The organism is Curtobacterium sp. MCPF17_003 (assembly GCF_003224385.1).
GTDB lineage: Bacteria > Actinomycetota > Actinomycetes > Actinomycetales > Microbacteriaceae > Curtobacterium > Curtobacterium flaccumfaciens.
The window spans coordinates 1-57,671 of record NZ_QKLC01000005.1 but is presented as its reverse complement, the minus strand read 5'-3'; the positions used below and the strand labels follow the sequence as shown (position 1 = coordinate 57,671).

The window sequence follows — 57,671 nt, the reverse complement described above, 5'->3', positions numbered from 1 at the left end:
GATGCATCCCGGTGAGCAGCACCACGTGCTCGTCCGTGCCTCGGCGCACCGACTCCGAGCGACCGATGTCGTCTCACACCAGTCTGCGTGCGCGGTCCTCGGACTCCCGTTGATCGGGGCGGCACCGCCCAAGGTGCACGTCACCGATCCGACCACGACACACACCCGTGTCACGGCGTGGTTCGTCCGGCACGGTGCACAGGGGCGGCCGCCCGCGGTCCTCGTCGATCAGCAGGCGACACCCACGACGACGGCCGCGAGGACCGCCATCGACGTCGCTGCGACACGCTCCTTGCTCGAAGCACTCCCCGTCGTCGATGCCGTGCTCTCCCGTCGGCTCGCCGACCGTGCGGCGTTGGACGCGGAACACGCATCGCTGGCCTTCGCCCGGACCAAGGCGGGGATCGCCGTGGGGATGGGGTCGGCGCTGTCGGGGTCGCCGGCGGAGTCGGTGTGCCGCGTGCGCTTCCGCGAACTCGGTGTGCCGGAGCCGATGCAGCAGCACGTGTTCGCCCGGGCCGGATCAGCCACGGCGGTCGTGGACTTCTGGTTCCCCGACCAGGGCGTCGTGGTCGAGGTCGACGGCCGTGCGAAGTACGAGGACCCGGTGTTGCTCGACGGGCGATCGACGGCGGACGCGCACTGGCGCGAGAAGCGGCGTGAGGACTTCATCCGGTCGTTCCCCGAGGTCCGAGCGGTCGTGCGGCTCTCCTGGGCCGACCTGATGCAGCCCGACCGGGTGCGGGCTGCCCTCCGGCGCGCTGGTGTCCGGTGCTGAGGGTGCCTGTTCGACGATCAGCGCGGACGACGCGGCGCATCCGGGTGGTACGTGCGCTGCCGCTCGATCCTCGGCCGACCGGACGGCCCACCGGCGTGCACCACCCCACCGACCACGACCTCGCCGAGTCCCACGCGCACGCGCCGGACCTGCCCGGTGCCCTTGACCACGCCGCCGCGGTGGTCCGGGTCGGGTTCGCGGTGGTCGCCGCCGGCCTCGAGCTCGACGTCGCGCACGGACACCGGCCCGAGCACCTGCGCGCCCGCGCCGATCCGCGCCGGCCCCTCGACGAGACACCCGGCCATCAGGCGAGCCCGACCACCGATCACGACGTCGGACCCGTCGGCCACGATGGTCACCGGGCCCGGGCCGAGTTCGGCACCCTCGCCGATGTGCACGGTCGCCGCCGACGCGACGACGGTCACGGGTCCGGGGCCCAGGCGGGCACCGGCGGCCAGCGTGATCACCCCACCGTGACGGGTCTCGAGCGTCGTCGACGGGTACAGCTCCACCCCGGGCAGGACCGACACGCCCACCCCGATCAGGACGGACGCGGGATCGAGCACCCGGACCTCGGGCGCGAGGGCGGCCACCTGCCGGACGGTCAGGAACCCGGCCGCACGACGGGCGTCGTCGAGTGCTCGCTGCGCGGGGTCGGTGTCCACCCAGCGAGCCTCTCACGTGCCCGGCGTACGGTGAACGCATGGCCCGTGCCCCGAAGGACCAGTCGATCGTGCCCCTGCCGACCGCACCGGTCTCCCCCACCTCTTCCGACCCCCGAACGCAGCAGGTCCAGCCCACGGGCTGGGCCAAGTGGCTCGATCGGGTCATCAGTGTGCAGCGCCCCGTCGTGGTCGCGCACGTCAACGCGATCCGTCGCCGCAAGCCGGACGCGACCCCCGCCGAGGTGATCCAGATCCTCGAGCGGCAGTACCTGGCCGCCGTCACGACCGGCGGCGCCGCGGTCGGTGCGAGTGCGGTGATCCCCGGAGTCGGGATGGCCGCTGCACTCGGACTGAGCGGCGCCGAGACGGTCGGGTTCCTCGAGACCACCGCGCTGTTCGCACAGTCGGTGACCGAGGTGCACGGCATCGCACTGGACGACCCGGAGCGCGCCCGCACGCTGGTGATGGCGATGATCCTCGGCGCGCCGGGCACGCAGCTCATCAAGCAGCTCGCCGGACAGGCCGCCGGCGGTCAGGCCCGGACGGCGTTCTGGGGCGAGATGGTGACATCCTCGCTGCCGAAGCAGGTCGTCAACGGCATCGGCGGACAGGTGCGTGACCAGTTCATCAAGCGCTTCGCCATCCGGCAGGGTGGTTCGGTCCTCGGCCGCGCGCTCCCGTTCGGCATCGGAGCGGCCGTCGGCGGTCTGGGGAACCACGCCCTGGGGCGCAAGGTGATCCAGGCGTCGCGGACGGGGTTCGGCATGCCGCCGGCGGAGTTCCCGATCGTGTTGACGGTCACGCCGCCTGCCGAGAAGACCCGGCGCGCCCTGCCGTGGAAGCGCGGCGCGGGCAAGGACCAGGACCTCTGGACCGAGCCGGGACAGGACGACCCCCGCTCGAAGCGCTGACCGCGACGACCGAGAAGGTCCCGGCACGACGACGAAGAGGGGCCCGGGCACGGAGACTGAGCAGCCGGGCCCGGGCCGTTCGTGCAATTGCCCTAGAAGGACCGCACCGGCGTCGTCACGACCTGCCCGGCGTGGGCGAACCCACCACCGAAGCCGAACAGCAGCGCCGGCACCCCCTCCGGCAGGTCGCCACGCTCCCACGCCTTCGACAGCCCGAGCGGCACACTCGCGGCCGAGGTGTTCCCGGACTCCACGACGTCGCGGATGACGAACTTCGACTCCCCGCCGAGCGCGGTCACGAGCGGCTCGATGATCCGCAGGTTCGCCTGGTGGAACGCGAACACCTCGATGTCGTCCATCGAGAGCCCGGCGGCCTCGACGACCTTGCGGGCGTGCCCCTCGGCCTCGGTGATGGCCCACCGGTAGATCGAGCGACCCTCCTGGTTGAAGCGCCCCGGCGACCCCTCGACACGGACGGCGTCGAGCAGGTGCGGCACGCTCCCCCAAGACACCGGGCCGATCTCGGGCGTCTCGGCTACCCCGAGCACTGCGGCACCGGCCCCGTCGCCCACGAGCACGCACGTCGACCGGTCGGTCCAGTCGGCGATGCCGGACAGCACCTCGGACCCGATGACGAGCGCGACGTCGGCCGAACCGGTGCGGATGGACTGGTCGGCGAGCCCGAGCGCGTACTCGAACCCGCTGCACGCGGTGTTGATGTCGATCGGTGCCGGGCCGTTCGTCATGCCGAGTGCGGCGGCGACCCGCCCTGCCGTGTACGGCGCGCGGTCCTGGTGGGTGGTGGAGGCGACGATGACGAGTCCGACGGCCGAGGGTGACACCCCGGCGTCGGCGAGGGCACGACGTCCGGCCTCGATCGCCATCGACGTCACGGTGTCGTCGGGCCCGGCGATCCGACGCGTCTGGATCCCGGTGCGGGTGCGGATCCACTCGTCGTTCGTGTCGACCATCGTCGAGAGCTCATCGTTGGTCAGGACGCGTTCGGGCTGGTGGTGTCCGAATCCGAGGATCCGGCTGCCGCGGAGTGCTGGGATGTTCATCGTCGGCACGTTACCCCCTCACTCCACCGCCGCATGCCGACCGGGGAATGGGGAGCACCGCACCCACGGTCACTTCCGCGCCACTGCAGTAGCGCGGTCGTTCGCCTTGCCGATCGCCTCGACCAGCTCGTCCTTGGTCATCTTCGAGCGGCCGCTGACGTCGAGCCGCTTCGCGACGTCCATCAGATGCGCCTTCGAGGCGTTCGCGTCGACACCGCCCTCGGTCTTCCCGGAACCGCGGGAGCCGGCGGCACCGGTGTCGGACGGCCCGGAGGACTCCTTCTCCTCCCAGTGGTCGCCGACCTTCTCGTACTCGTGCTTCACGGCGGCGAAGGCCGTGCGGTGCGCCCGCTCGCCCGGGCCGTACGTCTCGTTCGCCGAGTCCAGTGTCTTCTCGAAGATCTCCTGCGCGTGCTCCGGAGACCGCTGCAGGGTGCTCGGGACCTCGTCCTTGGCTGGCATGGCTGCTCCTCTCGAGTGGTCCCCCCTGACTACTCCGACCAGCACAACGAGCGCCAAGCACCAACCAGCTCCGAGCCCCGACCGGTACTCACAGGGCCTGGCGCCGACAGCGCGTCACGAGTAGACCCGTCTCATGGACTACACACACCTCGGTCGCACCGGTCTGTCCGTCTCCCGCGCCGTGCTCGGCACGATGAACTTCGGCCCGGAGACCAGCGAAGACGACTCGCACGCGATCATGGACCGGGCCCACGAGCTCGGCGTCAACTTCTTCGACACCGCCAACGGCTACGGCGGCTCGGTGGGCAAGGGTGCCACCGAGGAGATCATCGGCCGCTGGTTCGCCAAGGGTGGCGGTCGCCGCGAGAAGACGGTCCTCGCCACGAAGGTCTACGGCGAGATGACCGACTGGCCGAACGGCGGCAGGCTCTCGGCGTACAACATCCGGCAGTCGCTCGACGCGAGCCTGCAGCGACTGCAGACCGACCACATCGACCTGTACCAGTTCCACCACGTCGACCGCGCGACGCCGTGGGACGAGATCTGGCAGGCGATCGACGTCGCCGTGCAGCAGGGCAAGGTCCTGTACGTCGGCTCGTCGAACTTCGCCGGGTGGCACATCGCCCAGGCGCAGGAGGCCGCGAAGCGCCGGAACACCTTCGGCCTGGTGAGCGAGCAGTCGATCTACAACCTCGTGGTCCGCGACGTCGAGCGCGAGGTCCTGCCGGCCGCCCGCGCGTACGGGCTCGGCGTGATCCCGTGGTCGCCGCTGCAGGGCGGCCTGCTCGGCGGCGTCATCGAGAAGACCGAGAACGGCTCCCGTCGGCTGTCCGGCCGCAGCGCCGAGTACGTCGAAGCGCACCGCGACCAGCTGCAGTCGTACGAGTCGTTCGCGAAGGAGCTCGGCCACACGCCGGGCGAGCTGGCCCTCGCCTGGCTGCTGCACCAGCCCGGCGTCACCGCGCCGATCACCGGCCCGCGCACGATGGAGCAGTGGGAGTCCGCGGTCCGCGCCGTCGACATCCGCCTCGACCAGCGTGCGCTGGACCGGCTCGACGAGATCTTCCCGGGGCACGAGACCTCGCCGGAGGACTACGCCTGGTGACGTCCCCGACGGAACCAGCGGGTCGCTGACGCGACCATCTGCCTGGAGGCGCGGTGCGGGTCGGACCCGCACCGCGCCTCCAGTGCGTGGTCACGTCCAGAATCCGACCAGCGTCGCCATCAGAGGCGCGCGATCTCGTCGTCCTGCAGGCCGAAGGCGCGCAGGTACGCGTCGACCGAGCCCCAGCGACGCTCGACGTGGTCGCTGACCGAGGTCATGATCAGATCATCGACTGCGCATCGAGGAGTTCTTGACTGGCAAGAGCTGTGGCGTGGTCAGACTGCAGTTCGACGTGTCCGATCACCGGCTGGTCCCCGGGAGTGAACGCAAGCAGTTGTTGTCACCGCGGCTGAAGCGGATGTCGCTAGGCCGACGGCCGGAACACGTGAGTTACGACTGCGTTCGCGAATTCCTCGAGGAACGCCCGCCCACCCAATCCGGTGTGGGTCATCGGGTCGACGCTGGCGTTCAGCTTGAGGATGAGAGCCGACACAGCCGCATCGTCCATGTCGGTACTGAGTACTGAGTCGATCTCTGCTCGTACATCAGTTGCGGACTGCACAGAAAATCCTTCAAGAGCATCATCGAATGCTTCATAAGCATCACGATAGTCCATCTCCCAGGTGGGGTAGAAAATCGCAGGGAGAAGAGACGAAAGTGCAGGAAAGGTTCGACGAAGTTCTACTGCACCCAGATCTTCGATGTCAGGCATGCATCACACCTCCGGAGGCGTTGGGAATGCGGTCTTGATGAAGAAGCCCTGCGGTGCAGAGGTGTCGCGTCTGAGGATCACTGTGACCGTGTGGCTATCGACGACTACATGAAGGTAGTACCCGCCAATCGGATCCCGGAACGTCGCAGGTTGAACTGTTCCGCGCTGAACCCGTCGACGTGGTCGGCTGCGGACGAGCAGTCGTCCCAGCACCGTCTACTTCAGTCGAACTCGACGCGGAGATCCGAGGCATCCCAGATGTCTTTGATCCTCAAGCCAAGGTCTCGGAACCGTTCGTCCGCGGGGATCGGCAGATCGATTTCTGCCGCCTCACCGGAGCGGCGAGCACGAAAGTCTACGGCGAACTCGTTCGGTTTGTTGATGATGGCCTGGAACGCCGCACCAGCCGTTACCGATGCATGCAGCATTGACCCACCCGGAATCGCTGAAGCCAATGAAAGCGTGAATCCCCGCGCCGGTTCCGCAACGCCGTCGACTTTGTACGGCGACGAAGCGACGAGTCCCGACCATGACCTCTCATCTGCACTATCGACGTTCCGTTCGTGGAACGTCCATATTCCATCGAACACACGCAGCGCAACTTTGATCGCGGCGGAAGTCTCAACCAGACGCGGAGCGATCACGTCCGCAGACTCGGGCCTTGCATCCCAGTCTGCCACGAGGTACCAGTCGGTGACATTGGTCTGCACGCTCACCATCCCTTGAAATCGCGAGGCATCTCGATGTATTCTACCGATACATTCCTCAGTCGTCGAATCGCGTGGGCGAATGCTGCTGCGATATCCGGATCCCGAGTGAATACCCATCCCAACTGCACGTTTGGGTCCTCAAGCGCGGTGAGTTTGGCCATGGCCGACTTGGCCCATCCCTCGATCATCTCTGCCTTCCGGGCCGGCGACAGGCTTTGCAACCACCCGTAGTTGCCCTTCACCTCGGTGCAGTCGGGCACCCATCGACATTGCTGAAGTCATCGAGCTTCAGCGGGTGAGTCGGATGTGCTTGATTCGGCACCTCGTACTCGCGGGTCCGCCCGTCGGGCAGCGATTTGATCTCCTACATCCGGGTCGGGGTTCGCATGATCGACGGCATCGTCGAGAAGTGCGGCAAAGCGCTCGTCCGTCACAATGCAGTCAGGCTCACCGCCTCCGAGTTGATCGATGGCCTCGATTTGCCGACGTCTTTGCTTGACAGTGCTCAGGATCTCGCCGCGGTCCTTGACAGCAGGTTTCTCAAGCGACCAATTCCTGAAGTCGTACCAGGAGGAGTGGTCCCGGAGCGCTTCTCAAGACTTCACGACGTTCGCGATCTCCTGGTCCGCGAGCTGGTCGATGAGCGACAGCAGCACGACGACGTTGCGATGGAACGCTTGGTCGTTGCTGATCGCGTCTCGCGACGGGCCACCCTCGTCCGAATTCAGCTGCGCCGGCTCGTCGACCACACCAGCTGCCGCCGCATCTCGGAGTAAGCGCATCATCTGACTCACCCGTGTCGATGCCAGCAATTCACTGTAAACCGCTTCGGTGATCACATCACGTTCCAGTACGGCATCTCGATCATCGCCGAGCAGCTGGATCGTGTCACGGACCATTTCCCGGACAATCGACCAGTTCGGGCTGCTTCCGAGCGGCTCGAGTCGCGCGTCCCACCTGTCAGAGAAGTGCAGCGGAGATGCGCCGAGACGCTCGATGAGCCATGGTGGTGTCGTAGCCGCAGGCCGCGGATGCATCACCATGTCTTCTCGCAATTCCGAATTCTCCACCGGCAATGAGTCCACGAGCTGTCCATCGATGTCGATCAGCAGTGGCCATCGGGGCTCGTCGTCCCAGGAGAACTCGAACTGGTAAGCACCACTTGAATCGAGGCGCAGCCGCCCTGTGAACCAGGCACCCTGTTCTGGTTCGGCCATGACTTCGCGCAGACGACTCCACGCCTCGAATTCCGCGAGGTCAGCGGGAGGGGTGTGAATGACTGCAACGCCAGTGTCGACGGCCCGCTCGATCCGCGCGGTCACGCCGAGACTGACGAAGACACTCGTCGAACGTTGCCACCCTGATCCCAGCCGGTCGAACGTGAGGATCGCGAGCGCATTCTGTTGGTCGATGACGTCAGATACAGAACTCAATCGGCGAGGCCTCCGGCCCTTGTTGCCGCCTCATGCGAGACGTGGTTCGTGACGCGGACTTGATGCAGGTGCTCGACACCGTCCCGTCCCCAGTGGATCAAGAATATCGACCCACGATCAGCGCGACCAACATGCTGTATCTCCAGGCTCAGGTACACCGAGGTGTTCGGATCTTCCCGCCGATGATCATGCGCTGCTACCGGAATCGAGGATATTCCGGATTTCGGATCGGATTGTGATCGCGGAAGCCTCCGAGAAGACTTCGAGTGCGTCCCGCAGAGGGGCAGGCGCATCGTCGTAGTTCATCCCCACGACGGGTAGAACGCTGCTGTGAGCAGACCGCCCAGCGACGAGGATGTGCGACGGAGAGTCGCCGCATTCCAGGCACGTGGGTCCGGGGTGATCATCGCCCGCGGCTCGCCGGCCGTTGTCCCTCGAAACACGATCTGCCGAATGGTCTGGCCACCGCTACGCGCCGTCATGCGAGTCCACGACTGCGATCAAGAAGAGATGATGAGGCCGCCGGCATCCTCGATGACATCGGCGGTCGCCACGATGCTCGCCACTGTTGTCACCAAGTCGTCGGAGTCGTCATCGATCATGAGCCACGTGCCCCCGTCCGCGACCGTCGTCTTGGCTGCCGTCGGCAGGTCGATCGCGGACAAAACGGGACTGTGGTCTCCGCGGAAGAAGTTGGTCAGACCGATGAGGGTTGCAAATCGTTTCTGACTCCGGTTGGCGTCGCGCACGGAGACCTGCGCGAGATCGGCGTGCCAGAGTTCGACGAGTCTCCGGACGACTTCGGCCTGATGCTTTCCGAAGGAGTCCCGGAGGTCTACTGACGCTCCTGGTTCGAGCGCCCGAAGTGACACTGCAACTTCGTTCACGATGTGCCGAGTCACCGACGCGCCGACATGCAGTCGCAAGGAGGCCCCGACACCCTCGCTCGGCATGCTCACCAACGTCACACCGTAACCGTCTTGAGGAAATGGCTGACCATCATGGTTACGCGCAACTCCTCGTTCGATGAGGAGCTCGACATCGGAGTCGGCGAGCTCGTCGACACGCGAGCCGTCCGCGTCTTGGGAGGAGGGGTCGAGGAGGGTCCAAGGGCCAGCGAATGGCGGTCCGCAGAGCGCCAACACCTTCAATGACTCTCGCAACGCCGCAATCACCCCAGTTGCGTCGAACGACCGGGTTCCCCACTGGACCCGGATCGAAGGCTGCTGCGTGGTCCAGATCGAGGTCAATTCTTTCCGTCCGTCGTCATGGCATCGACCGAATGATCACATCGACGTCGAGCCGTTGGTCGACGAGCGTGTCATCGAGGAGTTCGCCGAAGCGTCTGTCCGTCACGATGTATTCTAGTCGGCCGCCACCGACGTCCTCGATCGCTTGAAGCTGCCGGCGGATGTTCGACACCACCTTGTCGATCTCAGCGCCGTCCTTCGCGAACAACTGCTCGGGCGTCCACTTCTTGAACGTGTACCAGAACGAGTGATCGCCCTTCGTGTCCATGAAGACGCGTTCACCGGCCTCCACTCGGAAGCCGTCCAGGGCTACCTTTCTCCCGTCATCGGTCCGGATCACGAGTTCCGGCACAGTTCCGTCACCTGGTTGGTGAATCCCGGTGAAGTACTGCTGCTCGGCCATTCCGGGCTTGTTGCGCTTCAGCAGCTCCCACGTCGCAGTCGCGTGATCAGACTGGAGTTCCACGCGTCCGATGACCGGCTGGTCCCCCGGAGCGATCGCCGTGTGGGGGTCACGAGCAGGCGGCGCGGCTGGTTCGACCACCTGATCACCGTGTCCACCCCTGTGTGTCCCCGACGGCTCAACGTGATCCGCCACCGAGTGCAACCAGTGCCCACCCGAACCCGGGTTTCCCACCTCGATGTGCGGCCGTCCGAGCCCCACCCCGAACCCGTCCGGCGTCGCCATGGCGTGCTCGACGCTGACCTTCACGGTCGGGATCTTGTCCCCGAGCCCCCGGAGCGCATCCGCGAACCCGCCACGCCCGCGCGCCAGCAGGTCCGAGACCCCCGACAACGCCTTGCCCGGCAGGCTCGACAGCGCATCCCCGACCCGCACGATCGTGGTGCCGGCGGCAGCGACCTTGGACCCGATGAGCGCGAGCTTGCTGCCGTCGGCCCCGAGCACCGCGAGCCGCGACCCGAGCGCCGCGATCTTCGCGCCCGCGCCGATCTCGCCCGCGCCGGGGATGAACAGCGTGCCGATGTTGAACGCGGCACCACCGGCGGCGTGTGCGGGGTCGTCCCGCCAGTCCTCTGGCGACCCGACGAAGCCCTCGACGAGGGTCTTCTGCTGGTCCATGATGTTCCGCGCGGTGTCGCCGACGACATCCGGCAGGACGCCCTTGGGGAGCGCCGCGGCGATCAGCAGCGGCGGGCTGCCCAACAGGACGATCAGTCCGAGGGACTCCGCGAAGCCCTTCCAGGACTGCGCCGCCCAGTCGCCGTCGCCCCACTCGCCGGTCTGCGAGTTGTACCCGATCAGTCCGCCGAGTCCCTCGACCGTGCCCTTCGCGGCGTCGTACACGCCGGAGTCGAACGATTCCTGGCACGACTGGTCACCGCGCCCGGTGCTCCCCCACGGCATCGGTTCGTTCGCCCTGACGGCCGCCGTGTAGTCGACGGCCTGCACCGGGGCCAGGCACATGTCGGTGCGCAGCCCGTTGATCGCGTTGACACACTCGGCGGAAGCCGCGGAGAGCTTGGTCTCCTGCTCGGCGACCTTGGTGAGCAGCTCGTTGTTCTCGTCGACGTACGGCGTGTACTGGTCCCACGGCAGGTGCACGTCGTCGAGCACCTCGCCGAAGTTCTGGACGAGCCCGACGATGCCCTGGTTGGCGGGGTGCTCCGGGTCCCACGGGCCGACGGTCTTGCCCTTCAGCGCCTTCTCGACGAACTTCTCGGCCTCGGCCTTCAGCTCGACGAGCCGCTTCGCGATGGGCGCGACCGCCGTCGCGTAGTCGCCGATGAACGTCGACGCCTTCTGCAGGGTCGCGGCGAGTGCGGCGGTGTCGGTCTCGACGCCGTCCATGACCGCGAGCAGTTCGGTGGAGTCCGGCGTGGTGTAGCTGCTGCCGAGCTTCGCCCAGGCGGTCTTCACCTCGCCGCCGCGCGTCTCGACGTCGGTGGCCGACGTCGAGAACGCCGTGCCGGCGGTCTCGACCTTCGCCGCGTCGATGTTCGCGCCGGGGATCGCGTCCGGGTCGATCAGGCCGTCGGCGCGGCACTGGCCGCTCACTGGTCACCACCCAGGTCGAAGGCCGACAAATCACCGGTACTGGAGGCCCGGATCGCGTTTGTCTGCGCCGTCGCGGCCATCTCCTCGTCACCGTGGTAGTAGGCGAGGGTCGCGGTGGCAGCGCCGGCCAGACCGGCGGTTATGTGGTTGCCCACGCGGGTCAGGAGGGCCGAGTGGCTCTCGATGAGTGCCGCGACGGCGCCGGCAACCGCCTGGTCGTCGCCGACGGCGGTCGTGAGCGCCGCGTGCGCGTCGGCGAGACCGTCGAACGCGGTCGAGAGGTTCGTCGCCGCGGTCTCGGTGTCGGTGAGCGTCGTCTGCACGCCCGCGGGCTCGATCTGCCAGCCGTTCCCCATGGCTCCCCCTGGTCGTCGTCCCGCTCGGTCAGAGCGATCGCGTGGTCAGTGCACGGCTCGGGACGCAGCCGTTCCCCCGGCGGCGTCCGCGATGCTGTGCACGATCCGCTCGGCCGTCCCCCGGAACGGGGGTTGCGCGGCCGTGTGGATCTCGGTCCACCATAGCCGATCACCCGCCACCGACAAGGGTCCGGCGAGCAGCCGCTCCGCGTCGGTGACGCTGTCGAGCCGGCGGGACTGGAAGAGCGTGAGGAGCACCACTCCGTCGTCCGACACGAGCTGTAGCGCATCGCCCAGCCAGAGCTGGCGGATGCCGAGCGTCGGGTCGACCGCAGCAGCCCCGGTCAGCACGGCAGCGGCATCCACGTGCTCGGCGCTGAGGATCGTCCACTCGGCGCTCATCGGTCCGCCCCGAACCCGAGCAGTTCGACGGCACGGGGGCCGAGCACGGTGCCGAGCTCGGCGAGCCCCCGCCAGCGGGCCTCCACCTCGGCGCCCCCGGTCAGCCCTGCGGTCGGCGGCGAGAAGTCGAGCAGCAGCGACGGCACGCGCGGCGTCCCGACCGGCATGGCACCCACCGGCAACGAACCGGTGTCGACGCCGAGGTCCCGCACGGCGGCGGCACCGACGACCGCTCCGAGGGGGACGGGCATGCCGCGCTGCCGAGCGGCGAGGGTCGCGTCTGCGTGCCCGCCCGACCGCCACGCCGTCGCGAGCAGCACTCGCTGTCGACGCGCGAGGTCGGCCAGGACGTCGACGATCGGACCCTCCACCGGAGGCGAGTCGTTCCCGGGGACCGGCACCGTGCCTCCCGGCCGTGGCAGTGCCAACCGTGTCTCCTCGGTGACGCCCGTCGCGGACCGCTCGATGCGGAGCTGCACCGCGGCGAACCCACCGTCGACCGGGGCGACGGCGACGAGCCGGGTCGGACGGGGCGCGCGCCCACGGGCGAAGTCCGTGACGGCGTCGACGCGCCACGCGAGCGTGGCCGGCTCGACCGTGCCCCAGGCGGTGGGCACGCTGCCGGCGATTCCCTCGAGCAGGAGCTCGGCGGTGCGGCCGATGCCGGCCTGCCCGGTGGCGGGGTGATGGACGGACACGATCAGCTCGACCCACGGGACCTCGTCGGCACCGAGCCGGGTGGTGCGCGGCGAGGACTGCGGAGCGAGCATCGCGGTCGCGACGTCGTCGACGACCTCGGCGGAGCCGGCGGCGCGGTAGCGGTCGCCCTCGCGGACGACCCACGCGCTGCTCGTCCGCCGGAGCATCGCGAGCATCGCCGGGGTGACGCGGCTGGTGGGCGGCGTGAGCAGCACGCACGCGACGTCGGCGGCCCGTGTCTCGAGCACCAGGCCCATGCGGGCGGACGACAGCGACACGACCGCGGCATCGGTCTCGGAGACGACGAAGCCGGGCCCGACGGCGTCGACGAGCGGGTGCGCGAGGGTGACGTCGTCCACGCCGGAACCCTACCGGTCGGGCGCGGCCCGGCACACGACGACGGGCCCCGCGCTGCTGTGTGCGCGGGGCCCGTCGTCGTGTGGTGCTGGAGCGTGTCTAGCGGACGCTGACCGGGCTGTCGTCGGTCTGCTCGTAGAGGACGTAGCCCTCTTCGCCGTGGACGGCGGTGTCGATGCCTGCGACCTCGTCCTCGGTCTTGACGCGGAAGCCCATCGTCTTCTCGATCGCGAACCCGATGACCAGGGCGAGCACGAACGAGTAGACGCCGACGGCGAGGGCTGCTGCGGCCTGCTTGCCGAGCTGCTCGAACGAGCCGGAGTAGATCAGGCCGGTGTCGTTGGCGAAGAAGCCGAGGAACAGCGTGCCGAAGATGCCGCCGACCAGGTGGACGCCGACCACGTCGAGCGAGTCGTCGAAGCCCAGGCGGTACTTCCAGTCGATGGCGAAGCAGCAGACGATGCCGGCGAGGAAGCCGAGCAGGATGCCCCAGCCCGGGGTCAGCGCGGCGCAGGCCGGGGTGATCGCGACGAGGCCGGTGACGGCACCCGAGGCGGCACCGACGGAGGTCGCCTTGCCGTCCTTGAGCTTCTCGATGAGCAGCCAGCCGAGGATGGCGGCGGCCGGGGCGGCGAGGGTGTTCACCCAGGCGATCGCCGCGATGCCGTCAGCCGCGCCCTCGGAGCCGGCGTTGAAGCCGAACCAGCCGAACCACAGGATGGCGGCACCGAGCAGGACGAAGGGTGGGTTGTGCGGCTTGTGCGCGCCCTTGGCGAAGCCGACGCGCTTGCCGAGCACGATCGCCAGGGCGAGCCCTGCGGCACCGGCGTTGATGTGCACCGCGGTGCCACCGGCGAAGTCGATGACGCCCCACGTGGCGGCCCAGCCGGAGGTCAGGTTGAAGACCCACGAGGCCACCGGGAAGTAGACGACTGTCACCCAGACGCCGGCGAAGACCATCCACGCGCCGAACTTGGCGCGGTCGGCGATGGCGCCGGAGATGAGCGCGACGGTGATGATCGCGAACGTCGCCTGGAACCCGACGAAGGCCATCGACGGGTACGCCGCCTGGATGTTCGAGGACTGCGCCTCCTCGAAGGCCTGGCCGAGCCCGATCTGGTTCCAGTCGATGCTGAAGAACCCGACCACGCCGGAGACCGCTGTGCCGTCGCCGTGGTTGGCGAAGGCGATCGCGTAGCCGTAGACCACCCAGAGCACGCTCACGAGCGCGATCGCACCGAACGACATCATCATCATGGAGATGACGGACTTGGCCTTCACCAAGCCGCCGTAGAAGAAGGCCAGGCCGGGTGTCATGAACAACACCAGCGCAGCCATCACCAACACGAACGTCGTGTTGCCCTGATCAAGCATCTGCTCACCTCTCGATTGCACGAGCGGCTCTTGGACCGCCTCGGGTGTCACAGAGTCTGGCGAGGCGAGGTTTCACGAGGGAGCACGAACTGTTTCGCGGATGTAACGCGACCGCGCCGTTTGTAAACGTCGTGTTTCCGCCGCCCCGATGTCCCCTGCGCGAGGGGCAGGAGACCGCCGTGGACAGATCGGTCTGACGGCGAGGGACGCTCAGGCGCGGGTGAGCGCCACCACGCGGGACGCCGCGCGCAGGTACTTCTTGCGGTACCCGCCCTCGAGCATCACGTCGGGGTACACCTGGTCGAGCGGGGTGCCCGAGGCGACGATGCGCACCTGAGCGTCGTACAGCCGGTCCACCAGGGCGACCCAGCGCAGCGCGTCGGTCTGGTCGGTGAACGCCCGGACGTCGGTGAGCCCGACGGCGTCGAGGTCCTCGACCAGCGCGACGTACTTCGAGGGGTGCACGGAACCCAGGTGCGCGACCACCGCGCCGAAGTCGTCGAGCGTCACGGTGCCGGACGGCAGCGCGGCGGGCACGTCGGACACGACCTGCGCCGACTCGTCGACGGCACGTCGGCGGTAGTCGAGGCCGTCGATGCGCATGGTGTCGAAGCGGTCCGACATCGCCTGGATCTCGCGCAGGAAGTCCTGGGCGGCGAAGCGTCCCTCGCCCAGGGCTCCCGGGGGCGTGTTCGACGTCGCGGCGAAGCGGGTGCCGGTCTCGGTCAGTTCCTTGATGAGCCGGGTCATCACCATCGTGTCGCCCGGGTCGTCGAGTTCGAACTCGTCGATGCACACCAGTGCGGTGCCGCGGAGCAGGTCGACCGTCCCCTGGAACCCCAGGGCGCCCACGAGCGCGGTGTACTCGATGAAGGTGCCGAACGTCTTCCGCCCGGTGGCCGCGTGGTAGGCGGCTGCGAGCAGGTGGGTCTTGCCGACGCCGAACCCGCCGTCCAGGTACACGCCGGACTTCGCTGCGGGCTCCGCCGCCTGCTTCCGGCGCCCGAACAGCCCGCGCCGCGGGGCGTCCGCGGGACCGGCGGCCACGAACGCGGCGACGGCGTCGCGGACCGAGGCCTGCGAGTCGTAGTCCGGGTCCGGCCGGTACGAGTCGAACGACGCGTCCGTGAACTGGGGCGGGGGCACGAGCGCCGCGGCCATCTGCTGCGGGGTCACCCGGGGATCACGGTCGACGAGGTGAGCGGGCAATCGGGGAACCCTTCCGGGAAGCATGTCGTGGGGTGTCACGTTGCGTCAGGGGCACGGTACGTCCGCGTACCGTTGCCCACAGGCACCGACGCCCGATCCTAGTCCGGCGCCAGCAGCACGCTCCCCAGCACCACGCTCCCCCGCACCCCCTGGAGGTACCCCCGATGACCGCACCGGTTGACCCGTCCGAGAAGTTCGCCGCCTACGCGCACCCGGAGCGCCTCGTCTCCACCGAGTGGCTGCAGGAGCAACTCGACGCCGGGGCCGGCGCGCCCGACCTGGTGGTCGTCGAGTCCGACGAGGACGTCCTGCTCTACGAGACGGGGCACATCCCGGGCGCCGTGAAGATCGACTGGCACACCGACCTCAACGACCCGGTGCAGCGCGACTACATCGACGGTGCCGCCTTCGCCGAGCTCCTCGGCGGCAAGGGCATCGGCCGTGACACCACGGTCGTGATCTACGGCGACAAGAACAACTGGTGGGCGGCGTACGCCCTCTGGGTGTTCACCCTGTTCGGCCACGAGGACGTCCGCCTGCTCGACGGCGGTCGCGGCAAGTGGATCGCCGAGGACCGCGCCCTGACCACGGACGAGACCCTGGTCACGCCCGTCGAGTACCCCGTCGTCGAGCGCCACGACGAGCCCGTCCGCGCCTTCAAGGACGACGTCCTCGCGCACCTCGGCAAGCCGCTCATCGACGTCCGCAGCGCCCCGGAGTACAGCGGGGAGCGCACGACGGTGCCCGACTACCCGGAAGAGGGTGCGCTGCGCGGCGGCCACGTCCCCACCGCCGTGAACATCCCCTGGGCGACGGCCGCAGCCCCCGACGGCACCTTCAAGTCACGCGACGAGCTCGACGCCGTCTACCGCGACGGCGCCGGCATCGGTGACGCCGACGAGGTCATCGCCTACTGCCGCATCGGTGAGCGCTCGAGCCACACCTGGTTCGTCCTGCAGCACCTGCTCGGCTACGACAACGTCCGCAACTACGACGGCTCGTGGACCGAGTGGGGCAGCGCCGTCCGCGTCCCCATCGTGCAGGGATCCGAGCCGGGTACTGTTCCGAACCGATGAACGCCAGCACCGACGCACCACTCCCCGCCACCCTCGCCGAGATCCGCGACGACTTCCTCGCCCTGGGCCAGAAGGACCGCCTGCAGCTCCTGCTCGAGTTCTCGAACGAGCTGCCCGCGCTGCCCGAACGCCTGCAGGGACACGAGGACGAGCTCGAACGCGTCGAGGAGTGCCAGTCCCCCGTCTTCATCACCGTGACGGTGGGCGAGGACGGCGACGCCCCGGACGTGGTCCGGATGCACGCCACCGCCCCGCGCGAGGCGCCGACCACCCGCGGCTTCGCCTCGATCCTGGCGCAGGGACTGTCCGGCCTCACCGTCGAGCAGGTGCTCGCCGTGCCGACGGACTACCCGCTGACCATCGGCCTGTCCGAGGCGGTCAGCCCGCTGCGGATCCGCGGCATGGTGGGCATGCTCGGACGCGTCCAGCGGCAGGTGCAGGCGGCGGTCGCGTAGACGCGACCCGTTGACGGACAGGAGGCGCGGTGCCAGCTGGCACCGCGCCTCCTGTCCGTTGCTCGTTTCGGATGCATGCGGTCCTCTGGCATTTCAGTCGCTGGCCGTGACAGGATGGGCCGGTCAGCACCATGGGGGGAATTGACGATGGCGAAGATCCACGGGAACGATCCGACCGGCTACTCGTACAGCGCGGCGGACACGCTCAAATCGGCTTCGACGGCGCTCGCGTCGTCGATCGGCGGCCAGTCCGGGTCGCGGTCGTCATCGGTGACGACCGCGAGTGCAGAGTTCCGGGGGTACTTCTCCGAGGTCTTCGCGGACAACGCCGACATCGGTGCGCGCAGCGCGACGAAGCTCGTCGAGTCGTTGCAGAGCCTGTCGGGGTTCGTGCAGGAACTCCGCGACGCCGCGGAGGACGAAGACGACCGGCGGAAGCAGGCGAAGGCGTGGGACGCCCGCAAGCGAGAACGCGAGGAGAACTTCTTCGTCGGCGCCGGACACGAGATCTCGACCTGGTTCGGCGGAGGTGACGACCCGAAGCCCCCGGAGCCGGAACCGGAGCCGCGTCTGCAGGCGGACGAGGTCAGCGTCAAGGGGCGGGAGATCCCCGCGGGTGGTGGGACCAGCGGTGGGACGTCGTCGGCCGTCCCCGAAGACCTCCGCTCCTTCGAGGCGAACACCCGCACGCTCGACTCCGACCTGTCGGGTGCCGTCTCCACGTTCCGCAACGCCCTGAGCGACTACGAGGCCGAGTGCAACCCCTGCTGGGGCACGCTGAACGCCCAGTCGCTGCTGACCGCCGTCAACGACTGGCTCACCGCGAACGGGCAGGACGCCGACTGGGCGGGCACCGTCGCCGCGCAGTTCGAAGCCGCCGGTGGTGGTGCCGGGCCCGCGACGCTGTCGGACGCGGCGATCGCGGCGGCCCTGTCCGCGGCGGGGATCGACGCCGGACGTGACGACTTCACCATCGGACCGTTCTCGGCGATGGGGACGCCCCCGACGAACGGGTTCGCCGACGATCCCGTCAACACCGCCACGGGCAACTTCCTGGAGCCCGAGACCGACCTGTCGTTCGCCGGGCAGTCGGCGTCGCTCCGGCTCACCCGGATGTACAACTCGCTCGACGGCCGTGCCGGGGTGTTCGGGCTCGGGTGGTCCTCGATCCTCGACACCCGTCTGGAGATCACCGACGACGCCGCGTCGGTCGTGCTCGACGACGGCCGGCAGGTCGACTTCCCGCGGCAGGGCGACGGCTGGGACCGCGCGGTCGGCGAGGACCTGTGGCTCCGGGCCGAGGGGAACGCCCTCGTCGTCCAGGACAACGCCGGCGGTCACTGGGAGTTCACGCCGTCCGGACTGTGGTTGCGCAGCGGCCGTGGAGCCGGCACCACCGTGACTGTTCGGCGTGACGAGCAGGACCGCATCACCCGCCTGTCGCACGTCTTCGGACGGTTCATCGACGTCGAGTACGCGGGCGACCGTGTGGCGTCGACGACCGCCTCCGACGGACGCCGCGTGGAGTACCACTACGACGATGCTCGTCGACTCGTCCGTGCGACGGACGCCGTCGGCAGCCGTCGGTACCGCTGGAACGACGACGGGCTGATCGACCGCGTGACCGCTGCCACGGGTGTGGTCGAGTGCGAGAACACCTACGACGCCCGTGGCCGTGTCGTCGAGCAGCGCACGCCGTTCGGACGGCGCGTGCGGTTCGCGTACCTGCCGGGCCGCGTCACCTCGGTCTCCGACGTCGACGGCGACCACACCAACACGTGGATCGCCGACCGCAAGGGCCGGGTCGTCGGGATCATCGACACCGACGGGCGGCGTCAGTCGATGTCGTACGACCCGCACGGCAACCTCGTCTCGGTGACCGAGCGCGACGGGCAGGTGACCGTCCACGGGTACGACGAGCGGGGACGGCGCGTCCGGACCGTGACACCGGAGGGCGCCGACCTGACCTTCGGGTACGACGAGCAGGACCGCATGACCACGGTGGTCACCGCGAACGGCGGGGTCGTCGAGTACGAGTACGCGGGCGACGACCGGAACCCCTCCGTCGTCATCGACCCTGTCGGCGGTCGCACGCTGCTCGAGTGGCGGGACGGCCTGCTCGTGGGGACGACCGATCCGATGGGCGTCGTCGTCTCCTTCCACCACGATGCGTCCGGTGAGCTCACCGGGGTCGAGAACGCCGTCGGCGACACCGCGCAGTTGGTCCGCGACCCCGGTGGCCGGATCATCGAGGCGGTCACACCGCTCGGCAACCGGACCCGGTACCGCTACGACGCCGCCGGCCTGCTCACCGCGCGTGAGGACCCGGACGGCGGGCTGTGGCGGTTCGAGCACGGCGACGGCGGTCGGGTCACGGCGACGATCGATCCGACCGGTGCCCGCACCGAGGTCGCCTACGGCCAGCACGGCGAGATCGTGTCCACCACGGATCCCCTCGGTCGCGTCGTGACGAAGGACTTCGACGCCTTCGGCAACGTCTCGTCGATGACCCTGCCCGACGGTGCCGAGTGGGCGTTCGTGCACGACGCGCTCTCCCGACTCGAAGCCGTGGTCGACCCGGCCGGCGGCACCTGGACACGCGAGCACGACGCGGTCGGAGCCCTCGGCGCGACGGTCGACCCCACCGGTGTCCGCACCGAGGTGGGGCGCTCGCGCGCTGACGGCGTCTCCACGGTCCGGGACGCCTTCGATGCCGTGTCCGTCACGACCGACGAGTTCGGGCGCCCGACCCGGCTCGAGCACACAGACGCCTCCGCCGAACTCACGACGTACGACGCCTGCGGCCGACCGGTCGAACTCGTCGACGCGGACGGTGGACTCACCAGGATCGAGCGTGACCTGGCCGGACGAGTCGTCGGTGTGACCACTCCGGCGGGCCGCACCACCCGGTACGAGTACGACGCGTGCGGCCGCCCGGTCAGCGCGATCGACCCCGCCGGCGCACGCACCACGCTGACCTACGACGCCGATTCACGGGTCGTCGCGCGCACCCTGCCGACCGGCGAGGTCGCCCGGACCGAGTACGACCGACAGGGTCGGGTCGTCCATGCAGACGTGCCCGGGGTCGGCACCGCCCGGTACCGGTACGACCGCGTGGGCCGGGTCGTGTCGGCGCGCGACACCCGTTTCGGCCAGCGGACCTTCCGCTACGACGCCGCCGGACAACTCATCGCCGCGGTGAACGGGCTCGGCGGCACCACCCGGTACGAGTACGACCAGCGTGGGCGCCTCGTCCGCAGCATCGATCCGCTGGGTGGGGTGACTTTCCGCACGTACACGCAGCTCGACAAGGTGGCCTCGTCCACCGATCAGCTCGGTCGCACGACGACGGCGACCTACGACGCGGCCGGGCGCCAGCTCACCCAGACGGACCCGGACGGCAGCGTCCTGCGGTGGGAGTACGACGCGGCCGGGCGTGAATCCGCGCAGTACGCCGGTGACCGGTTGATCGGCCGCATCGACCGCGATGCGCGTGCTCGCACGGTGACGATCACCGACGAGACCCGTCCCGACTCCCCCGCCACCCACGTCCTCGAGTTCAGCCGACTGGGCCGGCTCGTCCGCCGTGCCACCGGCGCGCGCGAGACCAGGTGGACCCACGATGCCGACGGACTCCGCACCTCGGTGCAGTCCCCTGACGGGTCCACGACCCGGTACGAGCACGACGCCACCGGACGGGTCGTCCGCGTCGACCACTCGGCCTTCGGCGAGGTCCGGTACGAGCACGACGCGGCGGGGCGGCTCCTGCAGGCCCGCGCCGGCGATCAGCTGCAGACCTGGGAGTACGCGAACGGACACGTCGTCCGGCACGCGCGCATCGACTCTGACGGCACGCACGCCAGCACGATCGAACGCGACGCCGACGGGCGCATCACCCGGGTCGACGGACCCGGTGGGAGCACCACCTACGAGCACGACGATGCCGCGCAGCTGGTGGCGTCCGTCCAGGACGCCCGTCGCACGGACTGGGTCTACGACGTCGCTGGTCGTCTGGCCGAGGAACGGACGGACTCCGGGGCCCGGCGGTTCACGTACGACGCCGCCGGACAGCTGACCAGGGTCGACGCTCCGGACGGGGCGCCCGAGGCGGAGTACGCCTACGACGGCGCAGGTCGACGGGTGCAGGCGCTCCGAGCCGACGGCGTGACGACCACGTACGGCTGGACCCCGCAGGGTCACCTCACCGGGGTGGCGGAGACCACCGCGGCAGGCAGCACCACGACCGACCTCCACGTCGACGCCCTCGGCGAACTCGCCGAGGTCGACGGCGTCCCGATCGACTGGGACACCGCCGCGTTCGCGCCGACCGTCCTCGCAGTCGGTGACTCACCGGTCGTCCGCGCTCCCGGCGGCCTGACCGGGGTGGACGACGGTTGGATCACCAGCGGTCGGCGCACCACGAGGGCAGCCGACGACGCCGACCCGTGGCAGACGCTCGCCGATCTAGAAGGTTCGGCGCTGCCGGGCGGCATCGCGCTCGGCGCAGACGGTTCGCTGCAGGTCGCCGGCCTGGAGTGGATGGGCGCCCGCGCCTACGACCCGTCGTCGCGCGGCTTCCTGTCCGTCGACCCGATCAGCGCGCCCGCCGGAGCAGCCTGGGCCGGCAACCCGTACTCGTTCGCCGGCAACGATCCGCTGCACGCCATCGATCCGCTCGGTCTCGCGCCCGTCACCGACGCCGAGCTCGAGGCCTACGCGGCGGCGCAGCAGGGGCCGCTCGCACGTGCCGCAGCCGCGACCGGTGACTGGTTCGCGGACAACTGGGAGTACGTCGCCGGCGGTGCCATGGTCGTCGCGGGCGGGGTGCTCGTCGCCACCGGCGTCGGCGGTCCGGTCGGCATGATGCTCATCAGCGCCGGTGCCGACACGATCATCCAGAAGGCCACGACCGGCGAGGTGAACTGGGGCCAGGTCGCCGTCAGCGGGGCATTCGGTGCGGTCGGCGGTGGTGCCGGTGCCCTGATCGGGAAGCACCTGCTGGGCAACGCCGCAGAGGGCGCGGTCGAGAACGTCGTGAACTACGCCGTGAGCGGCCAGCCGGTGACCCCCGGTGGCCTGCTCCGGAACGCTGCCGAGGGTGCCGCGACGTCGGCGGCCACCGGCGGCACGATGTCGAAGGTCCACCTGCCGACGTCCGTGGCGAAGCTCGGCGACGAGACGCCGGTACCACCGGGCATCATCTACCGGCGCACGGACATCACCGACGGCCTGAAGCCCTACATCGGACAGACCAAGAGTGAAGACCACTTCCTCCTGCGCCAGGCCGCTCACGCACGAGAACACCCGGATGCGGCGTTCAGATTTGAGAGGATCGACAGGGGGCACCCAGGAGTCGACCTGGACCGTCGAGAAGAGTTCCACATTCGCAACGAAGGCGGACCCACGAACAAGGGCAACCCGGATGGCGGCCTGTCCAACAAGCGCCACCAGATGAGCGACAAGCGTTACGACGCGGCAGGAGGAAGCCCGTATTGAGTACGAAACAGCAGGTCTACAGGGTCTCGATCGGCGACATCTTCACAGTGCCCCTCGGCGACGGCAGGGCTGCCCTCGGACAAGTGATCGGCAAGTACAAGAGTTCGTTCTACGTCGTCGTCTTCGATCTGGTCGTTCCTGAAGATGCAGTTCAGAGCCTCGACCTCAGCGAGGTGGCCGCAACTCCGCCACTCCTGGCCCGGATGACGTTCGACGCCCGATTCCGACCGGGGATGTGGCAGATAGTGGGCAACCGCGCTCCGGATCAGGCACGTTTCCTGCCCGCCTACAGCTTCGGATCAGACGACTACGACGGAGTCCGGGTGACGAACTTCGACGGAACGAGAATGCGCCGGGCAACGGGACAGGAGGCTACCCAGGTCCCGCGGCTCACGATCGATTCCCCGATCGTCCTCGAGAAGGCGGTTCGTGCTCACTTCGGTCTGGAACCGTGGCTCCCGGCCTACGACGAAGTTCGATATCGTCCAACTCCTACGTCGTCCGAATTGTTCGGCGACTAGCAGTCCGTGAACGACGATCCTGAATCAACCAGGGAGATCATGATCTGGATGAGGAAGAGGAACGTCGACCGTCTTGAACTTCCGGGGTTCACAGATGCGACGCGGAATGAACTCCGCCGGCCCTCTGTCGTCGGCTCCGCGCAGATTTCGGACGAGTGAACGATCGTGACCCGTGACACGGCAGACCCCACCGGGGGCGCGATGACCGTCGAGCGCGCGGGCACGCTCGACCTCATAGGCGTCGACTTCCGGCTTGAGCTGGGGTTCGGCAACGGCTACCGCGTCCAGCTCGAATCCGAGTGCACCGTCACCGACCGGTCCGGAAGCACCGCGGTCGTCGATCCCGACCGCAAGGACTCACTGCTCCCGGTCCTGCGGCTGTTCGGTGCCGAGCTTGTTCGGAGTTCGACCGAGAACGGCGTACTGACGCTGATCTTCGACGGCGGGGACACCCTCGTCGCCGGTCCCGATGCCGAGTTCGAGTCCTGGCAGGTCTCCGGGCCGAAGGGTCGCCCGGCCCGCACCGAGCCGCCGACCGGAAGCACGAGCACGGGCACGGAAGGAGATCGAGGATGAGCGGCGTTCCGCGCCAGCCCTTCGCGCTGGACATCGCCGGCGACACCGTCGACCTCATCAGCATCGGACCAGACGTGACGATCCGCTTCTCGAGCGGTGCGTCGCTCCGGTTCGAGACCGACTTCGCGCTGACAGGCTCTGACGGGGAGCACGCGTTCCTCGATCCCGGCGACAAACCGTCCCTGCTCGACCTCCTTGCCCTGCACAACAAGGTCGTCTCGGACGGTGCAGTCACGGGCGCGCGGATCGCCATCCGGTTCGCCTCGGGTGAGTTGCTCGAGGGCTGGTCGAACCGCCGAGGTCCGTCCTGGCACTCCAGCGAACCGGGGCGCGCACGGGTCGACATCGACGTCCTGCCCGACGGCGAGGTCCGGTACCGACAGGGCCCGTCGTCCGCGGAGATCCGACGGTGACGGACGCGCCCCCGGCCATCTCGATCCACCATCTCCGAGCGGTCACCGATGAATCGACCGTGGAGCTCCCGGACCGTGTCGTCGAGGTCCTCGCCACTGTCGGGCCGGACACGGATGTGCTCGTCTCCGACGTGTCCGCACGCTCGTTCGCAGCGGTCATCCGGAGGAGCTATTCGACAAAGCAGCCGAACCTCGTACCGTTCATCGACCCACTCGAAGCCCTCGGGGACGAGCTCGTCCTGATCTGTCAGGTCGAGCACGGCGATGAACTCGTGACGGTCGTGTTGCGCGCGACGGACCGAACGCTCGTGGCGGCCACGGCGATCGACCGATCCGTCGGACTCGTCCACATCACCGTCCAGGAGCTGTGCTCGCGCCTGCGCACATCAGACGCCCCGGGGGCCGAACTGGCGCTCGAGGTGGCATCGCAGTGCGCGGCCGAGGAACGGCTCCGTGTCTTCGATCAGGGCGCCCTGGCGACGGCACGGACCTTCCTGACGAAGTACACGATGGCCGCCGAGAAGGGCTTCGACGTCCGCGGACTCGACGAGTTCGCCCGTGCGCTCGTGCCGCTCGGCGACGAGCAGCCGGGGTTCTGCATCGTGCAGGCTGACACATGGGTCGGATTCACGGCGTTCACGCCCGGCAGGACCGACGTCCTCGCTGCCATGAGCGTGGGCGGCCTCTCGCCCCAGACCGAGACGACCGAGGAGAACGGATGACCACGACAGTGCCGGGCGACCTGGGGACGGTCACCTACCGGATCCCCGCTGCTCGCATCGTGCTGCCCGACCTGGTGCAGTTCTTCTCAGAGCTCGAAACATCAGAGCTCGATTCACCAGAGCTCGTCTGGGTCCTCACGACCCTGTACGCCGTCACGTCCCCTGACAAGCCGGTCCAAGCGCTCCCACTCGAACGCCGCGTCGACGCGGCGGCGGAACCCGGGCTCATCCTGAGCCATGCCGAGGCGATGGAGATCGCTGACAGCATGCGGCAGCTCATCGACGGCGAGTTCCTCGGCTACCTCCCCGGCTCGGACCTGACCGACGAGTCGAACCTGGTCGTCCGGATCGACGCCTTCGACAGCGGCGAATGGACCGTGACGGTCCGACCGCCGCTCACGACGATGAGCGATGCCTTCGACCGGACGCACGGCCCAGCGCAGCTCGGCCGACCGGCGACTCGTCTCGAGGAGTTCGGGCCGCGACAGCAGACGACGAACGGAACGAATGCCGCGCCACCCGCTTCGTGAGCGGAACGGGTCGAGTGCGCGACGGTGACCCGACCATTTCTGCTCACCAAGCGACCGAACGCACGCATCGACAGACGGGAGGCGCGGTGCCAGCTGGCACCGCGCCTCCCGTCCGTCTGCTCTCGCGTCTACCGCGCGCTGGTCGCGCCGCGCCGCTGGACCACCTCGGTGAGCCACGCGAGGATGCGGGCGTCGAACCAGTCGGCGTCGTGGTTCCAGAGCTTGGTGTGCCGGGCCGTGGTCTGGATCTCGAGCCGCACCAGGTCGGGCCGTGCGCGGGCCAGGTCGTGCGAGGCCGAGGACGGCACGAACCCGTCGTCGTCACTGTGCAGCAGCAGGATCGGCACCGTGAGCTCGTCGGCGCGGGTGACCATGTCGAGCTCGCGCAGGTCGACGGGCTGCTGCAGCCCGGCGAGCCGGTACAGCACGGGCGTGCGGAGCAGGCGCTGCGCGACCTTGCGCACCGGACGCGGCAGTCGCAGGAGCTGGCTCTGCGACTTCAGCACCGCGTGCCAGTCGACCACCGGGGACTCCAGCACCACCCCGTCGACCAGGCCGGCGAAGCGCGAGCGCAGCAGGGTCTGCAGCACGACGGCCCCGCCCATCGACCAGCCCATCAGCACGACGCTCTGGGCGTCCTGCGCGGTGAGCCAGCGGAGGACGGAGTCGACGTCCTCCCACTCGGTGCTGCCGAGCCCGTAGCGACCGTCGACGCTCGGCGGGGCGACACCGTCGTTCCGCCACGAGGCGAGCACGACCGAGTACCCGGCGGCGCGGAAGACGGGGACGGCGCGGATCGTCTCGGCGCGCGTGACGCCGCGGCCGTGCACCAGGACGGCCCAGGGCGCTGCCGGGTCGTCGGCGCGGACGACCCAGGCGGGAGCCGGGCCGTTCGGGGTGGGGATGTCGACGTCCTCGACGGGCACGTCGAGTTCGCCGGGGGTCAGGTAGAACCAGCCGCCCCAGCGTCCGCGACGGGCGGCGGTGGGGTCGCCGACGTCGATCGCGATGATGCGGCGCGTGACGGTGGTGTCGGTCGTGCCGAGGACCTCGCCGACGCGCATGTGGCCGGTGCCGCCGCCGAACCAGAGCGAGTACCGGCCCTGCAGCTCGGTGTCGGCCGTGCGCTCGATCGTGACGGTCTTCCGGACGGGGTCGACGGCGTGGATCGGGACGCGCTCGTTGCGCTTGCGGTCGGGGGTGACCACGGCGCGGGCGACGGCGGCGACGAAGCCACCGATCACGGCCGCCCCCACCGCAGCAGCTGCCAGACCGGCGCCGAGTGCGATGAACCCGGCCGATCGAGCGGTCTCCTGGACGACGTCCTCGGCGGGTCGCGCGGATCGGGACATGGCCCGGAGCCTAGTCTGCATGTGTGTCCGAAACCCGAGAGCCCGACGCCTTCGCGCGGCTCCGCGCGTTCGTGTCCGGCGGCAGCGGCCGTGCCGAGACCACCATCACCGAGATCCCGTCGCCGACCCGGATCGCACCGTTCTCGATCGCCCTGGCGGCGGACGTGTCCGGTACCGCGCACGGGGTCGAGTCGGACCTGGGCACCGGCCGCTTCATCGCCCTGTACGACCCGGAAGAACCCGAGGGCTGGGGCGGCCCGTTCCGTGTCGTCTCGTTCGCCCAAGCGCCGCTCGAGCCGGAGATCGGCGTCGACGAGTTCGTCGCCGACGTCACCTGGAGCTGGCTCGTCGACGCGCTCGAGTCGCACGGCGCGACGTACGACCACGCCTCGGGCACGGCCACCAAGATCATCTCGCGCGGGTACGGCGACCTCGCCGCACAGGGCGACGGCGCACAGCTGGAACTCCGCGCGTCGTGGACACCACGCGGCGACGACCTCACCGCACACGTCCGGGCCTGGCAGGACATCGTCGCCATGCTCGCCGGTCTGCCTCCCGCTTCGGACGGCGTGACCCTGCTGGCCCCGAGGAGGCTCGCCAAGTGACCGACCCCGCTCCCCAGGACGCCGCTGGCCCCGCTGCTGGCTCGGCCGCTCCGGCCGCCGCCGCCAGCCCCGCCTTCGAGGCGTCGCACGACGCCGTCAAGGTCATCGACACACGCGAGGACTACCTCGAGGCGGTCGCCGCCATCGCCGCCGGCCACGGCCCCGTTGCGGTCGACGCCGAGCGCGCCAGCGGTTACCGGTACTCGCAGCGCGCCTACCTGATCCAGGTGTTCCGCCGCGGTGCCGGCGCGTTCCTGTTCGACCCGATCCCGATCGGCGACTTCTCCGAGCTGCAGGCCACCATCGTCGACGAGGAGTGGCTGTTCCACGCCGCCTCGCAGGACCTGCCGTGCCTGCAGGAGGTCGGCCTCGTCCCGACGCGCATCTTCGACACCGAGCTCGGCGCCCGCATCGCCGGCTTCCCCCGTGTCGGCCTCGGCGCCGTCGTCGAGCAGCTGCTCGGCATCACCCTGGCGAAGGCGCACTCGGCCGCCGACTGGTCGACCCGTCCCCTGCCGCAGTCGTGGCTCGTCTACGCGTCGCTCGACGTCGAGCTGCTGCCCGACCTCCGCGACGCCCTCGCCGAGAAGCTCGACGAGGCCGGCAAGACCCGGATCGCTCAAGAGGAGTTCGACGCGGTCCTACACCGCGCCCCGAAGCCCGCCCGTGCCGAGCCCTGGCGTCGGCTGTCCGGCATGCACGCGCTCCGTGGTGCCCGAGCACTGGCGATCGCCCGGTCGCTCTGGCTCGCCCGTGACGAGTACGCCCGACAGGCGGACATCGCCCCCGGGCGCACGATCCCCGACTCGGCGATCGTCGCCGCGGCGGCCGCCGCACCCGAGTCCCGCGCCGAGCTCGGTGCGCTGAAGACCTTCACGGGCCGCGCCAGCCGTTCCGAGCTCGACCGCTGGTGGGCCGCCGTCGAGGAAGGCCGCACCACCGAGGACCTCCCCCGCCTGCGCGGTGCCGGCGAGGCGACGCTCCCGCCGCCCCGCGCCTGGGCGGACCGCAACCCGGCCGCCGACCGCCGGTACAAGGCCGCGCGCGCCGCGGTCACGAAGCGTGCCGAGGAACTCGACATCCCACTCGAGAACCTGCTCACGCCGGAGACGCTCCGGCTCGTGTCGTGGGCCCCGCCGTCGCCGCCGTCGACCGAGCTGGTCGGAGCGGCCCTCGCCGAGCACGACGCCCGCCCGTGGCAGGTCGAGGAACTCGCGTCGATCATCGCGTCGGCCTTTGTCGCTGCTGCACAGCGGCCCGCGGCGACGGACGACGACGAGTCGTAGGAACTGCCCAACCGGCATGCGGCCGCCCAGGCTGGGGGCATAGCGTCGGGAGGGTCGCCGGGCGAGGCCCGGCCAGGCCGGAGCGACCTGCGTTCCGGCCCGATCGATGAGGATCTGGGAGGCCCGGATTGCCAAAGGCATCAGACGTCGTGTTCGTGGACGGCGTTCGCACACCGTTCGGACGAGCCGGCGAGAAGGGGGTGTTCTGGAAGACCCGGTCGGACGACCTCGCGGTGCACGCGATGCGCGGACTGCTCGACCGGAACACCTTCGACACCGCAGCGGTGGACGACGTCGCCGTCGCGGCGACCACGCAGCAGGGTGACCAGGGGCTGACGCTCGGGCGCACGGTCGGCATGCTCGCGGGTCTGCCGAAGTCGGTGCCCGGTTACGCGATCGACCGCATGTGCGCCGGTGCCATGACGAGCGTCACGACGCTCGCCGGCGCCATCGCCTTCGGTGCCGCCGACGTCGCGATCGCCGGTGGTGTCGAGCACATGGGCCGGCACCCGATGGGCTTCAACGCCGACCCGAACCCGCGTTTCGTCGCGGAGCGCATGGTCTCGAGCGACGCCCTCGTCATGGGCGCCACCGCCGAGCGTCTGCACGACCGCTTCCCCGCGATCACGAAGGACCGCACGGACGCCTACGCCGTCCAGTCCCAGCAGCGCTACGCCGCCGCTTGGGCGAACGGCAAGCTCCAGCCGGACGTGATCCCGGTCGAGGTCAACAAGGGCGACGGCTGGGACGTCGTCAGCACCGACGAGCCGCCGCGGCCGGGGACGACCCTGGAGGCGCTGGCCGCGTTGAAGACGCCGTTCCGGCCCCACGGACGGGTCACCGCCGGCAACGCCGCCGGTCTGAACGACGGCGCCACCATGAGCCTGCTCGCGTCCGAGGACGGCGCGAAGCAGCACGGACTGTCGACGAAGATGCGCATGGTCTCGTTCGCCTTCGCCGGCGTCGAGCCCGAGGTCATGGGCGTCGGCCCGGTCCCCGCGACCGACAAGGCCCTGTCGAAGGCCGGCCTGTCGATCGACGACATCGGCCTGTTCGAGATCAACGAGGCGTTCGCCGTCCAGGTGCTCGCGTTCCTCGACAACTACGGCATCGCCCAGGACTCCCCGAACGTGAACGCCTGGGGCGGCGCGATCGCCGTCGGCCACCCGCTCGCGTCGAGTGGTGTCCGGCTGATGAACCAGCTCGCCGCACAGTTCGCCGAGCGACCGGACGTCAAGTACGGCATCACCACGATGTGCATCGGGCTCGGCCAGGGCGGCACCGTCATCTGGGAGAACCCGAACCACAGCAAGTCGGCCGAGCGTTCGGCTCGGAAGGGGGCGTGACCATGACCATCGTCGACAACGACCGACTGGCCGAACTCAGCGAGGACGAGGTCGTCACGCACTCGTTCGTCAAGCACGTCACGATGCCTTCGGGTGGCACACTGGCGCTCATCACGCTCGACAACGGCAAGGACTACAAGCGGCCGAACACCCTCGGGCCGCGCACGCTCCGTGAGCTGTCCGGCGTGCTCGACACCCTCAAGACCGAGGCCGCAGCCGGCACGATCCAGGGCGTCGCGATCACCGGCAAGGAGTACTGCTTCGCCGCCGGGGCCGACCTGTCCCAGGCAGCGGCGGTCCCGTCGCGCGAGGCCGCCCATGACCTGGCCGCCCTCGGGCACGCCACGCTCCGCAAGTTCTCCGACCTCGGGGTGCCGTCGTTCGCGTTCGTGAACACCCTGGCGCTCGGAGGTGGGCTCGAGATCGCCCTGCACTGCACCTACCGGGCGTTCTCGTCCGCGGCGCAGGGCATCGGGCTCCCCGAGGTGTTCCTCGGCATCATCCCCGGCTGGGGCGGCGCGACGCTGCTCCCCCGCCTGATCGGCCCGGAGCGCGCGCTCCGCGTCATCGTCGAGAACCCGCTCAAGAACAACCGCCTGATGGACGGTCCGGCCGCGGTCGAGATCGGCATCGGTGACGTGCTCGTCCCGTCCGTCACGTTCCTGCCCTCGGCGGTGGCGTGGGCGGACGGCGTCATCACCGGAACGACCAAGGTGGTGCGGAAGAACGAGCCGGGCATGCTCGAGAAGGCCGCCTGGGGCACCGTCGTCAAGGTCGCCCGCGGACAGGTCGCGTCGAAGATCGGCACCGTGCCGAAGTCGCCGTTCCGGGCGCTCGACCTCGTCGCGGCCGCCAAGTCGGGTGCGCTCGACGAGCGCTTCGCCGACGAGGACGAGGCCCTCGCCGACCTCATCTCGGGCGACCAGTTCGCCGCGTCGATGTACGCCTTCGACCTCGTGCAGAAGCGTGCGAAGAAGCCCGTCGGCGCTCCCGAGGGTGTCGATCCGAAGAAGATCACGAAGGTCGGCGTCCTCGGCGCCGGGCTGATGGCTTCGCAGTTCGCGCTGCTGTTCGCCCGACGCCTGGGCGTCCCCGTCGTCATCACCGACGTCGACCAGTCGCGCGTCGACGCCGGCGTCGAGCGGATCCGCGGCGAGGTCGCGAAGCTGCTCGACAAGGGCCGGATCTCCCCCGACGACGCGAACCGCATCACCGCACTCGTCAGCGGGTCGGTGTCCTACGACGCCTTCGCCGACGCCGACTGGGTGATCGAGGCGGTCTTCGAGGAGATGACCGTCAAGCAGGAGGTCTTCCGGAAGATCGAGCAGGTCATCGCACCGGACGCGATCCTCGCCACGAACACGTCGTCGCTCTCCGTCGACGAGATGGCATCGGTCCTCACCAACCCGGAGCGACTCGTCGGCTTCCACTTCTTCAACCCGGTCGCGGTGATGCCGCTGCTCGAGGTGGTGCGCGCGGCGAAGACCTCGGACGAGGCCCTCGTCACCGCCCTCGCCGTCGCGAAGACCCTGAAGAAGACCGCGATCATCACCGCGGACCAGCCGGGCTTCGTCGTCAACCGCGTGCTCGCGCGGGTGCTCGGCGAGGCGATGCGCGGCGTCGAGGAGGGCACCTCGTTCGACACCGTCGCCCAGGGTGCCGCGCCGCTCGGCCTGCCGATGTCACCGTTCGAGCTGCTCGAGCTCGTCGGGCTGCCGGTCGGCGCGCACGTGCTCGACTCGCACCACGCGGCCTGGCCCGAGCGCTTCTACCCCGGCGACGGCCTGAAGAAGATCGCCGAGCACGGGACGATCCTGACCCGCGACAAGAAGGGCAACGCGACCGGGTACGACCCCGCCGCCGTGAAGCTCGTCGCGCCGTCCAAGAAGGACGCGAAGCCGGTTGACGCCGCCGAGATGCAGCGCCGGTTCGAGGACGCCCTGGCCGACGAGTTGCACCGCATGCTCGAGGACCGGGTCGTCGAGCACGTCGAGGAGATCGACCTCGGGCTCATCCTCGGCGCCGGCTACCCGTTCCAGGCCGGTGGGATCAGCCCGTACCTCGACCGTTCCGGTGCGTCCGAGCGTGTCTTCGGCGGCACGTTCCACCAGCCCCGGATCGTCGGCCCCGCTTCCCGCTAGCGCCATCACGCAAAACACCGGTGTTCGCGCACCGAACACCCGCAAACCGCGGCGTGGAGCGCGAACACCGGTGTTTTGCTGACCGGACCCCGACCGGGCCGGCGGTCAGCGGTCGGACGCCGCCGACTCGCGGGACCGCGCGGGCTTCGCCTGCGGCAACTTCGTCCCGACGACCTGGTCGATGACGTCGCGGGCGATGGCCTGCGCCGTGAGCCCCGCGTCGGCGAGGATCTGCGACCGGGTCGCGTGGTCGATGAACGCGTCGGGCAGCCCGAGCTCGTTCACCCCGGTGTCGACCCCGGCAGCGCGCAGGTCCTGCCGCAGCCGCGTCCCGACGCCGCCGACCCGCACGCCGTCCTCGATGGTGATCACGAGCCGGTGCGTCCGCGACAGCTCGATCAGCGACACCGGGATCGGCACCACCCAGCGCGGGTCCACGACGGTGACGCCGATGCCCTGCGCCTCGAGCAGCGCCGCGGCCTCGAGTGCCACCGGCACCATCGACCCCACGGCGACGAAGAGCACGTCCTCGACGTCATCCGCGGCGGCGTGCAGGACGTCCACACCATCGGAGAGACGACGGACAGCGGGGATGTCCGGTCCGACCTGCCCCTTCGACCAGCGCAGCACAGTGGGGGCGTCGTCGATGGCGATCGCCTCGCGGAACTCCTCGCGCAGCGTCGAGGCATCGCGGGGCGCGGCGATCCGGATCCCCGGCACGACCTGCAGCAGCGCGAGGTCCCACATACCGTGGTGCGAGGGGCCGTCCGGGCCGGTGATGCCGGCGCGGTCGAGCACGAACGTCACGCCGGCCTTGTGCAGGGCGACGTCCATCAGCACCTGGTCGAATGCACGGTTCAGGAACGTCGCGTAGAGCGCCACGACCGGGTGGAGCCCCCCGTAGGCCAGGCCCGCGGCGGTCGTCACGGCGTGCTGCTCGGCGATGCCGACGTCGTACACCCGGTCGGGGTGCTGCTCCTGGAACAGGTGGAGCCCCGTTGGCCGGAGCATCGCCGCCGTGATGGCGACGACCCGAGGATCCGAGGCGCCGGCTTCGGCCAGCGAAGACGCGAACACCGAGGTCCACGACGGGCCCGATGCCGCGTCGAGCGACTCCCCCGTCTCCGGGTCGATGTGCCCGACGGCGTGGAACTGGTCGGCCTGGTCGCGCAGGGCGGGCTCGAAGCCGTGGCCCTTCTCGGTGATCGCGTGCACGATCACGGGAGCGCCGTACTCCTTGGCCTGCCGGAGCGCCGCCTCCATCGCCTGCTGATCGTGCCCGTTCACCGGGCCGATGTACTTGATGTCGAGGTTCGAGTACAACGCCTCGTTGTTCGTCAGCCGCGACAGGAAGCCGTGCAGGCCCCCGCGCATGCCTCGGTACACCGCACGACCCGGAGCGCCGAACCGTGCCGCCACGGCCTGCGTGCCCTCGTACAGGGCCCGGTACTCGCGGCGGGTGCGCACGGAGCTCAGGAACCGCGCCATGCCACCGATCGTCGGGGCGTACGAGCGGCCGTTGTCGTTGACGACGATGACCAGGCGACGGTCGTTGTCGTCGGAGATGTTGTTGAGCGCCTCCCACGTCATGCCGCCGGTGAGGGCGCCGTCCCCCACCACCGCGACGACGGTGCGGTCGATCTGCCCGGTCTGCCCGAACGCGCGGGAGATGCCGTCGGCCCACGACAGCGACGACGACGCGTGCGAGGACTCGACGATGTCGTGCTCGGACTCGCTCCGCTGCGGGTAGCCGGCGATGCCGCCGCGTTCGCGCAGCTTCGAGAAGTCCTGGCGCCCCGTGACGAGCTTGTGCACGTACGACTGGTGCCCGGTGTCGAAGACGAACGGGTCGTTCGGCGAGTCGAACACGCGGTGCATCGCGAGCGTCAGCTCCACGACGCCCAGGTTCGGCCCGAGGTGCCCACCGGTCTTCGCGACCTCGGCGACCAGGAAACGTCGGATCTCGGCGGCGAGGTCGGTCATCTGCGCGTCGGAGAGACGCTTCAGGTCGCGCGGCGACGTGATGCTGGCGAGCAGGCTCACGGGCGCTCCTTTCGTGGGGCTGTCGGGCCACTCTATTCTCGTGCGCTCCCATTCAACCGACCTCGCAGGCTCGGTCGGCGCTGGCACCGCGCGCCGCTGGCGCGTCGCATCACGCGGAGCGCGCGGGAGGCGCGGTGCCAGCTGGCACCGCGCCTCCAGGCCGGTCGTCGGTCGCGTCAGCGACCCGTGCGCACGACGCTCAGACGAGCGAGCGGAGCACGTACTGCAGGATGCCGCCGTTGCGGTAGTAGTCGGCCTCGCCGGGGGTGTCGATGCGGACGACCGCGTCGAACTCGATCGGCTGCTTGCCGGCCGGCGAGTGCTCGCTCGGCGTCGCGGTGACGTGCACCGTCTTCGGGGTGCGGCCCTCGTTCAGCTCGGTCAGCCCGGAGATCGAGACGACCTCGGTGCCGTCGAGCCCGAGGGACTCGACCGTCTCGCCCGCCGGGAACTGCAGCGGGACGACGCCCATGCCGATCAGGTTCGAGCGGTGGATCCGCTCGAAGCTCTCGGTGATGACCGCACGGACACCGAGCAGGTTCGTGCCCTTGGCGGCCCAGTCACGGGACGAACCGGAGCCGTACTCCTTGCCACCGAAGATGACGAGCGGGATGCCCTGCTCCTGGTAGTGCTGCGAGGCGTCGTAGATGAACGACTGCGCACCGTCCGGCGTCGTGAAGTCACGGGTGTAGCCGCCCTCCACGCCGTCGAGCAGCTGGTTGCGCAGACGGATGTTCGCGAACGTGCCGCGGATCATGACCTCGTGGTTGCCGCGACGCGAGCCGTAGGAGTTGAAGTCCTTGCGGTCGACGCCGTGCTCGGCGAGGTACTGGCCGGCGGGGCTGTCGGCCTTGATCGAACCGGCCGGCGAGATGTGGTCGGTCGTGACCGAGTCGCCGAGCTTCGCGAGCACCCGGGCGCCGGAGATGTCCGACACCGCGTCGGGCTGCATCGTCATGCCCTCGAAGTACGGGGGCTTCCGGACGTAGGTCGACTCCTGGTCCCACTCGAAGGTGTCGCCGGTCGGGGTCGGCAGGTTCTTCCAGCGGTCGTCGCCCTCGAACACGGAGCCGTACTCGTGGGTGAACATCTCGGTGTCGATCGACTCGTCGATGACCTGCTGCACCTCGGACGCGTCGGGCCAGATGTCGGTCAGGTAGACGTCGTTGCCGTCCTGGTCGGTGCCGAGGGCGTCCTTGTCGAAGTCGAAGTGCATCGACCCGGCGAGGGCGTAGGCGATGACCAGCGGCGGGGACGCCAGGTAGTTCATCTTGACGTCGGGGTTGATCCGGCCCTCGAAGTTGCGGTTGCCCGAGAGCACCGCGGTGACGGCGAGGTCGTTGTCCTGCACGGCCTGCGAGATCTCCTCGGGCAGCGGGCCCGAGTTGCCGATGCAGGTGGTGCAGCCGTAGCCGACCGTGTAGAAGCCGAGCTGCTCGAGGTAGGTGGTCAGACCGGCCTTCTCGTAGTAGTCGGTGACGACCTTCGACCCGGGCGCGAGGGTGGTCTTCACCCAGGGCTTCGCGGTGAGGCCCTTCTTCGCGGCGTTCCGGGCGAGGATGCCCGCGGCCATCATGACCGACGGGTTCGACGTGTTCGTGCACGACGTGATCGCGGCGATCGCGACGGCACCGTGGTCGATCGTGAACGGGTCGCCGTCGGCGATGGCGACCGAGGTCGGCTTCGAGACGGTGCCGGGCGCGCTCGATGCGTGCACGGGTACGTCGGACCCGGGGGCGTCCTGCAGGTCGTCCACGGCGTGCTCGTCGCCGGGGCCCGCGGCCACCGGGTCGGACGCCGGGAACGTGTCGGCGACGGCCTTGTCCTCTTCGCTGTGGTCGATGCTCGCGTAGTTGGCGAGGTCGACCTCGAACTGGTCCTTGGCCTTCGACAGCTCGATGCGGTCCTGCGGGCGCTTCGGGCCCGAGATGGACGGCACGACCGTGGAGAGGTCGAGCTCCATGTACTCGGAGTAGTTCGGCTCGACCGAGGCGTCGTGCCACAGCCCCTGGGTCTTGGAGTACGCCTCGACCAGGGCGATCTGTGCCTCGTCGCGACCGGTCAGCCGCAGGTAGTCCAGCGTGACGTCATCGACCGGGAAGATCGCTGCCGTCGAACCGAACTCGGGCGACATGTTGCCGATGGTGGCGCGGTTGGCGAGCGGGACGGCGCCGACGCCCTCGCCGTAGAACTCGACGAACTTGCCGACGACGCCGTGCTTGCGGAGCTCCTGCGTGATGGTGAGCACCACGTCGGTCGCGGTGACGCCGGCCGGGATCTCACCCGAGAGCTTGAAGCCGACGACCTTCGGGATGAGCATCGACACGGGCTGCCCGAGCATCGCGGCCTCGGCCTCGATGCCGCCGACGCCCCAGCCGAGCACGCCGAGGCCGTTCACCATCGTGGTGTGCGAGTCGGTGCCGACCAGGGTGTCCGGGTACGCGTAGGTCTCGCCGTCGAAGTCACGCGTGTAGGTGACCTTCGCCAGGTACTCGATGTTCACCTGGTGGACGATGCCGGTGCCCGGCGGGACGACCTTGAAGTCCTCGAACGCGGTCTGGCCCCAGCGGAGGAACTGGTAGCGCTCACCGTTCCGCTCGTACTCGAGGTCGGTGTTGCGCTGCAGGGCATCCGTGCTGCCGAACAGGTCGGCGATGACGGAGTGGTCGATGACCATCTCGGCCGGGGACAGCGGGTTGATCTTGTTCGGGTCGCCGCCGATGTCCGCCATGGCCTCGCGCATGGTGGCGAGGTCGACGATGCACGGCACACCCGTGAAGTCCTGCATGACGACGCGCGCCGGCGAGAACTGGATCTCGGTGTCGGGCTCCGCGTCGGGCCGCCAGGAGCCGAGCGCCCGGATCTGTCCCTCGGTGACGTTCTTGCCGTCCTCGGTGCGGAGGAGGTTCTCGAGCAGCACCTTCAGGCTGTAGGGCAACTTCTCGTGCCCGGGAACCGAGTCGATCCGGTGGATCGCGTAGTCGACACCCCCAACCGACAGTGTGTCCTTCGAGCCGAAGCTATTGACTGCAGCCACCGTGCCGCCTCCCTACTGATCGGTTTGCCCTCATCCTCGCGGGCCGTGGACCGTCCCACCAGCAAGGCAAACCTAATCCCGAGAACGCGTGCGCGCCCTGCGAGAACTATCTTGATGTCGAGAGAACTCTACACCGGGGCGACGTCGTCGCGTCGGACGAACACGGTGCGGACCAGCAGCCACGTCACCCAGAGCACCGCCGCGTACAGCGGCACGCCGAGGATGAGCTTCAGCCCGGCGAGCAGTTCGACCTGCGCCGTCAGGTACAGCGGGACCTCCACCGCGAGCCGGACCGCGAACAGCCCGACCCAGATCCAGGTGGCGACCGTCAGCACGCGGCGCTTCACCGGGTCGGCGCGCCAGTCGACGTGCGAGCCGTCCTCGTTCGCCGGCAGCAGGAAGCCGACGACGAGCCCGATGAGCGGCCAGCGGATCGCCAGCGTGATCAGCAGCCCGACGAGCCAGACGGCGTTGATGACGATCCCGGGGATGAAGTTGCTCTCCGCGCGGCCGGTGATGAGCGCGAGGCCGGCCGAGACCGCGACGCCGAGGATGCCCGCGAACGACATCGTCACCGACTGCCGCTGCAGCAGCCGGAGCACCACGAAGACCAGGCCGACCGCCACCGGGATCACGACGCTCGGCACGAGCTCCTTGGTGATCGCGTAGACGACCAGGAACGCGAACCCGGGCAGCACCGACTCGGCGAGCCCGCGCACCCCGCCGACCGCGCCGAGCAGCGCCCGGCCGGACGGTGCCTCACCGGGTGCCACGCGCGCGATGCCGGCGTTCTGCACGGCGTCGCGGAACTGCGCGGAGAAGGACGGCGCCACCGACGGCTCGGCCGCCGGTGCCGCAGCCGGCACCGCCGACGGCTCAGCCGCCGGTGCAGCGGGGTGGGAGCCAACCGTCTCGGGTCGTGGGGTGTCGTCGTGGTCCGGCACCGTGCCTCCAGGCGGGGTTGGTCGTCAGTCGGTCAGATCGCGGTCTGCGTCGACTTGGGCATGTGCAGCGGGATGAGGTCGCGCGGCGGCATCGGCGTCGTGCCGCGCACGACGACGACGCTGCGGAACAGCTCCTCGATCTCGCTCGCGTCGTCGGGCTGCTCGGCGGCCTTGCCGGCGATCACGCCGCGCAGGAACCAGCGCGGGCCGTCGACGCCGACGAAGCGGGCAGGGCGGGAGCCGGCGGCGCCGCCGTCGCCGTCCACGGCGACCGGAACGGACGCGCGGAGCTCGGGACCGAACGGGCCGTCGACCTCGGTCACGACACCGCCCTGGCGCTCGATCTGCTCGGCGATCTGGGCGCGGATCTCGTGCCACAGGCCGGTGGACCGGGGCGCCGCGAACGGCTGGACCTGCAGCGTGGACTCGTCGTAGTCGAGCCCGACCGCGACGACGCGCTGCGAGCCCTCCTCGACCTCGAGGCGCAGGTGCAGGCCCTCGCGCGGGAGCACCTTCACCCCGCCCAGGTCGACGTAGGGGCGGACCAGGTTCGCCTCGGTCTCGTCGTGGGGGCCGTTCTCGGCCCGGTCCTCCGGAGCGGACTTGTCCGTCGGGGCGACCGCGTCGACCTCGTCGAGGTCCGCGTCGGCATCCGTCGCGATGTCGACCTCGGGGGACGTGTCCGCGACCTCGATGTCGTCGGTGACGGCGTCCGCCACCTCGACCTCGTCCCGCTTGCGTCGGCCGAACTTCATGCGCGCGTTCCTTCCTGAGCGTCTGCGGCGGCACCGGTCACGGCGTCGCTCCGGTCACCGTAGCCCGACGAGCCGAACCCGCCCTGTCCGCGGACGCTGTCCGGCAGGTCGTCGACCCGGGTGTAGGTCACCTGCGGCACCGGCATCACGATCAACTGGGCGATGCGGTCGCCGACGTGCACCTCGTACGGTTCCGTCTGGTCGGTGTTCAGCAGGGCGACCTTGATCTCCCCGCGGTAGCCGGAGTCGACGGTGCCGGGGCTGTTCACGATCGTGATGCCGTGCTTCGCCGCCAGGCCGCTCCGCGGGACCACGAACGCGGCGTACCCCTCGGGCAGCGCGATGCGCAGACCCGTGGCGGCCAGGTGTCGCTCCCCCGGCTGCAGCACGAAGGCCTCGGTGGAGACGAGATCGGCACCCGCGTCGCCGGGGTGGGCGTGGCCGGGAGCGTGCTCCCCGGTCCAGAGGACGTCGACTGGTTCGGTCACGTGACGAGGGTAGTGCAGCCGTGACCGTTCCGTGACCTCGCTCGCTCGTGATCGAATGGACCCGTGACCCTGTATCGCGAACGACTCTGGGCCCCGCCCGCCCTCTACCTGGCGACGGCGCTCGTCATCCCCGCCACCCTGCTCGTCTTCCTCCCCATCAGCGTCCTGGCCGGCGTCCTCGTGGCGATCGGGATGGAGCTCGGGGTCCTGGTCCTCCTGTGGGCACTCGCACCCACCATCGAGGTCACCGACACCGAGTTCCGCGCGGGCAAGGCCCACCTCCCCCGCACGCTCGTCGGCACGACCGAGGCGTTCGAGGGCGCAGCGGCCACCGAGCAGCGCGGGCCGGCACTCGACGCCCGCGCGTGGACGCTCTTCCGCGGCTACGTCCGCGGCGTCGTCAAGGTCGAGGTGCGCGACGACGCCGACCCGACGCCCTACTGGCTGGTCAGCGTCCGGCACCCCGGCAAGGTCGTCGAGGCGCTGCGGTCCTGACGAACCACGACCAACGGCCTGGAGGCGCGGCTCGGCCCCGCCTCGCAGCACACGACGAAGGCCCCGCATCCCTGGAGGATGCGGGGCCTTCGCTGATCGTTGCGTCTAGAGCGAAGCGCACTCCGCGCAGACCGGTCCGAGCTTCGACTCGTGGTCGAGCTGGGAGCGGTGCTTCACGAGGAAGCACTCGACGCAGGTGAACTCATCGACCTGCGGGGGCAGCACCACGACGTCGAGGTCGACGTCGCTGAGGTCCTGCCCGGCGAGTTCGAAACTGCCGGGGTTGTCGGAATCATCGTCGACGACCCCCGACATCTTGTCGGGAACGCGCTCCTTGAGGGCCTCGATCGACTCCGAGTCGGAGTTGTCGTCGGTCTTCCGGGGGGCGTCGTAATCGGTGGCCATGCCCATCCATTTCTCGTATCGAGAGGTCGTCGCCGGGTGATCGGCGGCGACAGTTTGCACCACGCCCCGCCAGAGCGCAAACCGAGTGCTGCGGCGGGTCGTGCTGGCTGTGCAACCCACGACCGGAACCGGACATTCCCGACACCCGTTGCCGGAGTGCCGCGTCCTCGCGATCGGCCGTGCGGATGTCCGCGGCACGCCCGTGCGCCTCCCCGGAAACCGCCAGTCGCCCCTGCATACTCACGGGGTACGACAGCAGGACGTACGCGACGCTGGGAAGGCGGAACCATGCAAGACGTGAGAGTCATCGGAGTCGAGTCCGGCGCACTCCTCCTGGCGACCGACGGCGGCACCGAGTTCCGGTTGCCCGTCACGTCGTCGCTGGCAGGACAGGTGCGCCAGGCGAACCCCGACGCCGGTCCGCAGAAGCGGGTCTCCCCCAAGGACGTCCAGGCACGCATCCGTGGCGGCGCCGACGCCGCCGACGTGGCCGCCGCGCTCGACGTCGACGTCGAGTACGTCCGCCGCTTCGAGGGGCCGGTCCTCGCCGAGCGCGCCTTCATCCTCGACGCCTCGCACCGCGTGCCGGTCACCCCGGTCGACGACGAGTCCCCCGACACCTTCGGCCCCGCGATCACCGCGAAGCTCGAGGCCGGAGAGGCCACCGCGATCACCTGGGGCTCCTGGAAGCACCCGGAGAGCGGTTGGCAGGTCCGCGTCCGCTACACCGCGGGCGAGGTCGAGCACGACGCCCAGTGGCACTTCGACCCGAAGACCTCGACCCTCGCGCCGGACAACGGTGACGCCCACCGGCTGTCACACACCGACGACGAGGGCATCGCCCCGCGCCTGCGTGCGGTCGAGTTCGAACAGCAGGACGACGACGGCACCCGCTTCGACTCCGGCGCCTTCCGCGTCGACGAGCCGGAGCAGCCGGCCGCCGAGCCCGAGCCGTCCCAGCACGCGCCGCTCCGTGCACCGCTGCCCCGCATCGGTCAGGCCGCTGGAGAAGAGCGAGCTCCCGGCAACGAGACCGCCGACCTGCTCGAGGCGCTGCGCCGTCGCCGCGGTGAGCGCGAAGCAGCGTCCTTCGGCGAACAGCGCGACGAGCCCGCCCGCGGTACCTCCATCAGCGTCGTCGACATCCCGCTGCAGGGCTTCGAGGACGGCGGGGCGCACGACACCGCACCGCAGTCCGCCGACGCCCGTCCGGCGTCGGCGCCGGAGTCCGAGAGCCGTGGCGAACGCAAGAAGCGCAACCGCCGCTCGATGCCGAGCTGGGACGAGATCGTCTTCGGCACCCGTCCGGACGACGACCCCGCCTGATCCGCACGCCCGCCGACCGTCGGCGCAGACGTCCTAGAGGGCGAACGCGCCGGCGAGCCGGAGCGGCACGATCGTCTCCTCGTCGGTCATCGCGCCGTGCTGGCCGATCATGCGCTTCGGCGTCTCGTCCTCGCGCAGGGCACGGTCGTCGTTGAACGCCCACGAGCCGCGCGCCACGACGAGCACGTCACCGATGCGCGGCAGCACCTGGTCGGACACGTGCCCGAACCACCCGGCCTCGATCGCCTCGGCACGGCTGGCGACGTAGGCCTTCTTGCCGTAGCGCGCCCGGAACGCGCCGACGAGGGCGCGGACGTCGGTGCCCGGTGCGACGGTGAGCTGGCGGCAGCGCGGGTCGCCCGCGATGCCGACGACGTCGGTGAGCAGCAGCGGGTCGATGGCGATGTTCGCGTGGTCCGGCACGTCGAGCACACCGTGGTCCGCCGTCACCAGGACCCCGACGTCGTCGGCGCCGCGGGCGTCGAGCCGGGCGAGTTCCCCGTCGAGCAGCTCGAGGGCGGCCGTCCACCGGTCGGACTGCCAGCCGTACTTGTGCCCGATCGAGTCGAGCTCCGGCACGTACAGGTAGACGAGCGAGCGGCCGGTGGTGGTCTCGGCCAGTGCGGCGTCCACGCGCTGCGGAACGGTGTCCGCCGACACGTACCGAGCGCCGCCGAGCACGTTCGCGGTCATCCCGGACGAGCGGTACCGGTCCGGCCCGACGACGACGGGGTCGAGCCCGAGCTCCGCGGCCCGGGTGAACAGGGTCCGGGTCAGGAACCAGTCCGCGGGGACCTCGGTGTCCCAGCCGCCCAACAGGTTCATCACGGCACCGGTGTCCGGGTTCCAGCCGCTGTAGCCGACGACGCCGTGGGTGCCGGGCGAGCGGCCGGTGGTCAGGGTGCTCAGGGCGGCCGCGGTCGTCGTCGGGAACCCGCTCCGCAGCTTCTTCGCGGTGCCGGTGCCCTTCGCACCGGTCAACCAGCGAGCGTGCCCGGCGCGCGCCGCCAGCGCGGCGGAACCGAGGCCGTCGACCAGCACGACGATCGCCGAGCGGGCGGGGCGGAGGGTGATCCGGGCCTCCAGGCCGTCGTTCCGCAACCACGCGTCGTCCGCAGCGCCGAGCGCCACGAGGCAACTCGGGAAGACGTCGGCGAGGTTCGCGACGGCGTCGGGGGCCGTCGGTACGCTTGTTCCCATTCCACGAGTCTTCCAGACGACTCCGGTTCTCCAGAAAGGTGCCATGGCACGCACGGACGTAGTCGGCCTGCCCGACGGTGAGCGCATCGAGGACGTCGACGTCTCCGAGGAGATGCAGGGCTCCTTCCTCGAGTACGCGTACTCCGTCATCTACTCGCGGGCGCTGCCCGACGCCCGCGACGGCCTGAAGCCGGTGCAGCGTCGCATCCTGTACCAGATGGCCGAAATGGGGCTGCGGCCCGACCGCGGACACGTCAAGAGCGCCCGCGTCACGGGCGAGGTGATGGGCAAGCTGCACCCGCACGGCGACGGCGCGATCTACGACGCGTTGGTCCGCATGGCCCAGCCGTTCACGATGCGTGTGCCGCTCGTCGACGGCCACGGCAACTTCGGCTCCCTCGACGACGGTCCCGCAGCAGCCCGGTACACCGAGGCCCGGCTGGCCGAACCGTCGATGGCGATGACCGAGGGCCTGGGCGAGGACGTCGTCGACTTCGTCCCGAACTACGACAACCAGATCATGCAGCCGGGTGTCCTGCCGGCGGCGTTCCCGAACCTGCTCGTCAACGGCGCCTCCGGCATCGCGGTCGGCATGGCGACGAACATGGCGCCGCACAACCTCGGCGAAGTGGTCGAGGCCGCGAAGCACCTGCTCATGAACCCGCAGGCCAGCCTCGAAGAACTCATGGAGTTCGTGCCCGGCCCCGACCTGCCGTCCGGCGGCACGATCGTCGGGCTCTCCGGGGTCCGCGACGCCTACGCCACCGGCCGCGGCTCGTTCCGCACCCGCGCGAAGGTGAGCGTCGAGAACCTCACCCCGCGCAAGGTCGGGCTCGTCGTCACCGAGCTGCCCTACCTGGTCGGCCCCGAGCGTGTGATCGAGAAGATCAAGGACGGCGTCCAGTCCAAGAAGCTCGTCGGCATCTCCGACGTCAACGACCTGACCGACCGCAACCACGGGCTCCGGCTCGTCATCGGCATCAAGAGCGGGTTCAACCCCACCGCCGTGCTCGAGCAGCTGTACAAGCACACCCCGCTCGAGGACGGCTTCGGCATCAACAACGTCGCGCTGGTCGGCGGGTCGCCCCGCACCCTCGGGCTGCGCGAGCTGCTCGACGTCTACGTGCAGCACCGGCTCGACGTCGTCACCCGCCGGTCGCAGTACCGGTTGGCGCGGCGCAAGGAACGGCTGCACCTGGTCGAGGGCCTACTCATCGCGATCCTCGACATCGACGAGGTCATCCAGGTCATCCGCACCTCCGACGACTCCGAGGCGGCGCGCAACCGCCTGCGTGACGTCTTCGACCTGTCCGAGGTACAGGCGGAGTACATCCTCGAGCTGCGCCTGCGCCGCCTGACGAAGTTCTCGCGGATGGAGCTCGAGGCCGAGCGCGACCAGCTGCTCGCCGACATCGCCGCCCTCGAAGAACTGCTGGCGTCCGACGAGCGACTCCGCGCGCAGGTCGCCCTCGAGCTGACCGAGGTGTCCGACAGGTTCGCCACCCCGCGCCGCACGCTGCTCACCGAGGCCGACGCCCCGGTGAAGGGCGGTCGGAAGGCCGCGGTCGACCCGGAGTCCCTGCAGATCGCCGATTCCCCCTGCCGCGTGCTGCTCTCGACCACCGGACGGCTCATCCGGGTCGACATCCCGACGTCGGAGCTCGGCATCGTCCGCGTACCGAAGCGCTCGAAGCACGACGCCGTCCGCTCCGCCGTGGTGAGCACGGTGCGGGGGCAGATCGGCGCGATCACCTCGACCGGGCGGGTCCTCCGGCTCTCCCCCGTCGACGTCCCCGCCGTGCCGCCCGCGGCGGTCCGACTCGACGCCGGCGTCCGGGTCACCGACTTCCTGGCGCTCACCAAGGGCGAGACGGTCGTGGCGATCGTCGACCTGTCCGGCGCGTCGTCGGACTCGCTGGCGATCGGCACCGCACACGGCGTGGTGAAGCGCGTCGTGCCGGGTGCGTGGCCCGACAAGCCGGAGTTCGTCGCGATCGGCCTGAAGCCCGGCGACCACGTGGTCGGCGCGGCCCAGGCGCCGGAGTCGGACGACCTCGTGTTCATCAGCTCCAACGCGCAGCTGCTGCGGTTCCCGGCGTCCGTCGTCCGGGCGCAGGGGCTGCCCGCCGGTGGTGTGGCCGGCATGGCCCTCGCCGACGGCGCCTCGGTGATCTGGTTCGGCTCGGTCGCACGCTCCGACGACGCCGTGGTCGCCACGGTGTCCACCACCTCGACCGCGCTGCCCGGCACCGACGCCGGTCGCGCCAAGGTCTCCGCGCTGTCGGAGTTCCCGGCGAAGGGCCGTGCCACCCAGGGTGTCCGGGCGCACGCGTTCCTGAAGGGCGAGGACGGGCTCACAGTGGGATGGGCGGGCATCGCGCCGCCGCACGCCGTCGGCACCGACGGCGCTGCACGGACCCTGCCCGACTGGCTGTCGAAGCGTGACGGGTCGGGTGCCCCGCTCGAAGCGGTCATCGGCTCGATCGGCGGCAGCGCCGCGACGCTCGACGGCACCGCCGGCGAGGCGTAGGCGCGCGCCGGCGTCCGCCACCGGCCGTCCGCGACGGCGGCCCGCTGTCCGCGAGGTGTCGCGGACGCGGCGCCGTTTCGCGCTGAGCGACACCTCACGGACCGGCGGCCGCGTGGACTGTCGCTCAGCGCGTGACGTCGTGGCCTGGAGGCGCGGGGCGGCGCCGCCACGGGCCTCCCGTCCGCCGTCACCGTGTCGCGGACGCGGCGCCGTTTCGCGCTGAGCGACACCTCACGGACCGGCGGCCGCGTGGACTGTCGCTCAGCGCGTGAGCACGCCAGGCCGCTGCGCGGCCCGGGCGTGAAGGCGCGCTACGCGTCGATGCGGTCGCGGTCCAGGCCCTCGCCGGCCAGGATGAACTCCTTGCGCGGCGCCACGTCGTTGCCCATGAGCAGCTCGAACACCTTCGCGGCACCCTCGGCATGGGTCACGTTCACCCGGCGCAGCGTGCGGTGCGCGCGGTCCATCGTGGTCTCCGCCAGCTGGTCCGCGTCCATCTCGCCGAGGCCCTTGTACCGCTGGATCGGCTCCTGGTACTTCTTGCCCGTCTTCTCGAGCTTCTTCAGCACCGTCTGCAGCTCCTGTTCGGAGTACGTGTAGAGCGTGTCGTTCGGCTTGCCGCGGTTCACCACGACGACGCGGTGCAGCGGCGGCACGGCTGCGAAGACCCGGCCCTGCTCGATCATCGGCCGCATGTACCGGAAGAACAACGTGAGCAGCAGCGTGCGGATGTGGGCGCCGTCGACGTCGGCGTCCGACATGATGATGATCTTGCCGTAGCGGGCCTGGTCGATGTCGAACGTGCGGCCCGAACCGGCGCCGATGACCTGGATGATCGACGCGCACTCGACGTTCGAGAGCATGTCCGACACGGACGCCTTCTGCACGTTGAGGATCTTGCCGCGGATCGGCAGCAGCGCCTGGTACTCGCTGTTGCGGGCGAGCTTCGCGGTGCCCAGGGCCGAGTCACCCTCGACGATGAAGAGCTCCGTGCCCTCGGTCTCCTGCGAGCGGCAGTCGGCGAGCTTCGTGGGCAGCGAGGAGTTCTCGAGCGCGTTCTTGCGGCGTTGCGTCTCCTTGTGTGCCCGCGCCGAGATGCGGGTCTTCATCTCGGACACGACCTTCTCGAGCAGGGCCGCCGACTGTGCCTTCTCGGTGCGCTGCGTGGAGGTGAGGATCTCGGTGATGCGCTTCGACACCACCTGGTCGACGATCTTCCGGACCGCCGGGGTGCCGAGGATCTCCTTCGTCTGCCCCTCGAACTGCGGCTCGGGCAACCGCACGGTCAGCACGGCGGTCATGCCGGCGAGGACGTCGTCCTTGTCGAGCTTGTCCTGCCCGACCTTGAGCTTGCGGGCGTTCGCCTCGACCTGGGCGCGGACGGCCTTGACGACGCCCGACTCGAAGCCGGCCTGGTGGGTGCCGCCCTTCGGCGTCGCGATGATGTTGACGAAGCTGCGGAACACGGTCTCGTAGCCACTGCCCCAGCGGAGCGCCAGGTCGACCTCGCACTCGCGCTCGACCGAGGTGGAGACCATGTGGCCCTTGTCGTCGAGCATCGGCACGGTCTCGGTGAAGGTGCCGGTCCCCTGCACGCGCCAGACGTCGGTGAGCGGGCTGTCGACGGCGAGGTGCTCGACGAACTCGCCGATCCCGCCCTCGTACCGGAAGCGCTCCACCACCGGCCCGGCGGCCACGGTGGTGCCCGTCGCCTCGGCCCGGGCGGCTGCGGCGTCGATCGACGCCGCGCGCTCGTCGGTGATGGTGATGCCGAGCCCGGGCACGAGGAACGCGGTCTGCCGTGCACGGGTCACCAGGTCGTCGGTGCTGAAGCGGGCGTCGGCGGTGAAGATCTGGCGGTCCGCCCAGTAGCGGATCCGGGAGCCGGTGACGCCCTTCTTGACCTTGCCGACGACGCGCAGCTCGCTGCCCGAGGTGAAGGGCGCGAACGGTGCGTCCGGGCCGATGCCCTTGCTGTCGTCGAAGGTGCCGGGCTCGCCCCGGTGGAACGACATGGCGTAGGTCTTGCCGCCCCGGTCGACCTCGACGTCGAGGCGCTCCGACAGCGCGTTCACGACCGAGGCGCCGACGCCGTGCAGGCCGCCCGAGGCCGCGTAGGACCCCGAGCCGAACTTGCCGCCGGCGTGCAGCTTGGTGAACACGACCTCGACCCCGGTCAGGCCGGTCTTCGGTTCGACGTCGACGGGGATGCCCCGGGCGGTGTCCCGGACCTCGACCGAGCCGTCGGCGTGCAGGACGACACCGATCTCGTCACCGTGTCCCGCGAGGGCTTCGTCGACCGAGTTGTCGATGATCTCCCACAGGCAGTGCATGAGGCCCCGCGAGTCCGTCGAGCCGATGTACATGCCCGGCCGCTTCCGGACCGCCTCGAGCCCTTCGAGGACGGAGAGATGGCGTGCGGAGTAGTCGGAGCTCACCGTCGGAGTTTACCGAGCGGCACCGACAGCACCGTGTGGACACTCGCACTGGGGCCAAGCGATCCGCGCTGAGCGAAACAGGCCCCGACAATGCGTCGCTCTCAGGGATCACGTGTTGAAATGGTGCAACCACCCGGCACCACCTGCGATCCGTGAGGAGCACAGCAATGACCCAGACCGTGCAGGACCCCTCCATCGACGAAGTCAGCAACCACCAGCTGACCGCCGCCGACCGTTGCGACAGCTGCGGGGCGCAGGCCTACATCCGAGCCACCATGTCGAGCGGCGAGCTCTACTTCTGCGCCCACCACGGCGCCGAGTTCAAGGACAAGCTCGCGGCGACCGCCATCGAGTGGCACGACGAGAGCAGCCGACTCTACGAGTCGAAGTAGTCGCGACCGACACACGGACAGGAGGCGCGGTGCCAGCTGGCACCGCGCCTCCTGTCTTTGCGTGGTCGCGTTCGACGTCCGCAGCGAGCGGCCGTCAGGCGATGCGCTTGAACGCCTTGTCGACGTAGCGGTCGACGGTGGCGCGCGCTTCGCGGGCGTAGCGGTCGATCGTCGCCGTCTGCTCCGCGTCCGGCGCGTACTCGCGGCCCAGCCGCGCGGTCGCTGCGGCGAGCACACCGTCGGTCAACTGCGGGTTGAGCGGCAGGACCGGGCCCTGGGTGTGCGTGCCGAAGGAGTTCCCGACGATCGCGCCCTCGACCGGGGAGCCGGCCTGGTTGCCGCCGCCGGAGACGACATCGGCGAAGGGCGTGATCCCGGCTGCGAGCTCGATGCGGGTCGCGTGGTCCTCGAAGCCCGCCAGGCGGTTCGAGGCTCCGGCGAGCAGCGGGTACCGGGTCTCGAGCACGAAGTAGTTCACACGGCGCTCGGCACCGCGGACGGCACGGGCGTCGAACACCCCGAAGCCCGCGACCGGCACGCCCTCGGTCGGCACGACCTCGTTCGTCGCGAGGTCGAACCCACCGCCGACGGCGAGCACCGGAACACCCTCGGTCGCGAACGCACGGAGCGTTCCGCCGATGCGTGTGACGTCGTCGCCCAGGGAACGCATCGCGCTGAGCGGTCCGTTGCCGATCACGACGACGTCCGCCGTGGTCGGAAGCTCGTCACCGGGCGCGTACTCGAGGACCTGTGTCTCGATGCCCGCGGCGGCCGCACGGCGGACCAGGGCCGCGACGTTGCCACGGTCGCCCGAGACGCCCATCTGCCGGGGGTAGACGTGCAGGATGGTCAACCGGTCGGCCGTCATGCGGTCTTCTCCATGTCCGGGTGGCCGAGGGCCTTGCGGGCGATCATCATGATCTCGTAGTTGACGATGAAGTTCTTCGTCCCGCGGGTCGTCGAGCCGAGCTGCTCCATGTGCTTGATCGCTGCTTCGACGTCGGGCTCGACCCGGCCGATGCGGACACCGGCGTGCTCGAGCGCGATCGCGATCTGCCACGCCTTGTCGCCGGAGACGACGTCCACGTGGTCGAGCTTCGAGAAGTCGATGTCGTAGATCCAGGAGATGTCGGGCGTGCCCTCGTCGATCGCCATGAGGACCTGTTCGGGCTGGTCCGGCAGGGCGTCGAGGTTGAGCTGCAGGCTCGCGGCGTTCTTGAACATCGTGAACTCGGCGGACTCACCCGCGATGGGGAGTCGCTCGCCACGGCCGTACGCGGGCTTCATCGTGCCGAAGGCCTTGGTCACGGCGTCGGCGCGGAACTGCGCGCCGAGGGCCGCACTCGCCGTCGCGGTGGCCGCGGCGGCGTCGACCGCGTAGTGCAGGCCGCGGGCGGGCAGCCGGACCGGGATCTCGGCACCGTCGAAGCGGATCGTCGCGCCGTCGCCCGTGTGGGCCACGACCTCGGCGTCGGCGGTGTGCTGGGCACGGTCGCCGGCGTCGAACGAGTCGGCGTTCTGCAGGCCGTTCGGCGCCGCGGCGATGACCTCGTCGCTCGCACCGAACCGCAGGACGCGCTGCCCGGGGGTGCCCGTGTAGCCGTCGAGGAACTGGTCGTCGTGGTTCGTGATGATGTTCGCCGTCGACAGAGCGGCGGTGTCGAGCATCATCGTCGCCACGCGCTCGGTCTCGAAGAACCGGTACAGCTGGTCGACCTGCACGTTGAGCATCGTCACCGTCGAGGGCGACAGGATGCCGGCGAGCTCGACGGCGAAGGCCTCGTCGACCTCGAGGATGCCGATGTCGGCCTTGAGCCGGCCGGTCAGCGAGACCTCGGACAGCAGGGCCGACGCGATGCCCTGCGGCAGGTTGGCGCCGGACGGGTTCGTGAAGACCCGCAACCCGTGGGCCCGGACGATGTCGGAGATCATGTGCGTCGTCGTCGACTTGCCGTTCGAGCCGAGCACGAAGACGACGCCGTTCGGGAACTGCTTCGTCACGTGCTGCAGGAAGTCCGGCACGAGCTTGAGCACGATGTACCCGGGGTAGGCGGACCCGCCGCCCCGCGCACGGGCGAGGGCGCGGAGGATCCGCCCGATCAGGATCGGGATGAAGAAGCGCATGCCGGCTTACTCGAGGTAGTCGCGCAGCGACTGCGACCGCGAGGGGTGGCGGAGCTTCGCCATCGTCTTGGACTCGATCTGACGGATGCGCTCACGCGTCACGCCGAACGTGTCACCGATCTGGTCGAGCGTCTTCGGCTGGCCGTCACCGAGGCCGAAGCGCATGCGGATGACGCCCGCCTCGCGCTCGGACAGGGAGTCGAGCAGGCTCTCGAGCTGCTTCTGCAGCATCGTGAAGCCCACCGCGTCGGCCGGTACGACCGCCTCGGTGTCTTCGATGAGGTCACCGAACTCCGAGTCGCCGTCCTCGCCCAGGGGCGTGTGCAGCGAGATCGGCTCGCGGCCGTACTTCTGCACCTCGACGACCTTCTCCGGGGTCATGTCGAGCTCGCGGGCGAGCTCTTCCGGAGTGGGTTCGCGACCGAGGTCCTGCAGCATCTGCCGCTGGACGCGGGCGAGCTTGTTGATGACCTCGACCATGTGCACCGGGATGCGGATGGTGCGGGCCTGGTCGGCCATGGCACGGGTGATGGCCTGACGGATCCACCACGTCGCGTAGGTCGAGAACTTGAAGCCCTTGGTGTAGTCGAACTTCTCGACCGCACGGATCAGACCCAGGTTGCCCTCCTGGATGAGGTCCAGGAACTGCATGCCACGACCGGTGTACCGCTTCGCGAGCGAGACGACCAGGCGGAGGTTCGCGCCGAGCAGGTGCGACTTCGCACGCTGTCCGTCTCGCGCGACCCAGCGCAGTTCACGCTCGGCGGGCTTCGAGAGCCCCGTCGCGTGCTGCAGCTTGTCCTCGGCGAACAGGCCGGCCTCGATGCGCATCGCGAGCTCGACCTCCTGCTCGGCGTTGAGCAGGGCGACCTTGCCGATCTGCTTCAGGTAGTCCTTCACCGGGTCGGCGGTGGCACCCGTGATGGTCGTCGAGTAGACCGGCGCCTCGTCGTCGTCGGTCTGCGAGATGACGAGCGCACCGGCGGCGACCGCTGCAGCGGCGTCCGGCTTGGCCGTCTTGTCGTCGGTGTCGTCGGCCTCGTCGGTCGGCTCCTCGACGGGCTCGTCGGAGGCGATCGCCTCGTCGACGGCGTCGGTCTTCTTCGCCTTGGGCGCCGCCTTCTTGGCGGGCGCCTTCTTGGCGGGGGCCTTCGTGGCGCGCTTCTTCGGCGCTGCGGTGCCCTCGGTGTCCGTGGCGTCCTCTGCCACAGCGCCCTCGGGCTCGGTGTCCTTCGTGGGATCGATCGTCGTGCTCCGGGCAGCCATGCGATCACCTCTCTCGTCGTGCCACGTTCGTGGGGTCGTGGCCTCCCTCGCCGCCCAGGTCCCGCGCCGCAGTCCCCCGCGTCGTACGAGTCCTACCGTTCCGGGCAGCACTAGGACCCATGTCAAGTCCCCCGAGTTCACCGGCGCACCGAAGTGCTCCGACAGACAGGGGTCCCGAACGGGTCCGTGATCATTATTGCACGTGCCGCTTCCGCAGGCGTGCAACGAGTGCAACCCAGAGTGGCCCGACGCGTATTCCCTCTTCCGAGTGCAGCACGCGGCGGGTCCGACGGCGGGCGTGCAGGAGCATCCCGACGCCGAAACCGACCACGACGTACTGCACCGTGAGGGCGATCCGGAAGTTCTCCCAGGCGAACACCGTGGTGCCGGTGGCCCGTGCGGCCGCGTCGAGCACGACGCCGATCAGGTACATCATCACGAAGGCCGCCAGGAACCCACCGACGTTCACCACTCCGTTCGCCGAGCCGAGCGAGCCGACCGGGTTGAAGGTCCGGGCGAAGTCGAAGCCGATGAGCGAGCCGGGCCCGCCGATCCCCATCGCGACGACGAGCAGCACGAGCAACCACGTCGGTGGGTGCCCGGGCCAGAGCAGGATCGCCGTCCAGAGCACCGCGAGCAGGACGACCACGCCGAGCACCAGGTTCGACCGGCGCATCGGGAACCGCGCGCAGAGCACGCCGAGCACCGGACCAGCGACGAACCCGACGACCACGATGATCGTGAGGAACCCAGCCGCCGCACCCGGGGAGTACCCGAGCCCCCGGAGCATCGGGACACCCCACAGCAGTGAGAACACCGTGCCCGAGGACTGCGTGACGTAGTGCGACCAGAACCCGAGCTGTGTGCCCGGGCGGCGGAGCGCGTGCCCGAACGTGCTGAACGCGGCACCCCACGAGTGCGGCAGCGGGATCGTGTCCGTCCGCACCGGCACGGGACCGTTCCGCACGAAGACCGCTGCGAGCACCAGACCGACAGCGCTGGCCGCGGCCGCGACGCCGAACGCCGGGGTCCAGCCCACCGTGTGCAGGAGCACCGCGAACGGGAACGCCGACAGGATCTGGCCGATCTGCCCGAGGTTGCCCGTCCACTGCGAGATCTGCGGCAGGATCCGGCCGCTGAACCACATCGGCACCAGTCGGATCACCGAGATGAAGGTCATCGCGTCGCCGGCGCCGACGAGCACCCGCCCCGCGACGGCCGGCCCGATCGACGGGGACACGGCGACGATCGCCTGTCCGACGACCAGCAGCGCGGCTCCGAGGAGCACCAGCCGGCGCGGGCCCACGCGGTCGAGGGCGATCCCCACCGGGATCTGCAGCCCCGCGTAGACGGCGATCTGCACCACGGCGAGGGACGACAGGACGGCGGCGGAGACGGCGAACCGGTCCTGCGCATCGACACCGGAGACCCCGAGCGAGGACCGCTGCACCACGGCGAGGACGTACGCGAGGACCGCGACACCCCAGATCAGGAAGGCACGACGGGAGTTCACCGGACCAGGCTACCGACGCGTCCCCGCGTCGATACGCGACGAGCGTCGTCGACGTGCGTCACGTCGTGCGGGCGACCGGAGGACGGCCTGGAGGCGCGGTGCGGGGCCGCCACGAGCCTCCAGGCCGTCCTGAGGGGACGTCCGGATCCCGCGACGGTCAGTCGGTCGCGTCGCCCTGGGTGCGCCGGTCGGCCAGGAAGCGCTCGAGCTCCGCCGCGATCGCGTCCGCGGTCGGTACCTCACCGTCGACGCCGGTGAGCGGCGAGGCGACGGGGTTGCCCTCCATGTAGGTGTCGTGCCGCTCCTCGAGCACGGAGACGAGTCGCTGCAGCTCGGCGTTGCCGGCGACCTGCTCGTCGACGCGCGTGAGGAACTCGCGACCCGACTCGCGCAGGGCGTCCGTCGGGAAGAAGAGCCCGGTCGCGGCGGCGATGCCGGACAGCGCTGCGACGGCGGCGTCGGGGAACTCGGTGTCGGACAGGTAGTGGGGGACGAGCAGCACGAGCCCCGTGACCTGCGCACCCGTCTCGGCGAGGCGGTGCTCGACCAGGTGCAGGACGTTCGCCGGCGCCTGGGTCTCGGGCTTCCAGACGCTCATCTGCTCGACGAGGTCGGCCCGGGTGCCGGAGACGGTGAGGCTGATCGGACGGGTGTGCGGGACCGGCATCGGGATGGACTGCACCCACGTGGTGTCAGCCACCTGCAGGTCGTCGGCGAGCCCGGTGACGGCGCGGACGAAGCGGTTCCACTGGAAGTCCGGCTCGTAGCCCGACAGGAACAGGAACGGCTGGCCGATCTCGTCGCGCACCAGGTGCAGGGCCAGACGGGGCGGCTCGACGGCGCTGATGTGGTCGTGCTCGAAGGTGATGACCGGGCGACGGGCCCGCCAGTCGAGCAGCACGTCGGGGTCGAACTCGGCGACGAGCTCGGTGTCGAGGTCCTCGAGGATCGAGTTCGTCACCTGCGCGACGGCCGAGCCGGCATCGGCGAAACCGGTCAGCCCGGCGACCAGGTGCAACCCTGCCGGCACGGTCGGTGCGTCCGCGTCGAACGTGTAGAGCTCCTCGGGGTGGTTCACCGTCCCCATGCTAGGCGGGGCCTCCGACGTCCCCGGTGCGCGACGACCACGCCGACAGCGAACAGGCCGTCGGTAGGGTTGGAGCATGGTCCGACCGACGCTCTCCACCACCAGTTCACCCCCCGAGACCACCACCGCCGACGTGCTCGTCGTCGGGGTCCGTCCGGGCTCGTCCGGCGAGGCCGACAGCGCCGCTGTGCTCGCCCCCACCGCGCTGGGGACGATCGACGCCCTCGCCGACCTCGACCTCGCCGCGATCGGGGTCACCGGGGCGAAGGACCAGCTCGTCCGCCTGCCCGCCACCGGCGTCGGTGCGAAGTCGGTCGCGCTGATCGGGCTCGGGTCCGCCACGGGTGCAGCGGCGATCCGCGCGGCCGCCGGCAGCGCCGTCCGCCAGCTCCCCCGGGTGGACTCGATCACGCTCGCCCTGCCGACCGACTCGGCCGAGCTCGTCGACGCCGCGCTCGAGGGCGCAGCGCTCGGCGCGTACGCCTTCACACGGCACAAGGGCACCGGCACCAAGGCCCCGGCCCGCGGCGACCAGCGCATCGAGGTCCTCGCCCCCGCCGACGTCGCCGCCGACGCCGCCGTGCGCCCCGCGATCGTCGCCGACGCCGCGTCGCTCGTGCGCGACCTCGTGAACACCGCCGCGGGCGACCTCGGGCCGCAGGACGTCGCCGACGTCGCGACCGGGTTCGCCTCGGACCTGCCGCTCACCGTCGAGGTCCTCGACGAGCAGGCGCTCGAGGAGCAGGGCTTCGGCGGCATCCTCGGCGTCGGCCGCGGTTCGGCGCGTCCCCCGCGCCTGGTCGTGGTCCGGTACGCGCCCGAGTCCGCCACCAAGCACCTCGCCCTCGTGGGCAAGGGCATCACCTTCGACTCGGGCGGACTCTCGCTCAAGCCCGCGGCGTCGATGCTCGGCATGAAGACCGACATGACCGGTGCCGCCACGGTGCTCGCCGCGACCGTCGCCGCCGCCCGCCTGGGACTGGACGTGCGCGTGACCGCGTGGCTCGCCCTCGCCGAGAACATGCCCTCCGGCACCGCGACCCGCCCGGGCGACGTCCTGACGCTGAAGAACGGCACCACGGTCGAGGTCACGAACACCGACGCCGAGGGCCGCCTGGTGCTCGGCGACGGGATGGCCGCCGCGTCGCTCGAGCAACCCGACGCGCTCGTCGACGTCGCCACGCTGACCGGTGCCCAGGTCGTCGCGCTCGGCGACCGCACCACCGGCCTGATGGGCAGCGACGACCTCGTCGCGAAGGTCCGTGCCGTCGCCGAGGGCGTCGCGGAGCCGATCTGGCCGATGCCGCTGCCCGAGGAACTCGAGGCCCGGCTGTCCAGCGACGTCGCCGACATCGTCAACGCCACGGTCGGCAACCCGGCCGGCGGCATGCTGCTCGCGGGCAAGTTCCTCGAGCGCTTCGCCGGCGAGGGTGTCCCCTGGGCGCACCTCGACATCGCGGGTCCGTCGGAGAACAAGGGCGGCGGGTACGCCTGGTTGGGCAAGGGTGCGACGGGCGTGATGGTCCGGACGCTCATCGCTCTCGCAGAAGACCTCCAGTCCGAGTAGTAGGTTTGGTACCGGTGGGAACGGCGCACCGACGCGCCTCCCACCGGTACTGCACGGGACGGGACCGGAACCACGCGGTCCGACCGTCGGACGCCGCCCTCCGCGGTGTCCACGTAGGGCCCGATCGGCCCGACACGCACGAGGGAGTTGCACCAGGTGACGGAACAGACTTACGACGTCGTTGTCCTCGGTGGCGGGAGTGGTGGGTACGCCGCTGCGCTCCGGGCCGCCGAACTCGGCATGAGCGTCGCGCTCATCGAGGGCGACAAGCTCGGAGGGACGTGCCTGCACCGCGGCTGCATCCCGACCAAGGCGCTGCTGCACGCCGCCGAGATCGCCGACGGCACGCGTGACGCCGAGAAGTACGGCGTGATCGCGGAGTTCGCCGGTGTCGACGTGCCCAAGGTGATCGACTACCAGCAGGGCGTCATCAACTCCAAGTACAAGGGCCTGCAGGGCCTGATCAAGGCCCGCGGCATCACCGTGGTCGAGGGCTGGGGTCGTCTGACCTCCCAGAACACCGTGCAGGTCGGCGACCAGACCGTCACCGGCAAGAACATCGTGCTCGCGACCGGCTCCTACTCGAAGTCCCTGCCCGGGCTCGAGATCGGCGGCCGCGTGATCACCTCCGAGACCGCGCTCCGCATGGACTACGTCCCGAACAAGGTCGTCATCCTGGGCGGCGGCGTCATCGGCGTCGAGTTCGCCAGCGTCTGGAAGTCCTTCGGCGCCGAGGTCACCATCGTCGAGGGCCTGCCGCACCTGGTCCCCGCCGAGGACGAGTCGATGTCGAAGCAGCTCGAGCGCGCGTTCCGCAAGCGCGGCATCGAGTTCTCGCTCGGTGTCCGGTTCCAGGGCGTCGAGCAGCACGAGAACGGCGTCGTCGTCACGCTGGAGGACGGCAAGACCTTCGACGGTGACGTCCTGCTCGTCGCCGTCGGCCGTGGCCCGGTCACGCAGAACGTCGGCTACGACGAGGTCGGCGTGGCGATGGACCGAGGGTTCGTCACCACGAACGAGCGTCTCGCCACGAACATCCCGAACGTCTACGCCGTCGGCGACATCGTCCCCGGCCTGCAGCTCGCGCACCGCGGCTTCCAGCAGGGCATCTTCGTCGCCGAGGAGATCGCCGGCCTCAACCCGGTGGTCATCGAGGACAAGAACATCCCGAAGATCACCTACTCCGACCCCGAGGTCGCGTCGGTCGGGCTCTCGCAGGCCAAGGCCGAGGAGCAGTACGGCGCCGACAAGGTCGACTCGTACGAGTACAACCTGGCCGGAAACGGCAAGAGCCACATCATCGGGACCTCCGGCTCCGTCAAGGTCGTGCGCGTCGTGGACGGCCCCGTCGTCGGGGTCAGCATGATCGGTGCCCGCGTCGGCGAGCTCATCGGCGAAGCCCAGCTCGCCGTGAACTGGGAGGCCTACCCGGAGGACATCGCTCCCCTGGTGCACGGTCACCCGACCCAGAACGAAGCCCTCGGCGAGGCGTTCCTGCACCTCGCGGGCAAGCCGCTGCACGCGCTGTGACCGGCACCGGTCCGCGCACTGTGACAATGACACCAACAACCACTGCAATCCCCCGCGAAGAGGAGTCCACCCGATGAGCGAATCCGTCAACCTCCCGGCGCTCGGCGAGAGCGTCACCGAGGGCACGGTGACCCGATGGCTGAAGAACGTCGGTGACCGGGTCGAGGTCGACGAGCCGCTGCTCGAGGTCTCGACCGACAAGGTCGACACCGAGATCCCGTCGCCGATCGCCGGTGTCGTCGAGGAGATCCTGGTGCAGGAGGACGAGACCGTCGAGGTCGGCACCGCCCTCGTGAAGATCGGTGACGGCTCCGGCTCGTCCGATGGCGGTTCGGACTCGTCCGACTCCGGCGCCGACGACGCGAACGCCGCCGCTGCCGACGCCGAGGAGCCCGAGGCCGCTCCGAGCACGGAGCAGGAGGCCGAGACCCCCGCACCGGAACCCGTGACCGTGGACAGGTCGACACCCTGCTCGTTGGCGAGCTTGCGCACCAGCGGGGTGACGTAGCCC

At 70.0% G+C, this 57,671-nt stretch carries 49 protein-coding genes and 2 pseudogenes (1 of these 51 running past the window's edge); 22 read left to right on the top strand and 29 right to left on the bottom strand.

Features of this window, described 5'->3' with window-relative positions; all coding sequences use genetic code 11:
* A protein-coding gene (locus DEJ30_RS06790) for a hypothetical protein (protein WP_110859607.1) crosses the window boundary here: on the top strand, positions 1–778 show its 3' portion. The gene continues 143 nt to the left of window position 1, outside the view; only the last 778 of its 921 coding nucleotides appear in the window; its start codon lies off the left edge, out of view; the stop codon is at positions 776–778.
* Between the two features lie 17 nt (positions 779–795).
* Here the strand turns inward: DEJ30_RS06790 and DEJ30_RS06785 are convergent, their stop codons facing one another.
* Positions 796–1,443, bottom strand: coding sequence for a hypothetical protein (locus DEJ30_RS06785; protein WP_110859606.1), 648 nt, complete (start codon positions 1,441–1,443; stop codon positions 796–798).
* A 38-nt stretch (positions 1,444–1,481) separates the two neighbouring features.
* On the opposite strand from DEJ30_RS06785, the gene DEJ30_RS06780 reads away from it, so the two are divergent.
* A complete protein-coding gene (locus DEJ30_RS06780) occupies positions 1,482–2,354 on the top strand; it encodes a hypothetical protein (RefSeq protein WP_181420033.1) in 873 nt (290 codons plus the stop codon).
* 92 nt (positions 2,355–2,446) lie between these two features.
* Here DEJ30_RS06780 and DEJ30_RS06775 read toward each other — a convergent pair whose 3' ends face one another.
* Together DEJ30_RS06775 and DEJ30_RS06770 are read right to left on the bottom strand one after the other, a co-directional pair.
* Positions 2,447–3,415 carry a beta-ketoacyl-ACP synthase III gene (locus DEJ30_RS06775; protein WP_027465501.1) on the bottom strand — a complete coding sequence of 323 codons (969 nt, stop codon included), beginning with the start codon at positions 3,413–3,415 and terminating at the stop codon, positions 2,447–2,449.
* A 69-nt stretch (positions 3,416–3,484) separates the two neighbouring features.
* The gene (locus DEJ30_RS06770; protein WP_110859605.1) at positions 3,485–3,877 is read right to left on the bottom strand and encodes a ChaB family protein; all 393 of its coding nucleotides are present in this window, start codon (positions 3,875–3,877) and stop codon (positions 3,485–3,487) included.
* Between the two features lie 133 nt (positions 3,878–4,010).
* Between DEJ30_RS06770 and DEJ30_RS06765 the strand changes: the two genes are divergently transcribed.
* Positions 4,011–4,982, top strand: a complete 972-nt coding sequence (locus DEJ30_RS06765; protein WP_110859604.1) for an aldo/keto reductase — start codon at positions 4,011–4,013, stop codon at positions 4,980–4,982.
* Positions 4,983–5,101: 119 nt separating this feature from the next.
* Here DEJ30_RS06765 and DEJ30_RS06760 read toward each other — a convergent pair.
* From DEJ30_RS06760 to zapE, 12 genes and pseudogenes are all read right to left on the bottom strand, one after another.
* Positions 5,102–5,209, bottom strand: a pseudogene (locus tag DEJ30_RS06760) (hypothetical protein); the annotation flags it as partial.
* Between the two features lie 137 nt (positions 5,210–5,346).
* Complete coding sequence (locus tag DEJ30_RS17775; RefSeq protein ID WP_146238515.1) at positions 5,347–5,694, bottom strand: hypothetical protein; 348 nt, start codon at positions 5,692–5,694, stop codon at positions 5,347–5,349.
* 221 nt (positions 5,695–5,915) lie between these two features.
* Entirely contained in the window at positions 5,916–6,404 is a 489-nt protein-coding gene (locus tag DEJ30_RS17770; protein ID WP_146238514.1) for a hypothetical protein, read from the bottom strand.
* 2 nt (positions 6,405–6,406) lie between these two features.
* Complete coding sequence (locus DEJ30_RS17765) at positions 6,407–6,664, bottom strand: hypothetical protein (RefSeq protein ID WP_146238513.1); 258 nt, start codon at positions 6,662–6,664, stop codon at positions 6,407–6,409.
* Positions 6,665–6,997: 333 nt separating this feature from the next.
* The gene (locus DEJ30_RS17760; RefSeq protein WP_146238512.1) at positions 6,998–7,837 is read right to left on the bottom strand and encodes a hypothetical protein; all 840 of its coding nucleotides are present in this window, start codon (positions 7,835–7,837) and stop codon (positions 6,998–7,000) included.
* Between the two features lie 500 nt (positions 7,838–8,337).
* Positions 8,338–9,087 (bottom strand): hypothetical protein, encoded by a 750-nt coding sequence (locus DEJ30_RS17755; protein WP_111090866.1) that lies wholly within the window; start codon positions 9,085–9,087, stop codon positions 8,338–8,340.
* Between the two features lie 16 nt (positions 9,088–9,103).
* Positions 9,104–11,104, bottom strand: a complete 2,001-nt coding sequence (locus DEJ30_RS06745; RefSeq protein ID WP_110859600.1) for a hypothetical protein — start codon at positions 11,102–11,104, stop codon at positions 9,104–9,106.
* Positions 11,101–11,460 carry a DUF6507 family protein gene (locus DEJ30_RS06740; protein ID WP_110859599.1) on the bottom strand — a complete coding sequence of 120 codons (360 nt, stop codon included), beginning with the start codon at positions 11,458–11,460 and terminating at the stop codon, positions 11,101–11,103. The genes DEJ30_RS06745 and DEJ30_RS06740 overlap by 4 nt, the downstream gene beginning before the upstream one ends.
* Before the next feature lie 45 nt (positions 11,461–11,505).
* A complete protein-coding gene (locus tag DEJ30_RS06735) occupies positions 11,506–11,862 on the bottom strand; it encodes a hypothetical protein (RefSeq protein ID WP_110859598.1) in 357 nt (118 codons plus the stop codon).
* Positions 11,859–12,920, bottom strand: coding sequence for a DUF6177 family protein (locus tag DEJ30_RS06730; protein ID WP_110859597.1), 1,062 nt, complete (start codon positions 12,918–12,920; stop codon positions 11,859–11,861). The genes DEJ30_RS06735 and DEJ30_RS06730 overlap by 4 nt, the downstream gene beginning before the upstream one ends.
* Positions 12,921–13,017: 97 nt before the next feature.
* Positions 13,018–14,292, bottom strand: a complete 1,275-nt coding sequence (locus DEJ30_RS06725; RefSeq protein ID WP_110859596.1) for an ammonium transporter — start codon at positions 14,290–14,292, stop codon at positions 13,018–13,020.
* A 210-nt stretch (positions 14,293–14,502) separates the two neighbouring features.
* The gene (gene zapE, locus DEJ30_RS06720; protein ID WP_110859595.1) at positions 14,503–15,525 is read right to left on the bottom strand and encodes a cell division protein ZapE; all 1,023 of its coding nucleotides are present in this window, start codon (positions 15,523–15,525) and stop codon (positions 14,503–14,505) included.
* Between the two features lie 140 nt (positions 15,526–15,665).
* Between zapE and DEJ30_RS06715 the strand changes: the two genes are divergently transcribed.
* From DEJ30_RS06715 to DEJ30_RS06680, 8 genes are all read left to right on the top strand, one after another.
* Positions 15,666–16,577 (top strand): sulfurtransferase, encoded by a 912-nt coding sequence (locus DEJ30_RS06715; protein WP_110859594.1) that lies wholly within the window; start codon positions 15,666–15,668, stop codon positions 16,575–16,577.
* Complete coding sequence (locus DEJ30_RS06710; protein ID WP_027465483.1) at positions 16,574–17,032, top strand: SufE family protein; 459 nt, start codon at positions 16,574–16,576, stop codon at positions 17,030–17,032. The genes DEJ30_RS06715 and DEJ30_RS06710 overlap by 4 nt, the downstream gene beginning before the upstream one ends.
* Positions 17,033–17,179: 147 nt before the next feature.
* Positions 17,180–22,528, top strand: a complete 5,349-nt coding sequence (locus DEJ30_RS06705; RefSeq protein WP_146238511.1) for a DUF6531 domain-containing protein — start codon at positions 17,180–17,182, stop codon at positions 22,526–22,528.
* Positions 22,525–23,049 carry an Imm26 family immunity protein gene (locus tag DEJ30_RS06700; RefSeq protein WP_110859592.1) on the top strand — a complete coding sequence of 175 codons (525 nt, stop codon included), beginning with the start codon at positions 22,525–22,527 and terminating at the stop codon, positions 23,047–23,049. Before DEJ30_RS06705 ends, DEJ30_RS06700 begins: the two co-directional genes overlap by 4 nt.
* A gap of 165 nt (positions 23,050–23,214) precedes the next feature.
* On the top strand, positions 23,215–23,625 hold the full coding sequence (locus tag DEJ30_RS06695) for a DUF6188 family protein (protein WP_110859591.1): 411 nt from the start codon (positions 23,215–23,217) through the stop codon (positions 23,623–23,625).
* The gene (locus DEJ30_RS06690) at positions 23,622–24,038 is read left to right on the top strand and encodes a DUF6188 family protein (protein WP_110859590.1); all 417 of its coding nucleotides are present in this window, start codon (positions 23,622–23,624) and stop codon (positions 24,036–24,038) included. The genes DEJ30_RS06695 and DEJ30_RS06690 overlap by 4 nt, the downstream gene beginning before the upstream one ends.
* 59 nt (positions 24,039–24,097) lie before the next feature.
* Positions 24,098–24,760, top strand: a complete 663-nt coding sequence (locus tag DEJ30_RS06685; protein ID WP_220032933.1) for a hypothetical protein — start codon at positions 24,098–24,100, stop codon at positions 24,758–24,760.
* Complete coding sequence (locus tag DEJ30_RS06680) at positions 24,757–25,290, top strand: hypothetical protein (protein WP_110859588.1); 534 nt, start codon at positions 24,757–24,759, stop codon at positions 25,288–25,290. Before DEJ30_RS06685 ends, DEJ30_RS06680 begins: the two co-directional genes overlap by 4 nt.
* A 128-nt stretch (positions 25,291–25,418) precedes the next feature.
* Here DEJ30_RS06680 and DEJ30_RS06675 read toward each other — a convergent pair whose 3' ends face one another.
* A complete protein-coding gene (locus tag DEJ30_RS06675) occupies positions 25,419–26,642 on the bottom strand; it encodes an alpha/beta fold hydrolase (RefSeq protein ID WP_181420032.1) in 1,224 nt (407 codons plus the stop codon).
* A 23-nt stretch (positions 26,643–26,665) separates the two neighbouring features.
* On the opposite strand from DEJ30_RS06675, the gene DEJ30_RS06670 reads away from it, so the two are divergent.
* From DEJ30_RS06670 to DEJ30_RS06655, 4 genes are all read left to right on the top strand, one after another.
* Positions 26,666–27,247, top strand: coding sequence for a DUF3000 domain-containing protein (locus tag DEJ30_RS06670; RefSeq protein ID WP_181420031.1), 582 nt, complete (start codon positions 26,666–26,668; stop codon positions 27,245–27,247).
* Entirely contained in the window at positions 27,244–28,533 is a 1,290-nt protein-coding gene (locus tag DEJ30_RS06665) for a ribonuclease D (protein ID WP_181420030.1), read from the top strand. Before DEJ30_RS06670 ends, DEJ30_RS06665 begins: the two co-directional genes overlap by 4 nt.
* 128 nt (positions 28,534–28,661) lie before the next feature.
* On the top strand, positions 28,662–29,879 hold the full coding sequence (locus DEJ30_RS06660) for a thiolase family protein (RefSeq protein WP_110859586.1): 1,218 nt from the start codon (positions 28,662–28,664) through the stop codon (positions 29,877–29,879).
* A 2-nt stretch (positions 29,880–29,881) separates the two neighbouring features.
* Positions 29,882–32,020: a 3-hydroxyacyl-CoA dehydrogenase NAD-binding domain-containing protein gene (locus DEJ30_RS06655; protein ID WP_110859585.1), complete on the top strand. Its 2,139-nt coding sequence runs from the start codon at positions 29,882–29,884 to the stop codon at positions 32,018–32,020.
* A 105-nt stretch (positions 32,021–32,125) separates the two neighbouring features.
* Here DEJ30_RS06655 and dxs read toward each other — a convergent pair whose 3' ends face one another.
* From dxs to dut, 5 genes are all read right to left on the bottom strand, one after another.
* Positions 32,126–34,063, bottom strand: a complete 1,938-nt coding sequence (dxs, locus tag DEJ30_RS06650) for a 1-deoxy-D-xylulose-5-phosphate synthase (protein ID WP_110859584.1) — start codon at positions 34,061–34,063, stop codon at positions 32,126–32,128.
* 199 nt (positions 34,064–34,262) lie between these two features.
* Positions 34,263–37,100 carry an aconitate hydratase gene (locus DEJ30_RS06645; protein ID WP_110859583.1) on the bottom strand — a complete coding sequence of 946 codons (2,838 nt, stop codon included), beginning with the start codon at positions 37,098–37,100 and terminating at the stop codon, positions 34,263–34,265.
* A 128-nt stretch (positions 37,101–37,228) separates the two neighbouring features.
* The gene (locus DEJ30_RS06640; RefSeq protein ID WP_258369852.1) at positions 37,229–37,966 is read right to left on the bottom strand and encodes a DUF3159 domain-containing protein; all 738 of its coding nucleotides are present in this window, start codon (positions 37,964–37,966) and stop codon (positions 37,229–37,231) included.
* A 110-nt stretch (positions 37,967–38,076) separates the two neighbouring features.
* A complete protein-coding gene (locus tag DEJ30_RS06635) occupies positions 38,077–38,799 on the bottom strand; it encodes a DUF3710 domain-containing protein (protein ID WP_258369851.1) in 723 nt (240 codons plus the stop codon).
* Positions 38,796–39,287, bottom strand: a complete 492-nt coding sequence (gene dut / locus DEJ30_RS06630; RefSeq protein WP_071403948.1) for a dUTP diphosphatase — start codon at positions 39,285–39,287, stop codon at positions 38,796–38,798. The genes DEJ30_RS06635 and dut overlap by 4 nt, the downstream gene beginning before the upstream one ends.
* Positions 39,288–39,350: 63 nt before the next feature.
* On the opposite strand from dut, the gene DEJ30_RS06625 reads away from it, so the two are divergent.
* Complete coding sequence (locus tag DEJ30_RS06625) at positions 39,351–39,782, top strand: DUF3093 domain-containing protein (RefSeq protein ID WP_110859581.1); 432 nt, start codon at positions 39,351–39,353, stop codon at positions 39,780–39,782.
* Between the two features lie 105 nt (positions 39,783–39,887).
* Here DEJ30_RS06625 and DEJ30_RS06620 read toward each other — a convergent pair whose 3' ends face one another.
* Positions 39,888–40,187 (bottom strand): DUF4193 domain-containing protein, encoded by a 300-nt coding sequence (locus DEJ30_RS06620; protein ID WP_017886098.1) that lies wholly within the window; start codon positions 40,185–40,187, stop codon positions 39,888–39,890.
* Between the two features lie 297 nt (positions 40,188–40,484).
* Here DEJ30_RS06620 and sepH point away from each other — a divergent pair, with 297 nt between their 5' ends.
* Positions 40,485–41,513 (top strand): septation protein SepH, encoded by a 1,029-nt coding sequence (gene sepH / locus DEJ30_RS06615; protein ID WP_181420029.1) that lies wholly within the window; start codon positions 40,485–40,487, stop codon positions 41,511–41,513.
* Positions 41,514–41,546: 33 nt separating this feature from the next.
* Here sepH and DEJ30_RS06610 read toward each other — a convergent pair whose 3' ends face one another.
* Positions 41,547–42,713, bottom strand: a complete 1,167-nt coding sequence (locus tag DEJ30_RS06610) for an alkaline phosphatase family protein (protein ID WP_181420028.1) — start codon at positions 42,711–42,713, stop codon at positions 41,547–41,549.
* 43 nt (positions 42,714–42,756) lie between these two features.
* Between DEJ30_RS06610 and DEJ30_RS06605 the strand changes: the two genes are divergently transcribed.
* Positions 42,757–45,243, top strand: a complete 2,487-nt coding sequence (locus DEJ30_RS06605; protein WP_110859579.1) for a DNA topoisomerase (ATP-hydrolyzing) subunit A — start codon at positions 42,757–42,759, stop codon at positions 45,241–45,243.
* Positions 45,244–45,554: 311 nt separating this feature from the next.
* Here the strand turns inward: DEJ30_RS06605 and DEJ30_RS06600 are convergent, their stop codons facing one another.
* A complete protein-coding gene (locus tag DEJ30_RS06600; protein WP_110859578.1) occupies positions 45,555–47,681 on the bottom strand; it encodes a type IIA DNA topoisomerase subunit B in 2,127 nt (708 codons plus the stop codon).
* A gap of 167 nt (positions 47,682–47,848) precedes the next feature.
* Between DEJ30_RS06600 and DEJ30_RS06595 the strand changes: the two genes are divergently transcribed.
* Positions 47,849–48,073 (top strand): hypothetical protein, encoded by a 225-nt coding sequence (locus DEJ30_RS06595; RefSeq protein ID WP_017886093.1) that lies wholly within the window; start codon positions 47,849–47,851, stop codon positions 48,071–48,073.
* A gap of 94 nt (positions 48,074–48,167) precedes the next feature.
* On the opposite strand, the gene DEJ30_RS06590 is transcribed toward DEJ30_RS06595, so the two are convergent.
* The 5 genes from DEJ30_RS06590 to DEJ30_RS06570 all read right to left on the bottom strand — a co-directional run bounded on the left by DEJ30_RS06590 (position 48,168) and on the right by DEJ30_RS06570 (position 54,063).
* Complete coding sequence (locus tag DEJ30_RS06590; protein ID WP_110859577.1) at positions 48,168–48,941, bottom strand: type 1 glutamine amidotransferase; 774 nt, start codon at positions 48,939–48,941, stop codon at positions 48,168–48,170.
* Entirely contained in the window at positions 48,938–50,197 is a 1,260-nt protein-coding gene (locus DEJ30_RS06585; RefSeq protein ID WP_110859576.1) for a MurT ligase domain-containing protein, read from the bottom strand. The genes DEJ30_RS06590 and DEJ30_RS06585 overlap by 4 nt, the downstream gene beginning before the upstream one ends.
* A gap of 6 nt (positions 50,198–50,203) precedes the next feature.
* Positions 50,204–51,463, bottom strand: coding sequence for an RNA polymerase sigma factor (locus tag DEJ30_RS06580; RefSeq protein WP_027465462.1), 1,260 nt, complete (start codon positions 51,461–51,463; stop codon positions 50,204–50,206).
* Positions 51,464–51,656: 193 nt separating this feature from the next.
* Positions 51,657–52,976, bottom strand: coding sequence for a nitrate/nitrite transporter (locus DEJ30_RS06575; RefSeq protein ID WP_110859575.1), 1,320 nt, complete (start codon positions 52,974–52,976; stop codon positions 51,657–51,659).
* A 157-nt stretch (positions 52,977–53,133) separates the two neighbouring features.
* Positions 53,134–54,063, bottom strand: coding sequence for a proteasome assembly chaperone family protein (locus DEJ30_RS06570; RefSeq protein ID WP_110859574.1), 930 nt, complete (start codon positions 54,061–54,063; stop codon positions 53,134–53,136).
* Positions 54,064–54,139: 76 nt separating this feature from the next.
* On the opposite strand from DEJ30_RS06570, the gene DEJ30_RS06565 reads away from it, so the two are divergent.
* The 3 genes and pseudogenes from DEJ30_RS06565 to DEJ30_RS06555 form a co-directional block, all read left to right on the top strand.
* A complete protein-coding gene (locus DEJ30_RS06565; RefSeq protein ID WP_110859573.1) occupies positions 54,140–55,630 on the top strand; it encodes a leucyl aminopeptidase in 1,491 nt (496 codons plus the stop codon).
* A 156-nt stretch (positions 55,631–55,786) separates the two neighbouring features.
* Positions 55,787–57,160, top strand: coding sequence for a dihydrolipoyl dehydrogenase (lpdA, locus tag DEJ30_RS06560; protein WP_027465458.1), 1,374 nt, complete (start codon positions 55,787–55,789; stop codon positions 57,158–57,160).
* 73 nt (positions 57,161–57,233) lie between these two features.
* A pseudogene (locus DEJ30_RS06555) lies at positions 57,234–57,608 on the top strand (biotin/lipoyl-containing protein); the annotation flags it as partial.
* Between the last annotated feature and the right edge of the window lie 63 nt (positions 57,609–57,671).

Excerpts from the sequence above, each read along its gene's own strand:
- DEJ30_RS17775 (WP_146238515.1), bottom strand. The coding sequence starts at position 5,694 with ATGCCTGACATCGAAGATCTGGGTGCAGTAGAACTTCGTCGAACCTTT.
- DEJ30_RS06735 (WP_110859598.1), bottom strand. The coding sequence starts at position 11,862 with ATGAGCGCCGAGTGGACGATCCTCAGCGCCGAGCACGTGGATGCCGCT.
- DEJ30_RS06605 (WP_110859579.1), top strand. The coding sequence starts at position 42,757 with ATGGCACGCACGGACGTAGTCGGCCTGCCCGACGGTGAGCGCATCGAG.
- DEJ30_RS06635 (WP_258369851.1), bottom strand. The coding sequence starts at position 38,799 with ATGAAGTTCGGCCGACGCAAGCGGGACGAGGTCGAGGTGGCGGACGCC.
- DEJ30_RS06585 (WP_110859576.1), bottom strand. The coding sequence starts at position 50,197 with ATGCGCTTCTTCATCCCGATCCTGATCGGGCGGATCCTCCGCGCCCTC.
- DEJ30_RS06610 (WP_181420028.1), bottom strand. The coding sequence starts at position 42,713 with ATGGGAACAAGCGTACCGACGGCCCCCGACGCCGTCGCGAACCTCGCC.
- DEJ30_RS06765 (WP_110859604.1), top strand. The coding sequence starts at position 4,011 with ATGGACTACACACACCTCGGTCGCACCGGTCTGTCCGTCTCCCGCGCC.
- DEJ30_RS06690 (WP_110859590.1), top strand. The coding sequence starts at position 23,622 with ATGAGCGGCGTTCCGCGCCAGCCCTTCGCGCTGGACATCGCCGGCGAC.
- zapE (WP_110859595.1), bottom strand. The coding sequence starts at position 15,525 with ATGCTTCCCGGAAGGGTTCCCCGATTGCCCGCTCACCTCGTCGACCGT.
- DEJ30_RS06725 (WP_110859596.1), bottom strand. The coding sequence starts at position 14,292 with ATGCTTGATCAGGGCAACACGACGTTCGTGTTGGTGATGGCTGCGCTG.
- DEJ30_RS06620 (WP_017886098.1), bottom strand. The coding sequence starts at position 40,187 with ATGGCCACCGATTACGACGCCCCCCGGAAGACCGACGACAACTCCGAC.
- DEJ30_RS06780 (WP_181420033.1), top strand. The coding sequence starts at position 1,482 with ATGGCCCGTGCCCCGAAGGACCAGTCGATCGTGCCCCTGCCGACCGCA.
- DEJ30_RS06740 (WP_110859599.1), bottom strand. The coding sequence starts at position 11,460 with ATGGGGAACGGCTGGCAGATCGAGCCCGCGGGCGTGCAGACGACGCTC.
- DEJ30_RS06570 (WP_110859574.1), bottom strand. The coding sequence starts at position 54,063 with ATGGGGACGGTGAACCACCCCGAGGAGCTCTACACGTTCGACGCGGAC.
- DEJ30_RS06710 (WP_027465483.1), top strand. The coding sequence starts at position 16,574 with ATGAACGCCAGCACCGACGCACCACTCCCCGCCACCCTCGCCGAGATC.
- DEJ30_RS06595 (WP_017886093.1), top strand. The coding sequence starts at position 47,849 with ATGACCCAGACCGTGCAGGACCCCTCCATCGACGAAGTCAGCAACCAC.
- DEJ30_RS06770 (WP_110859605.1), bottom strand. The coding sequence starts at position 3,877 with ATGCCAGCCAAGGACGAGGTCCCGAGCACCCTGCAGCGGTCTCCGGAG.
- DEJ30_RS06680 (WP_110859588.1), top strand. The coding sequence starts at position 24,757 with ATGACCACGACAGTGCCGGGCGACCTGGGGACGGTCACCTACCGGATC.
- DEJ30_RS06675 (WP_181420032.1), bottom strand. The coding sequence starts at position 26,642 with ATGTCCCGATCCGCGCGACCCGCCGAGGACGTCGTCCAGGAGACCGCT.
- DEJ30_RS06590 (WP_110859577.1), bottom strand. The coding sequence starts at position 48,941 with ATGACGGCCGACCGGTTGACCATCCTGCACGTCTACCCCCGGCAGATG.
- DEJ30_RS06775 (WP_027465501.1), bottom strand. The coding sequence starts at position 3,415 with ATGAACATCCCAGCACTCCGCGGCAGCCGGATCCTCGGATTCGGACAC.
- DEJ30_RS06655 (WP_110859585.1), top strand. The coding sequence starts at position 29,882 with ATGACCATCGTCGACAACGACCGACTGGCCGAACTCAGCGAGGACGAG.
- DEJ30_RS06565 (WP_110859573.1), top strand. The coding sequence starts at position 54,140 with ATGGTCCGACCGACGCTCTCCACCACCAGTTCACCCCCCGAGACCACC.
- DEJ30_RS06580 (WP_027465462.1), bottom strand. The coding sequence starts at position 51,463 with ATGGCTGCCCGGAGCACGACGATCGATCCCACGAAGGACACCGAGCCC.
- DEJ30_RS06705 (WP_146238511.1), top strand. The coding sequence starts at position 17,180 with ATGGCGAAGATCCACGGGAACGATCCGACCGGCTACTCGTACAGCGCG.
- DEJ30_RS06715 (WP_110859594.1), top strand. The coding sequence starts at position 15,666 with ATGACCGCACCGGTTGACCCGTCCGAGAAGTTCGCCGCCTACGCGCAC.